Annotated in this window: 55 protein-coding genes and 1 riboswitch (2 of these 56 only partly in view); of the genes, 26 read left to right on the top strand and 29 right to left on the bottom strand. The window is 70.8% G+C overall.

Features of this window, described 5'->3' with window-relative positions:
* Both AB0310_RS08500 and AB0310_RS08495 read left to right on the top strand, forming a co-directional pair.
* Window positions 1-808, top strand: the end of a protein-coding gene (locus AB0310_RS08500; RefSeq protein ID WP_366237012.1) for an ABC transporter ATP-binding protein. Its footprint begins 920 nt before the window's first position; 808 of the gene's 1,728 nt are visible here — the last part of the coding sequence; its start codon lies beyond the left edge, outside the window; the stop codon is at window positions 806-808.
* Window positions 805-3,120: an ABC transporter ATP-binding protein gene (locus AB0310_RS08495; protein WP_366237011.1), complete on the top strand. Its 2,316-nt coding sequence runs from the start codon at window positions 805-807 to the stop codon at window positions 3,118-3,120. The genes AB0310_RS08500 and AB0310_RS08495 overlap by 4 nt, the downstream gene beginning before the upstream one ends.
* Before the next feature lie 57 nt (window positions 3,121-3,177).
* Here AB0310_RS08495 and AB0310_RS08490 read toward each other — a convergent pair whose 3' ends face one another.
* Window positions 3,178-4,659: a D-alanyl-D-alanine carboxypeptidase family protein gene (locus AB0310_RS08490; RefSeq protein WP_366237010.1), complete on the bottom strand. Its 1,482-nt coding sequence runs from the start codon at window positions 4,657-4,659 to the stop codon at window positions 3,178-3,180.
* A 77-nt stretch (window positions 4,660-4,736) separates the two neighbouring features.
* Window positions 4,737-4,848: riboswitch (TPP riboswitch) on the top strand.
* Between AB0310_RS08490 and AB0310_RS08485 the strand changes: the two genes are divergently transcribed.
* From AB0310_RS08485 to gadC, 5 genes are all read left to right on the top strand, one after another.
* The gene (locus AB0310_RS08485) at window positions 4,839-5,480 is read left to right on the top strand and encodes an ECF transporter S component (protein WP_187662552.1); all 642 of its coding nucleotides are present in this window, start codon (window positions 4,839-4,841) and stop codon (window positions 5,478-5,480) included. (Overlaps the previous riboswitch by 10 nt.)
* Window positions 5,480-6,937 (top strand): ABC transporter ATP-binding protein, encoded by a 1,458-nt coding sequence (locus AB0310_RS08480; RefSeq protein WP_366237009.1) that lies wholly within the window; start codon window positions 5,480-5,482, stop codon window positions 6,935-6,937. Before AB0310_RS08485 ends, AB0310_RS08480 begins: the two co-directional genes overlap by 1 nt.
* Complete coding sequence (locus AB0310_RS08475; protein ID WP_268777019.1) at window positions 6,934-7,725, top strand: energy-coupling factor transporter transmembrane component T family protein; 792 nt, start codon at window positions 6,934-6,936, stop codon at window positions 7,723-7,725. Before AB0310_RS08480 ends, AB0310_RS08475 begins: the two co-directional genes overlap by 4 nt.
* Window positions 7,726-7,826: 101 nt before the next feature.
* Window positions 7,827-9,197: a glutamate decarboxylase gene (gene gad / locus AB0310_RS08470; RefSeq protein WP_187662549.1), complete on the top strand. Its 1,371-nt coding sequence runs from the start codon at window positions 7,827-7,829 to the stop codon at window positions 9,195-9,197.
* 9 nt (window positions 9,198-9,206) lie between these two features.
* A complete protein-coding gene (gadC, locus tag AB0310_RS08465; protein ID WP_280571617.1) occupies window positions 9,207-10,679 on the top strand; it encodes a glutamate/gamma-aminobutyrate antiporter GadC in 1,473 nt (490 codons plus the stop codon).
* A 7-nt stretch (window positions 10,680-10,686) separates the two neighbouring features.
* On the opposite strand, the gene AB0310_RS08460 is transcribed toward gadC, so the two are convergent.
* Window positions 10,687-11,412, bottom strand: coding sequence for an aminoglycoside 3'-phosphotransferase (locus AB0310_RS08460; RefSeq protein WP_280569446.1), 726 nt, complete (start codon window positions 11,410-11,412; stop codon window positions 10,687-10,689).
* 134 nt (window positions 11,413-11,546) lie between these two features.
* Between AB0310_RS08460 and AB0310_RS08455 the strand changes: the two genes are divergently transcribed.
* Complete coding sequence (locus AB0310_RS08455; RefSeq protein ID WP_187662547.1) at window positions 11,547-12,305, top strand: SDR family NAD(P)-dependent oxidoreductase; 759 nt, start codon at window positions 11,547-11,549, stop codon at window positions 12,303-12,305.
* Window positions 12,306-12,385: 80 nt separating this feature from the next.
* Window positions 12,386-13,219: an SDR family oxidoreductase gene (locus AB0310_RS08450; protein WP_025104853.1), complete on the top strand. Its 834-nt coding sequence runs from the start codon at window positions 12,386-12,388 to the stop codon at window positions 13,217-13,219.
* Between the two features lie 123 nt (window positions 13,220-13,342).
* Here AB0310_RS08450 and AB0310_RS08445 read toward each other — a convergent pair whose 3' ends face one another.
* From AB0310_RS08445 to AB0310_RS08435, 3 genes are read right to left on the bottom strand one after another with little or no spacing between them, the layout of a single operon-like run.
* Entirely contained in the window at window positions 13,343-14,092 is a 750-nt protein-coding gene (locus AB0310_RS08445) for a sulfite exporter TauE/SafE family protein (protein WP_187662546.1), read from the bottom strand.
* On the bottom strand, window positions 14,089-14,787 hold the full coding sequence (locus AB0310_RS08440) for an ankyrin repeat domain-containing protein (RefSeq protein ID WP_280569441.1): 699 nt from the start codon (window positions 14,785-14,787) through the stop codon (window positions 14,089-14,091). Before AB0310_RS08440 ends, AB0310_RS08445 begins: the two co-directional genes overlap by 4 nt.
* A 37-nt stretch (window positions 14,788-14,824) precedes the next feature.
* Complete coding sequence (locus AB0310_RS08435) at window positions 14,825-15,463, bottom strand: bifunctional 4-hydroxy-2-oxoglutarate aldolase/2-dehydro-3-deoxy-phosphogluconate aldolase (RefSeq protein ID WP_187662544.1); 639 nt, start codon at window positions 15,461-15,463, stop codon at window positions 14,825-14,827.
* A 131-nt stretch (window positions 15,464-15,594) separates the two neighbouring features.
* On the opposite strand from AB0310_RS08435, the gene rlmN reads away from it, so the two are divergent.
* Complete coding sequence (rlmN, locus tag AB0310_RS08430; protein WP_232089110.1) at window positions 15,595-16,884, top strand: dual-specificity RNA methyltransferase RlmN; 1,290 nt, start codon at window positions 15,595-15,597, stop codon at window positions 16,882-16,884.
* On the opposite strand, the gene AB0310_RS08425 is transcribed toward rlmN, so the two are convergent.
* Window positions 16,833-17,456 carry an NAD(P)H-dependent oxidoreductase gene (locus AB0310_RS08425; RefSeq protein WP_187662543.1) on the bottom strand — a complete coding sequence of 208 codons (624 nt, stop codon included), beginning with the start codon at window positions 17,454-17,456 and terminating at the stop codon, window positions 16,833-16,835. The two genes, rlmN and AB0310_RS08425, sit on opposite strands and share 52 nt — an antisense overlap.
* A 64-nt stretch (window positions 17,457-17,520) precedes the next feature.
* Here AB0310_RS08425 and AB0310_RS08420 point away from each other — a divergent pair, with 64 nt between their 5' ends.
* Together AB0310_RS08420 and AB0310_RS08415 are read left to right on the top strand one after the other, a co-directional pair.
* Entirely contained in the window at window positions 17,521-18,078 is a 558-nt protein-coding gene (locus AB0310_RS08420) for a TetR/AcrR family transcriptional regulator (protein WP_187662542.1), read from the top strand.
* A gap of 120 nt (window positions 18,079-18,198) precedes the next feature.
* A complete protein-coding gene (locus AB0310_RS08415; protein ID WP_366237008.1) occupies window positions 18,199-19,677 on the top strand; it encodes a DUF4407 domain-containing protein in 1,479 nt (492 codons plus the stop codon).
* On the opposite strand, the gene AB0310_RS08410 is transcribed toward AB0310_RS08415, so the two are convergent.
* On the bottom strand, window positions 19,665-19,979 hold the full coding sequence (locus AB0310_RS08410; protein ID WP_366237007.1) for a hypothetical protein: 315 nt from the start codon (window positions 19,977-19,979) through the stop codon (window positions 19,665-19,667). The genes AB0310_RS08415 and AB0310_RS08410 overlap by 13 nt on opposite strands.
* Window positions 19,980-19,998: 19 nt before the next feature.
* Between AB0310_RS08410 and AB0310_RS08405 the strand changes: the two genes are divergently transcribed.
* The 3 genes from AB0310_RS08405 to AB0310_RS08395 are packed head-to-tail and all read left to right on the top strand — an operon-like array spanning window position 19,999 to window position 23,066.
* Window positions 19,999-21,492: an aminotransferase-like domain-containing protein gene (locus AB0310_RS08405; RefSeq protein WP_366237006.1), complete on the top strand. Its 1,494-nt coding sequence runs from the start codon at window positions 19,999-20,001 to the stop codon at window positions 21,490-21,492.
* Window positions 21,493-21,501: 9 nt separating this feature from the next.
* A complete protein-coding gene (locus AB0310_RS08400; RefSeq protein WP_259954366.1) occupies window positions 21,502-21,999 on the top strand; it encodes a hypothetical protein in 498 nt (165 codons plus the stop codon).
* A gap of 53 nt (window positions 22,000-22,052) precedes the next feature.
* The gene (locus AB0310_RS08395) at window positions 22,053-23,066 is read left to right on the top strand and encodes an aldo/keto reductase family protein (protein WP_187662537.1); all 1,014 of its coding nucleotides are present in this window, start codon (window positions 22,053-22,055) and stop codon (window positions 23,064-23,066) included.
* Between the two features lie 66 nt (window positions 23,067-23,132).
* Here AB0310_RS08395 and AB0310_RS08390 read toward each other — a convergent pair whose 3' ends face one another.
* From AB0310_RS08390 to AB0310_RS08375, 4 genes are all read right to left on the bottom strand, one after another.
* The gene (locus AB0310_RS08390) at window positions 23,133-24,053 is read right to left on the bottom strand and encodes a carbohydrate ABC transporter permease (protein WP_197971853.1); all 921 of its coding nucleotides are present in this window, start codon (window positions 24,051-24,053) and stop codon (window positions 23,133-23,135) included.
* Window positions 24,050-24,997: a carbohydrate ABC transporter permease gene (locus AB0310_RS08385; protein ID WP_187662536.1), complete on the bottom strand. Its 948-nt coding sequence runs from the start codon at window positions 24,995-24,997 to the stop codon at window positions 24,050-24,052. The genes AB0310_RS08390 and AB0310_RS08385 overlap by 4 nt, the downstream gene beginning before the upstream one ends.
* 3 nt (window positions 24,998-25,000) lie before the next feature.
* Window positions 25,001-26,314 (bottom strand): ABC transporter substrate-binding protein, encoded by a 1,314-nt coding sequence (locus tag AB0310_RS08380; RefSeq protein WP_366237005.1) that lies wholly within the window; start codon window positions 26,312-26,314, stop codon window positions 25,001-25,003.
* Between the two features lie 61 nt (window positions 26,315-26,375).
* Window positions 26,376-27,611 (bottom strand): aminotransferase class V-fold PLP-dependent enzyme, encoded by a 1,236-nt coding sequence (locus AB0310_RS08375; RefSeq protein WP_292793422.1) that lies wholly within the window; start codon window positions 27,609-27,611, stop codon window positions 26,376-26,378.
* 166 nt (window positions 27,612-27,777) lie between these two features.
* On the opposite strand from AB0310_RS08375, the gene AB0310_RS08370 reads away from it, so the two are divergent.
* On the top strand, window positions 27,778-28,455 hold the full coding sequence (locus tag AB0310_RS08370; protein ID WP_060922368.1) for a FadR/GntR family transcriptional regulator: 678 nt from the start codon (window positions 27,778-27,780) through the stop codon (window positions 28,453-28,455).
* Between the two features lie 104 nt (window positions 28,456-28,559).
* Here the strand turns inward: AB0310_RS08370 and AB0310_RS08365 are convergent, their stop codons facing one another.
* Genes AB0310_RS08365 through AB0310_RS08345 form a run of 5 tightly spaced genes read right to left on the bottom strand, consistent with a single transcriptional unit; the run spans window position 28,560 to window position 32,373 of the window.
* Entirely contained in the window at window positions 28,560-29,075 is a 516-nt protein-coding gene (locus AB0310_RS08365; protein WP_366237004.1) for a glycine cleavage system transcriptional repressor, read from the bottom strand.
* A gap of 21 nt (window positions 29,076-29,096) precedes the next feature.
* Entirely contained in the window at window positions 29,097-30,155 is a 1,059-nt protein-coding gene (locus AB0310_RS08360) for a PLP-dependent cysteine synthase family protein (RefSeq protein WP_366237003.1), read from the bottom strand.
* A gap of 24 nt (window positions 30,156-30,179) precedes the next feature.
* Window positions 30,180-30,992 (bottom strand): GntR family transcriptional regulator, encoded by an 813-nt coding sequence (locus tag AB0310_RS08355; RefSeq protein ID WP_187662531.1) that lies wholly within the window; start codon window positions 30,990-30,992, stop codon window positions 30,180-30,182.
* The gene (gene rbsD, locus AB0310_RS08350) at window positions 30,992-31,396 is read right to left on the bottom strand and encodes a D-ribose pyranase (RefSeq protein WP_187662530.1); all 405 of its coding nucleotides are present in this window, start codon (window positions 31,394-31,396) and stop codon (window positions 30,992-30,994) included. The genes AB0310_RS08355 and rbsD overlap by 1 nt, the downstream gene beginning before the upstream one ends.
* Window positions 31,397-31,410: 14 nt before the next feature.
* Complete coding sequence (locus tag AB0310_RS08345) at window positions 31,411-32,373, bottom strand: ribokinase (protein WP_259954360.1); 963 nt, start codon at window positions 32,371-32,373, stop codon at window positions 31,411-31,413.
* Between the two features lie 118 nt (window positions 32,374-32,491).
* Between AB0310_RS08345 and AB0310_RS08340 the strand changes: the two genes are divergently transcribed.
* Complete coding sequence (locus AB0310_RS08340; RefSeq protein WP_268777033.1) at window positions 32,492-33,154, top strand: transaldolase family protein; 663 nt, start codon at window positions 32,492-32,494, stop codon at window positions 33,152-33,154.
* 4 nt (window positions 33,155-33,158) lie between these two features.
* On the opposite strand, the gene AB0310_RS08335 is transcribed toward AB0310_RS08340, so the two are convergent.
* The gene (locus AB0310_RS08335) at window positions 33,159-33,836 is read right to left on the bottom strand and encodes a FadR/GntR family transcriptional regulator (protein ID WP_187662527.1); all 678 of its coding nucleotides are present in this window, start codon (window positions 33,834-33,836) and stop codon (window positions 33,159-33,161) included.
* A 47-nt stretch (window positions 33,837-33,883) separates the two neighbouring features.
* Here AB0310_RS08335 and AB0310_RS08330 point away from each other — a divergent pair, with 47 nt between their 5' ends.
* Window positions 33,884-34,783 carry an amidohydrolase family protein gene (locus AB0310_RS08330; protein ID WP_366237002.1) on the top strand — a complete coding sequence of 300 codons (900 nt, stop codon included), beginning with the start codon at window positions 33,884-33,886 and terminating at the stop codon, window positions 34,781-34,783.
* Window positions 34,784-35,121: 338 nt separating this feature from the next.
* On the opposite strand, the gene AB0310_RS08325 is transcribed toward AB0310_RS08330, so the two are convergent.
* Together AB0310_RS08325 and AB0310_RS08320 are read right to left on the bottom strand one after the other, a co-directional pair.
* Window positions 35,122-35,904: an SDR family NAD(P)-dependent oxidoreductase gene (locus tag AB0310_RS08325; protein WP_268777035.1), complete on the bottom strand. Its 783-nt coding sequence runs from the start codon at window positions 35,902-35,904 to the stop codon at window positions 35,122-35,124.
* On the bottom strand, window positions 35,886-36,746 hold the full coding sequence (locus tag AB0310_RS08320; RefSeq protein WP_268777036.1) for a fumarylacetoacetate hydrolase family protein: 861 nt from the start codon (window positions 36,744-36,746) through the stop codon (window positions 35,886-35,888). Before AB0310_RS08320 ends, AB0310_RS08325 begins: the two co-directional genes overlap by 19 nt.
* A gap of 123 nt (window positions 36,747-36,869) precedes the next feature.
* Between AB0310_RS08320 and AB0310_RS08315 the strand changes: the two genes are divergently transcribed.
* The 3 genes from AB0310_RS08315 to AB0310_RS08305 are packed head-to-tail and all read left to right on the top strand — an operon-like array spanning window position 36,870 to window position 39,563.
* Window positions 36,870-38,165 (top strand): L-fuconate dehydratase, encoded by a 1,296-nt coding sequence (locus AB0310_RS08315; RefSeq protein ID WP_259954351.1) that lies wholly within the window; start codon window positions 36,870-36,872, stop codon window positions 38,163-38,165.
* Complete coding sequence (locus AB0310_RS08310; protein ID WP_363446397.1) at window positions 38,152-39,120, top strand: aldo/keto reductase; 969 nt, start codon at window positions 38,152-38,154, stop codon at window positions 39,118-39,120. The genes AB0310_RS08315 and AB0310_RS08310 overlap by 14 nt, the downstream gene beginning before the upstream one ends.
* Before the next feature lie 23 nt (window positions 39,121-39,143).
* A complete protein-coding gene (locus AB0310_RS08305; RefSeq protein ID WP_292793385.1) occupies window positions 39,144-39,563 on the top strand; it encodes an RbsD/FucU family protein in 420 nt (139 codons plus the stop codon).
* A 96-nt stretch (window positions 39,564-39,659) separates the two neighbouring features.
* Here the strand turns inward: AB0310_RS08305 and AB0310_RS08300 are convergent, their stop codons facing one another.
* Window positions 39,660-40,661 (bottom strand): LacI family DNA-binding transcriptional regulator, encoded by a 1,002-nt coding sequence (locus tag AB0310_RS08300; protein ID WP_187662520.1) that lies wholly within the window; start codon window positions 40,659-40,661, stop codon window positions 39,660-39,662.
* A gap of 188 nt (window positions 40,662-40,849) precedes the next feature.
* Here AB0310_RS08300 and AB0310_RS08295 point away from each other — a divergent pair, with 188 nt between their 5' ends.
* From AB0310_RS08295 to AB0310_RS08280, 4 genes are all read left to right on the top strand, one after another.
* On the top strand, window positions 40,850-41,719 hold the full coding sequence (locus AB0310_RS08295; RefSeq protein ID WP_268777039.1) for a sugar phosphate isomerase/epimerase family protein: 870 nt from the start codon (window positions 40,850-40,852) through the stop codon (window positions 41,717-41,719).
* Between the two features lie 178 nt (window positions 41,720-41,897).
* Window positions 41,898-43,400, top strand: coding sequence for a sugar ABC transporter ATP-binding protein (locus AB0310_RS08290; protein WP_025105377.1), 1,503 nt, complete (start codon window positions 41,898-41,900; stop codon window positions 43,398-43,400).
* A complete protein-coding gene (locus AB0310_RS08285) occupies window positions 43,400-44,434 on the top strand; it encodes an ABC transporter permease (RefSeq protein ID WP_280565989.1) in 1,035 nt (344 codons plus the stop codon). Before AB0310_RS08290 ends, AB0310_RS08285 begins: the two co-directional genes overlap by 1 nt.
* Before the next feature lie 134 nt (window positions 44,435-44,568).
* Window positions 44,569-45,570 (top strand): ABC transporter substrate-binding protein, encoded by a 1,002-nt coding sequence (locus AB0310_RS08280; RefSeq protein WP_071329175.1) that lies wholly within the window; start codon window positions 44,569-44,571, stop codon window positions 45,568-45,570.
* An 819-nt stretch (window positions 45,571-46,389) separates the two neighbouring features.
* Here the strand turns inward: AB0310_RS08280 and AB0310_RS08275 are convergent.
* The 7 genes from AB0310_RS08275 to AB0310_RS08245 form a co-directional block, all read right to left on the bottom strand.
* Window positions 46,390-46,686 (bottom strand): putative quinol monooxygenase, encoded by a 297-nt coding sequence (locus tag AB0310_RS08275; protein WP_126894150.1) that lies wholly within the window; start codon window positions 46,684-46,686, stop codon window positions 46,390-46,392.
* Window positions 46,687-46,709: 23 nt separating this feature from the next.
* Window positions 46,710-47,678, bottom strand: coding sequence for a phosphotriesterase family protein (locus AB0310_RS08270; protein WP_366237001.1), 969 nt, complete (start codon window positions 47,676-47,678; stop codon window positions 46,710-46,712).
* A complete protein-coding gene (locus AB0310_RS08265; protein WP_366237000.1) occupies window positions 47,678-48,622 on the bottom strand; it encodes a shikimate dehydrogenase family protein in 945 nt (314 codons plus the stop codon). Before AB0310_RS08265 ends, AB0310_RS08270 begins: the two co-directional genes overlap by 1 nt.
* Entirely contained in the window at window positions 48,619-49,596 is a 978-nt protein-coding gene (locus AB0310_RS08260) for a phosphoglycerate dehydrogenase (protein WP_366236999.1), read from the bottom strand. Before AB0310_RS08260 ends, AB0310_RS08265 begins: the two co-directional genes overlap by 4 nt.
* A complete protein-coding gene (gene xylB, locus AB0310_RS08255) occupies window positions 49,596-51,086 on the bottom strand; it encodes a xylulokinase (protein ID WP_366236998.1) in 1,491 nt (496 codons plus the stop codon). Before xylB ends, AB0310_RS08260 begins: the two co-directional genes overlap by 1 nt.
* A 9-nt stretch (window positions 51,087-51,095) precedes the next feature.
* Complete coding sequence (locus AB0310_RS08250; protein WP_025105385.1) at window positions 51,096-51,671, bottom strand: glucose-6-phosphate isomerase family protein; 576 nt, start codon at window positions 51,669-51,671, stop codon at window positions 51,096-51,098.
* A 123-nt stretch (window positions 51,672-51,794) separates the two neighbouring features.
* Window positions 51,795-52,769 (bottom strand): acetylxylan esterase, encoded by a 975-nt coding sequence (locus AB0310_RS08245; RefSeq protein ID WP_366236997.1) that lies wholly within the window; start codon window positions 52,767-52,769, stop codon window positions 51,795-51,797.
* Window positions 52,770-52,849: 80 nt separating this feature from the next.
* Here AB0310_RS08245 and AB0310_RS08240 point away from each other — a divergent pair, with 80 nt between their 5' ends.
* On the top strand, window positions 52,850-53,659 hold the full coding sequence (locus tag AB0310_RS08240; protein ID WP_366236996.1) for a DeoR/GlpR family DNA-binding transcription regulator: 810 nt from the start codon (window positions 52,850-52,852) through the stop codon (window positions 53,657-53,659).
* An 11-nt stretch (window positions 53,660-53,670) separates the two neighbouring features.
* On the opposite strand, the gene AB0310_RS08235 is transcribed toward AB0310_RS08240, so the two are convergent.
* Entirely contained in the window at window positions 53,671-54,558 is an 888-nt protein-coding gene (locus tag AB0310_RS08235) for a LacI family DNA-binding transcriptional regulator (protein WP_268777049.1), read from the bottom strand.
* 68 nt (window positions 54,559-54,626) lie between these two features.
* Window positions 54,627-54,834 carry the 3' portion of an FAD-dependent oxidoreductase gene (locus AB0310_RS08230; RefSeq protein WP_366236995.1) on the bottom strand. Its footprint extends 2,054 nt past the window's final position, so only the last 208 of its 2,262 coding nucleotides appear in the window; the start codon falls outside the window, past its right edge; the stop codon is at window positions 54,627-54,629.

The raw sequence follows: 54,834 nt of genomic DNA, 5'->3' as shown, positions 1-54,834 counted from the left end.
CATCGGCGAGGTTCTGAACACCGAGTCGACGATGACCCGTCCGGCGGACGGCGTCACCGTCTTCCCGACGCCGGGTGCCGTCGCCTTCGACGACGTGTCGTTCACCTACCCCGGTGCCGACGCCCCGGTCCTCACCGGCATCAGCTTCGCCGCGGAGCCGGGCGAGACCGTCGCCGTCGTGGGCTCCACCGGGTCGGGCAAGACCACGCTCGTCTCGCTCATCCCGCGCCTGTTCGACGTCTCCGGCGGCTCCGTGCACGTCGGCGGCACGGACGTGCGGAACGCCGACGTCGAAGCGCTGTGGGACAGCATCGGCCTCGTGCCGCAGCGGCCCTTCCTCTTCACCGGCACCGTGGCCTCCAACCTGCGCTACGGCCGCGAGGACGCGACGGACGAGGAGCTCTGGCACGCTCTCGAGATCGCTCAGGGTCGTGACTTCGTCGAGGAGATGCCGGACGGCCTGAACTCCCGCATCGCCCAGGGCGGAACGAACGTGTCCGGCGGTCAGCGACAGCGCCTCGCGATCGCGCGGGCCATCGTGCACCGGCCGCAGGTACTCGTGTTCGACGACTCCTTCTCCGCACTCGACCTCACGACGGACGCCCGTCTGCGGCAGGCATTGTGGCGGGAGCTTCCGCACGTGACGAAGATCGTGGTCGCGCAGCGCGTCTCCACGATCACCGACGCCGACCGCATCGTGGTGCTCGAGGGCGGCACGATGGTCGGAGTCGGCACCCACGAGGAGCTGCTGGAGACCAGCGAGACCTACCGGGAGATCGTCGAGTCGCAGCTGGGGGTGGACGCATGAGCGAGCAGGACCCTTCGACACGCTCAGGGACCCAGGGTGCGGGCCCTTCGACAAGCTCAGGGACCCAGGGGGCAGCGGCGCGGCGCCGCGGGCGAGGGAAGGCCCCGGCTCCCACGGCCGAGCGGGAGCTCACCGCCGAGGAGCAGTACGAGGCGGAGCTCGCCGAGCAGGCTCGGCAGCACTCCGGCGACTGGGACAGCGTCGCACCGGGCAAGGCCGACAACTTCGGCAAGAGCTTCGCCCGGATGATCGGGCTGCTCAAGCCCTCTGCCGTCTGGTTCGTCTTCGTGTCGATCCTCGGAGCGATCGGGGTCGTGCTGACCGTCGCCGCGCCGAAGGTGCTCGCCGAGGCGACGAACATCGTCTACCGCGGCTTCATCTCCATCCAGCTCGGCCAGCCGAGCGGCGACTTCCCCGGATTCCCCGCGGGGACGCCGCAGGACGTGGTGGTCGACGCGCTGCGTGATGCCGGACAGACCGACTTCGCGAACCAGGTGGGAGCGCTGGGCGACTTCCGGGTCGGCGACGGCATCGACTTCGACGCCCTGCGCTGGGTCATCGCGGCAGTCCTCGCGATCTACGTCGTGGCCGCGTTCCTCAGCTGGCTGCAAGGGTACGTCATCAACGTCATCATGGTCCGCACCATGTGGCGCCTGCGTGAGGCCGTCGAGGCGAAGATCAACCGGCTGCCGCTGGCGTACTTCGACAAGGTGCAGCGCGGCGAGCTGATCTCCCGCGTGACGAACGACATCGACAACATCACGCAGACCATGCAGCAGTCGCTGTCTGGTGCCCTGACCGCCGTGCTGACGGTGGTCGGCGTGCTCGTGATGATGTTCTCGATCTCGTGGCAGCTCGCGCTCGTGGCACTCGTGGCGCTTCCGCTCATGGGAGTGATCTTCGGCGTCATCGGTCCGCGGTCGCAGAAGGCCTTCGGCACGCAGTGGCGCAAGGTCGGGCGGCTCAACGCCCGGGTCGAGGAGGCCTTCTCCGGGCATGCCCTGGTCAAGGTGTTCGGCCGCGAGCAGGACGCCCTGGACAAGTTCAAGGCCGAGAACGAGGAGCTGTTCCAGGCGAGCTTCAAGGCGCAGTTCCTCTCGGGCATCATCATGCCCGCGATGACCTTCGTCGGCAGCCTCACCTATGTCGGCATCGCGGTGCTCGGCGGCCTCATGGTCGCGAGCGGGCAGCTGCGCCTCGGCGACGTGCAGGCGTTCATCCAGTACTCGCAGCAGTTCACGCAGCCGCTGTCCGAGCTGGGCGGCATGGCTGCGGTCGTGCAGTCCGGCACGGCGTCGGCGGAGCGGGTGTTCGATCTGCTCGACTCCGACGAGCAGGAGGCCGATGCCCCCGACGCCCCCGCGCTCCGCGAGGGCGAGGGCGTGATCGAGTTCGAGAACGTCTCCTTCTCGTACTCGCCCGAGCGTCCCCTCATCACCGATCTGTCCTTCCGGGTGGAACCGGGGCAGACCGTCGCGATCGTCGGCCCCACGGGTGCGGGTAAGACGACGCTCGTGAACCTCATCATGCGGTTCTACGAGCTCAGCGGCGGCCGGATCATGCTCGACGGTCAGGACATCTCGACCATCACCCGGGACGAACTGCGCTCCCGCACCGGCATGGTGCTCCAGGACCCCTGGCTGTTCGCCGGGAGCATCCGCGAGAACATCCGCTACGGCCGTTCGACCGCGACGGACGAGGAGGTGCTGGCCGCGGCGAAGGCGACCTACGTCGACCGCTTCGTGCACGCGCTTCCGGACGGGTACGACACCGTGCTCGACGAGGACGCGTCGAACGTCTCGGCCGGTGAGCGCCAGCTCATCACGATCGCGCGGGCATTCGTGGCGCAGCCGTCGATCCTCATCCTGGACGAGGCCACCTCGGCGGTCGACACCCGCACCGAGCTGCTGCTGCAGAACGCGATGGCGGCGCTCCGGCACGGACGGACCTCGTTCGTCATCGCGCACCGTCTGTCGACCATCCGCGACGCCGATCTCATCCTCGTGATGGAGCACGGCGACATCGTGGAGAAGGGCACGCATGACGAGCTCATCGCGGCGCAGGGCGCGTACTGGCGGCTGTACCAGTCGCAGTTCGAGCAGGCGGCGACTGACCTCGATGCGGAAGCGGCTCTCACCGGCTCGTCTCCGGTGGTCGTGACCGGCGAGGCGGACGCGGAAGCCAGTGCCGAGGAGCAGGCGGCGGACGCCGTGGCGGGAGCAGCCGTCGGCGCCCAGGTTCCGGCGGCCGAGTCCGCAGCAGCGCAGGCGCTTCTCGACGACGGCGCGGACGGCTCCACGCCCCGCGCCTGACCCGCTTCACGCACGATGCCCCACTCCGGATCCGGAGTGGGGCATCGTCGTCAGGACTCAGTCGTCCCCGGAGATGCCGAAGAGCTCGAGCGGGTGGGTGAGCCGCCACCACGGGCTCGGACCGTCCAGGTCCTCGTCGAGGACGAGCGCGGTCTCCGTGCTGTCGACAGGGCCGGTCGTGGTCAGGGTGCCGACCGTCCCGTCCGCCTCCCGTTCCTCCCCGAGGTCGAACACCGTCGATGCGGTCGCGCTCGCCCCGTTCCACAGCACGACGTCGGCGTCCTCGCCCGCGACCACGTCGACGCGCTCACCCCAGGCGGTGACCACGCGCCCGACCACCGTGCCCGCCGGGACGGCCGGGCCCTGGGCCTGCAACGCCGCCTCCGTCTGGGCGAACAGCGCACGGGTGAGGGCGAGACGCGCCTCGTCGTCCTCCTGGTTCAGCGCCGCGGCGTAGAGCCGGACCGTCGAGTCGCCGACGGCGACGTCCTTGGCGGTCAGCAGATTCCACCCGACGAGGGTGCCCGTCTTGATGCCGACGACACCCGGATCGGCGAGCATCCCGTTCGTGTTCTCGACCTTGCCTGCCCCGGGCAGGTCGACAGACCGGGTTCCCACGATCTCGGCGAACACCGGGTTGCGCATGGCCATCTCGCCCAGGGCCACGAGGGCCTCGGGGGTGGCGACGTTGCGTTCATCGAATCCCGACGGCGTCACCACCGTGATGCCGGAGAGCCCGCGTTCGCCGAGCCAGACCTCGGCCGCGGCCGCGAACTCCCCGTCGGACCCCCAGATCTCCGACGCCAGCCGGTCGATGTAGTTGTTGGCCGAGCCGAGCAGGGTGCCCTGGAGAAGCTGGTACTCGGTCAGCACTCCACCCACGGGGACATCGAGTGCGGACTGATTGGCGATCCGGTAGTCCCAGTAGCGGATGCTGTCGGCGTACGAGAAGGCGAACTCCGGACCCTGCTCCCCGGGGGCCAGCGGCAGACGATCCAGCACCATGAGGCTGCTGACGACCTTCGTGATGCTCGCGATGCTCACCGGAGCGGTGGTGGACGCCGCGGTCGTCATCCCGGCGATCCCGACAGCGCCGTCGCCGACCGCGGGCCAGGCGAGCGCGGCGGTGGGGGCGGCGACCGGGGTGAACTCGACGGCCTGGACGGTCGGGGCGACCTCGTGCAGCGGCCAGAGCAGCGTGGTGCCGGCGTAGGAGGCGACGAGGCCGACGAGCACACCGAGCGGGACGAGCAGTCCGGGGCCGGCGATCGCGGGTCGCAGTTTCGCGTCGCGCAGCAATCCCGTCTCGTCCTCCGTGCCGGCCGAGGCGTCGAACTCGGGCGTCGACGACTCCGCGGCGACGAGCGACGGGTCCACCCAGGTCAGCGCGGTCGCCGGAGCCGACGCATCGGCCCACGACACCGCTTCCGTGACCGGAGGGTCGAGCGCGGGCTCGGCGGACACGGGTGCGGAGTCTTCGGGCCGCGCGTCGACGTCGACGCCGCCGGACGCCTCTTCAGGGGGATCGGAAGCGGTCACTCGCTTACGGTACCGAATACCGCCCGGAATCCGCCGTGCGCGGCTCGGGACGCGCGGGCGGAACGGGGTAGGATCGACAGCACAACCACGGGAGTCCGGCGAGCCGGGCTGAGAGGGAGCGAATCGCGCTTCGACCGTCGAACCTGATCTGGGTCATGCCAGCGCAGGGAGGAGTTCACATGAGTACGTCCACGTCCGCATCCGCGTCTGCGAAGAGCACGGCCGTTCCGGCGCGCGGCTATCTGCGCTGGCGCGTCGTCGACATCGTCGTCGCCAGCGTCCTCGGCGTCGCCGCCGGTCTGATCTTCCTGGCCTGGAACGTCGGATACCTGGGGCCGAAGGCCCTGCTCGAGCCGTTGCTTCCCGGCCTCCAAGGGCTCCTCGACGGCCCGTGGCTCTTCGCGGGCGTGCTCGGCGGGCTCATCATCCGCAAGGCGGGCGCCGCGATCTACGTCGAGCTGCTGGCCGCCGTCGTCTCGGCGCTCATCGGCAACCAGTGGGGCGGCTTCCTCACGCTCGAGGCAGGCCTCGTGCAGGGACTCGGTGCCGAGCTGATCTTCCTGCTGTTCTTCTACCGCCGCTGGTCGCTGCCCGTCGCGATCCTCGCCGGTGCCGGCGCTGCGCTCGCGGGCGGCATCAACAACCTCGTCCTCTGGTACGCCGGCTCCGGTCCCGCCTTCACCGCGATCTATCTCGTGAGCACCGTGATCTCCGGGGCGGTCATCGCCGGTGCGCTGTCCTGGGTGCTCGCGCGCGGCATCGCGGCGACGGGGGCTCTCGACCGTTTCGGCTCCGGGCGCGAGGCGCGCGTGCGCGTCTGATGTCGTCCGAGCAGGTCGCTCCCGCCGGCGTCGAGGCCCGGGGGTGGGGGTGGCGACACGCGAGTCGCCTCGCCTGGGCGCTGCGCGATGTCTCGTTCCGCGTCGAGCCCGGCGAGCGGGTTCTCGTGCTCGGGGCCTCTGGCGCGGGCAAATCCACACTGCTGCACGGCCTCGCCGGTGTGCTCGGCGGCGAGGAGGAGGGGGAGAGCGAGGGGGAGCTGCTCATCGACGGCGGCCCCGCCGTGGCCACCCGCGGTCGGGCCGGGCTCGTCCTCCAGGATCCCGACTCGCAGGTGATCCTCGCCCGCGCCGGCGACGATGTGGCCTTCGGCTGTGAGAACCTCGGGGTGCCGCGGGCGGAGATCTGGCCTCGTGTCGAGGCGGCCATGGCGGCCGTCGGCCTCGACGTGCCGCTCGACCATCCGACCGCGGCGCTCTCGGGCGGCCAGAAGCAGCGCCTCGCCCTGGCCGGCATGCTCGCGATGCGCCCCGGACTCGTGCTGCTGGACGAGCCGACGGCGAATCTCGATCCCGAGGGCGTGCGCGAGGTGAGGGATACGGTGGAGCGGATGCTCGCCGCGCGTCCCGCCACCCTCGTGGTCGTGGAGCATCGCCTCGAGGTGTGGCTGCCCCTCCTCACGCGGGTCATCGTGCTCGGCGCCGGCGGGGTCGTCGCGGACGGCACTCCCGCGGAGGTGCTCGGCACGGAGGGGGAGCGCCTGGCGGCGGACGGCGTGTGGGTACCCGGCCGCCCGCCGGCCGAGCCCCCCGCACCACGCGCGGCGCCCGGGGACGTGCTGCTCTCGGCGCACGGGCTGGCTGTCGCACGGGTGAAGGGGCGTCCGGTGGCGCACGACATCGACCTGGACGTGCGTGCCGGCGAGGCCCTCGCGATCACCGGGCCGAACGGCGCGGGCAAGTCCACGCTGGCCCTGACCCTCGCGGGGCTCCTCCCTCCCGCAGGGGGAGCCGTGATCGCGGCGCCGTCACTCGCGCAGGGGGCCAATCCGTCTCCGATCCGGTGGGCGTCTCGCGAGCTCCTCACACGGATCGGGATGGTGTTCCAGGAACCGGAGCACCAGCTCCTCGCCCAGACCGTGCGCGACGAGCTCGCGGTCGGTCCCCGCGCCCTGGGCGTCCCCGATGACGAGGTGTCTGCCCGCGTCGACGAGCTGCTCACCCGCCTGCGGCTCGCGCACCTGGGTGCGGCGAATCCCTACACGCTCTCGGGCGGGGAGAAGCGCCGCCTGACGGTCGCGGCCGCGATCGCCACGAGACCCCGGGTGCTGATCCTCGACGAGCCGACCTTCGGCCAGGACGCCCGGACCTGGGCCGAGCTCGTGGCGATGCTCGCCACCCTCCGGGACGAGGGATCGGCGATCGTCACCATCACCCACGATCTCGATGTGGCGCGCGCTCTGCACGCCACCCGGTTCGTCCTGGGGGCACCGGCATGACGGCGCTCGCCCCCGCCCCCACCCGCACCGGCGTCGTCGCCCGCATCAATCCGGTCGCCAAGCTGGGGGTGAGCGCGCTCATCGCCGTGCCGCTGGTCCTCACGCTCGACCCGGTGTCGGCGGCCGTCGCCCTGGCACTCGAAGCGGTGCTGTTCCTCTTCGCGGGCATCGGCTGGCGGGAGTTCTGGGTGCGCACGTGGCCGGTCTGGCTCGCGGCGCCGCTGACCGGTCTCACCATCGCCCTCTACGGCGAGACGAGCGGCACCGTCTACGTCGACTGGTTCGTGCTGCGCATCAGCGAGGGGTCGCTCGCGCTCGCCGTCGCCACGATGCTGCGCGTGCTCGCGATCGCCCTGCCCTCCGTGGTCCTGTTCATCACGGTGGATCCCACGGATCTCGCCGACGGCCTCGGGCAGATCCTGCGGCTTCCGGCCCGATTCGTCCTCGGCGCGCTCGCCGGCCTGCGCATGGTGGGACTGTTCCTCGACGACTGGCGTGCTCTCGAACTCGCACGTCGCGCGCGCGGCGTGGCCGACCGCGGGCGCATCCGGCGCTTCCTCGGCATGGCCTTCGCCCTGCTCGTGCTGTCGATCCGCCGGGGCGCGAAGCTCGCGACAGCGATGGAGGCGCGGGGCTTCGGCGCCCCCGGTCGTCGCACCTGGGCGCGCGAGTCCCGCTTCGGTGCGTCCGAGTGGATCCTGCTCGCCGTGGGGGCGGCGATCTCCGCGACGGCGATCGCCGCCGCGGTCGCGACCGGCGCCTGGAACTTCATCCTCGGGCCGTCCTGACCCTCACCCGTTTCGGACGAGGGTCCCTGGAGGTCGGTCGGAGGCGGGGCTAGCGTCCGCAGGAGACAGTGCCAATCGACACCGACCGAAAGGGACGTCCCATGAGCATCTCCTCCGCCGACGACCAGCCGCTCTTCACGCGGCCGGGCGAGGCCACCGTCGCACCACGACACGTCATCCCCGACACCGAGTCGCTCCCCGCGACGGCGAAGCAGATCGTCGAAGACGAGACGATCCTCGACGGCAACGCACGCCTCAACCTCGCGACCTTCGTCAGCACCTGGATGGACGACGAGGCGAAGCAGGTCTACATGGCCTCCTTCGACAAGAACATGATCGACAAGGACGAGTATCCGCAGACCGCCGCCATCGAGGACAACTGCTGGCACATGCTCGCGAACCTGTGGAAGGCCCCGGATGCGGCGCGCAGCATCGGCACGTCGACGATCGGCTCCTCCGAGGCGTGCATGCTCGGCGGCCTGGCGTTCAAGCGGCGCTGGCAGCAGGCACGACGTGCCGCCGGGAAGGACGCCTCCACGCCGAACCTCGTGATGTCGAGCGCGGTGCAGGTGTGCTGGGAGAAGTTCTGCAACTACTTCGACGTCGAGCCGCGCTACGTGCCCATCAGCGAGGAGCACAAGACGCTCGACGGCCACGATCTCGAGAAGTACGTGGACGAGAACACCATCGGGGTCGTCGCCATCATGGGCGTCACCTACACCGGCATGTACGAGCCGGTGGCGGAGATCGCCGCGGCGCTCGACGCGATCCAGGAGAAGACCGGCCTCGACATCCCGATCCACGTGGACGGCGCCTCCGGTGCCATGATCGCTCCGTTCCTCCAGCCGGACCTCGTGTGGGACTTCCGGCTGGAGCGTGTGCACTCGATCAGCACGTCCGGGCACAAGTACGGTCTCGTCTACCCCGGCCTCGGCTGGGTGGTCTGGCGCGACGCGCAGTGGCTGCCGGAGGATCTCATCTTCCAGGTGAGCTACCTCGGCGGGGAGATGCCTACCTTCGCCCTGAACTTCTCCCGCCCCGGTGCTCAGGTGCTGCTGCAGTACTACCTGTTCCTCCGCCTCGGGTTCGAGGGCTACCGCGCGGTGCAGCAGGCCTCGCAGGACGTGGCGAAGTTCCTCTCCGCGGGCATCGCGAAGCTCGACGCGTTCGAGTTGTGGAACGACGGCAGCGACATCCCGGTGTTCGCCTGGCGCCTGAAGGACGGGCACACCGACAAGTGGACGCTCTACCACCTGCAGGATCGGCTCCGGATGCGCGGCTGGCTCGTCCCCGCGTACCCGATGCCCGCCGATCTGGAGGACCTCACAGTGCAGCGCATCGTCGTGCGCAACGGGCTCAGCATGGACCTGGCCGCCGAACTGCTCGACGCCATCACCGCCGAGGTGGCCCACCTCGACGCGCTCACGGCCCCCATGCCGTCCGACCACCCCGACTCGGCGTTCCACCACTAGGGGGCCGAGATGTCCGCTCCGCAGTCCGGTCCGACCGGCGCCGCGTCCACGCCGCGCGTCTCCCGTCCCGCCGTCGCCGTCCTCGGCATCGGCCAGCTCGCCCTGCTCACCCTCGTCGTCGTGGCGAGTCTGCGGTCGCTGCCCGCGATGGCGATCTACGGCCTCGGCAGCATCACGCTGTACCTCATCCCCGCGGTGCTGTTCCTCGTCCCCACCGCCCTCGTCGCCGCGGAGCTGGCGACGGGGTGGAAGGGCGGGGTGTACGTCTGGGTGCGGGAGGCCCTCGGCAACCGCTGGGGGTTCACCGCGGTGTGGCTGCAGTGGATCCAGAACGTCGTCTGGTTCCCCACGCAGCTCGCGTTCGTGGCCGGCGCCCTCGCCTTCGTCTTCCTCGACCCCTCGCTGTCCAGCTCCGGCTTCTTCACGGCCGTCATCATCATCGTCTGCTACTGGGGCGCCACGCTCGTCACGCTCCGCGGCGGCGACCTCTTCGCCAAGCTGGGCTCGTGGGGTGGCATCATCGGCACGCTGTTCCCGGCGGTGCTGCTCATCGTGTTCGGGGCGGTGTGGGTCTTCAGCGGGGAGAAGAGCCAGGTACCGCTGGAGGCTTCGGCGGTGATCCCGCCGTTCACGGGTCTCGCGTCCATCGTGCTGATCGTCTCGAACGTGCTCGCCTACGCCGGTATGGAGGTGAACGCGGTCCACGTGAATCAGATGAAGGATCCCGGCAAGGGCTACCCGCGCTCGGTGTTCCTCGCCGCCGGCCTCATCCTGCTCGTCTTCATCCTGCCCACCATCGCGATCGCGGTCGCGGTGCCGAAGAAGGAGCTCGGGCTCACCAACGGCATCATGCTCGCGTTCGGGGAGTACTTCGACCACTGGGACATGGGGTGGGCGACCGCCGTCGTCTCGGCCCTCATCGCCGCCGGTGCCCTCGCCTCGGTCGTGACCTGGGTCGCCGGTCCCTCCAAGGGCGTGCTGGCGGCCGCGGAGACGGGACTGCTCCCGCCGCTGCTGCAGAAGCGGAACAAGGCCGGTGTGCAGTCCGGCATCCTGATGCTCCAGGGAACCATCGTCACGATCCTCGCGGCGATCTTCATCATCGTGCCCAACGTCAGCGCCGCCTTCGTGGCGCTCATCGACATGGCCGCCGCGCTGTACCTCATCATGTACATGCTCATGTTCGCCTCGGCGATGGTGCTGCGGCGGAAGGCGCCGGACGTCCCCCGTGCCTACCGGGTGAAGGCTCTCCCGTTCGTCGCCGGCGTCGGGTTCTTCGCCTGCCTCGCGGCGTTCCTGCTCGCCTTCATCCCGCCCGACGGCTTCACCGCGTTCCCGGCCGCCGCGTACCCGTGGATCGTCGGTGTCGTGATCGTCGTGCTCGGCGCTCCGCCGTTGCTGTTCTACGCGCTGCGGAAACCGTCGTGGGACCGGCGCCCGGCCGACGGGAGCCTCCTCAGCGACGCCCACCCGGAGGCGTGAGCCCGGCTCAGGACTCGTTCCAGAGCCGTCGGTAGTACTCCAGCCTCGGGCGGTCGGGGTCGACGCCGTAGGCCGCGATGAGCGTGTCCTCCCACCCGGGACCGAAGTTCCACAGCGTGCTCATGGCGGCCACCGCGATGTCGGCCCACCGGTCGGCGACCCCGAGCGCGGCGAGGTCGACGTGGGCGACCGGACGGCCGTCGTCGTCGAGCAGGGTGTTGGGGAGGCACGCGTCGCCGTGGCAGACCACGAGCCGGTCGATCGACGGCGGCTCGAGCAGGTCCGTCGGCACCGTCGTGCCGCGGGCGGCGGCGTTCGCGATGCGCTCCGCCGGGCTCCACGTCCACGGGCACTCCGCGACGGGGAGGGCGTCGTGCAGGAGGCGCAGACCGACCCCGACCGCGCGCACGGCGGTCTCCGGAGACGACGCCCAGCGCGGATCCACCGCACTGCTGCCGGGGAGGGCTGTCGTCACGAGCCACTCGTACGCCTCGTCCTGGCCCTGGGAGATCACCTCGGGCACGGTGGTCCAGGTGCGGGCCCAGCGCATCCGCTCGGCCTCGTCACGCATGTTCGCCTCGGGATCGAGGGGACCCCATTTGATGTAGCGGCCGTCATCGGTGCGGAAGGTCAGGCCGCCGAGCGCGTTGCGCCACGCGGGGGTCAGTGCGGCCCCGGCGGCGAGTTCGCGCACCCGGGCGGGGACCTCGACGGACGCTGCGGGGATGCTCACCCGTCCATCCTGCCGGAACGCCGGTGTCGTAGGCTCGGGGGCGACGCGGCAGGCCTGCGGTGACACCAAGAACCGCATAGGCTGGGACTGCGTTCCATGCATGTCGCACGACGACGTTCGAAGGAGAACATCAGATGCAGATCAGCGGACAGGGGGCCCTCGTCACCGGGGGCGCCTCCGGACTCGGACTCGCGACCGCCCGTCGGCTCACGGCCGCGGGCGCGCACGTCACCATCATCGACCTCGCCTCGTCGAAGGGGGAGGAGGTCGCGGCGGAGCTCGGCGGTCTCTTCGTCCCCGCCGACGTGACGAGCGTCGACGAGGTCAAGGCCGCCGTCGCCGCCGCACAGGCCGCCGCACCGCTACGGGTCGTCGTGAACTGCGCCGGCATCGCCCCGCCCGCCAAGGTGCTCGACCGGGACGGCACCCCCGCCGTCCTCGCCGACTTCGAGCGGATCGTCCGGATCAACCTCGTCGGCACGTTCAACGTGATCTCCCAGGCCGCCGCCGTCATCGCCGCGAACGAGCTGCACGACGAGGAGCGGGGCGTGGTCGTGAACACGGCGAGCGTCGCCGCGTTCGACGGGCAGATCGGGCAGCCGGCGTACTCGGCCTCCAAGGGCGGGGTGCACGCGATGACCCTGCCGATCGCCCGCGAGCTCGCCCGCCACGCCATCCGGGTGTGCACCATCGCCCCCGGGATCATGGAGACGCCGATGCTCATGGGGCTGCCGCAGGAGGCGCAGGACTCGCTCGGCCAGCAGGTGCCGTTCCCCGCTCGCCTCGGACGCCCCGACGAGTACGCCGCCCTCGTGCAGCAGATCGTCGAGAACGGCTACCTCAACGGCGAGACCATCCGCCTCGACGGTGCCATCCGCATGGCCCCGCGGTGACCCCTCCCGGCGTTCGAATCGCCTGAATGACCCGATTCGAGCCGGAAATCCAGCCAATCACGCGATTCGAAACGAGAACCATGAGCACACTCGCCGGAAAGACCATCCTCATGTCGGGCGGAAGCCGCGGGATCGGCCTCGCGATCGCCCTGCGCGCGGCCGCGGACGGCGCGAACATCGCGATGCTCGCCAAGACCGACTCCCCGCACCCGAAGCTCGAGGGCACCGTGCACAGCGCTGCCGAGCAGATCCGCGCCGCCGGCGGCCAGGCGCTGCCGATCGTGGGCGACGTGCGGGACGACGACCACATCACCGAGGCCGTCATGAAGACGCAGGGCGAGTTCGGCGGGATCGACATCGTCCTCAACAACGCCAGCGTCATCGACCTCTCCCGGTCGCTCGACCTCTCCGCGAAGAAGTACGACCTGATGCAGGACGTGAACGTCCGCGGCACCTTCATGCTCTCCCGGGCCGCGGTGCCCATCCTCAAGGACGCCGAGAACCCGCACATCCTCTCGCTCTCGCCGCCGCTGAACCCCACCCCGAAGTGGCTCGGCGCCCACACCGGGTACACGCTGGCGAAGTACGGCATGACGATGGTCACGCTCGGACTCGCGGCGGAGTTCGCGGCCGACGGCATCGCCGCCAACACGCTCTGGCCGCGCACGACGATCGCGACGGCCGCGGTGCAGAACCTCCTCGGCGGGGACAAGGTGATGGCCGCGAGCCGGACGGCGGACATCTACGCCGACGCCGCCTATGCCGTGCTCACCCAGCCGGCGCGCACGTACACGGGGCAGTCGCTGATCGTGGAGGATGTGCTCGAGGCGAACGGCGTCACCGACTTCTCGGGCTACGCCGCCGTCCCCGGCACTCCGGACAGCGCGCTGTTCCCCGACATCTTCCTCGACTGACGCGCTTCGACAGGCTCGGCGACCCACCGCTGGGTCCCCGAGCCTGTCGAAGGGGTGGGTCCCTGAGCCCGTCGAAGGGGTGGGTCCCTGAGCCCGTCGAAGGTCGCTGAGCCCGTCGAAGGGCTAGAGCAGCAGGTACACGGCACCGAGGACCGTCAGCACGATCACGATGCGGTCGAAGAGCCGCTGGTCCAGGCGCCGCGCCACCCGCAGGCCGAGCAGCGCGCCGAGCACCACGAGCGGCGCGAGGATCGCATCGGTGAGCAGCACGGGGCCGGTGAACAGCCCGATCCCGGCGAGGAACGGCACTTTGATCACGTTGATGATCGCGAAGAACCAGGCGGAGGTGCCGAGGAAAACCTGGACGGGCGTGCGGGTGGCGAGGAAGTACATCGACATCACCGGCCCGCCCGCGTTGGCCACCATGGTCGTGAAGCCGCCCAGCGTCCCGTAGACCCCGGCCAGCACCGCACCGCCCCTGGCCGCCGCCTCCTGCTCCGCCCTGGCCTGCCGCCACCGGCGCCACAGGGTCACGGCGATCATGAGCAGCAGGATCACGCCGATGGCGCGGCGAACGACCCCGTCTCCTGTCAGCGCGAGGAACGCGAAGCCGAAGAGGAGTCCCGCCACGACCGCCGGTGCGAGCCGGAGCAGCGTGGGCCAGTGCGCATGCCGTCGATAGGCGAGCAACGCGAACACGTCGCCCACCATGAGCAGCAGGAGTGTCGCCGCCGTGGAGGTCCGCGCCGGGAGCACGGCGGCGAACAGGGCGATCGCGAGGATGCTGCCGCCCGGAAGAGCGGTCTTCGAGATCCCGATGACGACCGCGGCCACGCCGAGAGCGGCCCAGGCCCAGGGATCGAGCGCTGTCACCGCCGGAGCTCGGCGACGATGGCGTCGTACCCGCGGGCGGCCGCGAGGTCGACCGGCAGCACGCCGTCGCCGTCGCGGATGGTCGCGTCGGCGCCGCCGTCGAGGAGAGTGCGCACCACCTCGACGTACCGGGCGGAGCCGTCGCCGAGCACGATCGCCTCGTGCAGGGCGGTCCAGCCGAGGTTGTTGATGTGGTCCGGATCGACGCCCGCCTCCAGGAGGATCTCGACCGTCGGCAGCAGGCCGCGTTCGGACGCGGGGATCAGCGCCGTGCCGCCGAAGCGGTTCGTGCTGCGAAGGTCGGCCCCGTGCGCCAGGGTCATCCGCAGGATCTCGTCATGCCCGCGGGCGCCGGCGTAGAGAAAGGCGGAGTCCTGGATGTCGTCCTTCGCGTTCACGTCGGCGCCGGCCTCGATCAGGAGCCGTGCCGCGTCGACGCGGTTCGCCTTGGTGGCCGCGACCAGGGGAGTCATGCCGCCGTCGCCGCGGGCCTCGATGTCGGCGCCCGCGTCGAGCGCGCGGCGGACCGCGTCAGCGTCGCCCGCGGCGGCCGCAGCGAGCAGGTCGGATGTGGCGTCGGTCATGGGAGCCTCCGGGGTCGGTGGTGCGGGATGCGACGGCGCGGCCGTGCAGGCCGAGGCGAGCAGCAGCGCGCCCGCGAGCGCGACAGCCGCCGCCACCCGTCGCATCCGCATGCATCCGGTATACCAAATGATCCCGGAGGTGGGCGGTTCAGCCTCGCGTGGCAGCGAGGGCGGCCGCGAACCGCGAGGCCCGCTGCTCGATGTCCGCCCAGTCCGCGTTCGCGATGGCGGTGCCGTTCGCGAGGTCTCCACCGGCTCCCACGGCGACAGCGCCCGCCGCGAACCAGTCGGCGAGGTTGTCGGGCTTCACGCCGCCCGTGGGCATCAGCGGGGCGTCGGGGAACGGTCCGCGCAGCGCCCCGAGGTAGGCGGGGCCGCCGAGCGAGGCGGGGAAGATCTTCACGACGTCGACGCCGAGCTCGAGTGCGCCCATGACCTCGGTCGGCGTCATCGCGCCGGTCATCACGACGCGGTCGGTGTCGAGCATGGCGCGCGTGAGATCGGGAAGGGTTCCCGGGCTGACGAGGAACGCGGCACCCGCGTCGGCGGCCTGGGTCGCCTGCTCCGACGTCGTGACGGTGCCGGCGCCGATGTACGCGGCGTCTCCGTGACGGGCGATGAGTTCGCGGATCACGGCCGGGGCGTCCGGAGTCGAGAAGGTCACCTCGATGCCGGAGACGCCGCCGCGGATGATCGCCTCCGAGGCCTCCAGGGCCAGTTCCGGCGACGGGGCGCGGAGGACGGCGAGGATGCCGGTGGTGCGGGCGCGGGCGAGACGGTCGGACATGCTGCTCCTTGATCGAGGGGACGGGCCCATTCTTCCGCACCGCAACTTGTCATTACAAGTAGCCGGGGAGCGGCGTGGGAAGAGGGGTCGTGCCCAGGCGCCTCCCACCCGCATCCCGGTACCCTGGAGGGATGGCCGAGAACCCCCGCACACCCGAGACGCGCTCCGCGACAGCGCCCGCGTCGTCCCGTTCGGGGGCGATCCGCGAGACCCGTACCCCGCAGGTGCGCCCCGCGACCGAGGGCTGGACCCAGAAGAAGGACGCGGAAGGGCGCCCCCTGCTGCAGTTCGCGAGCCCGAAGCGCGGCAAGCCGCCGGTCCACCTCGCCGACCTCACCCCGGCCGAGCGCATCGAGAAGGTGAAGGAACTCGGGCTCCCCGGCTTCCGTGCCAAGCAGCTCGCCACCCACTACTTCCGGCACTACACGTCCGACCCCGCGGAGATGACCGACCTCCCCGCCGGTATCCGCGACGAGCTGGTCGCCGGCATGCTTCCGCCCCTCATGACCGAGGTGCGACGACTGGAGACCGACCGCGGCGACACCATCAAGTTCCTGTGGCGTCTGCATGACGGTGCTCTCGTCGAGTCCGTCCTCATGCGCTATCCCGGCCGCATCACGCTCTGCGTGTCGAGCCAGGCCGGCTGTGGCATGAACTGCCCGTTCTGCGCCACCGGGCAGGCGGGACTGACCCGCAACATGTCCACCGCGGAGATCATCGAGCAGATCGTCCGGGCCAACCGGGCCATCGCCAACGGTGAGCTGGGCGGCAAGAAGCGCGACGACCACAGCATGGAGCGCGTCTCCAACATCGTCTTCATGGGGATGGGAGAGCCGCTCGCCAACTACAAGCGCGTCATGGACGCGGTGCGCACCATGGTCGCCCCGCAGCCCGATGGTCTCGGTATGAGCGCGCGTGGCATCACGGTGTCCACCGTGGGTCTCGTGCCCGCGATCCGGAAGCTCGCCGACGAGAACATCCCCGTCACGTTCGCCCTGTCGCTGCACGCCCCCGACGACCACCTTCGCGACGAGCTCATCCCCGTGAACTCGCGGTGGAAGGTCGACGAGGCGCTCGATGCGGCCTACGACTACTACGCCAAGACCGGTCGTCGGGTGTCCATCGAGTACGCACTCATCAAGGACATGAACGACCATGCGTGGCGAGCCGACCTGCTGGCTGAGAAGCTCAACCAGCGCGGTCGCGGGTGGGTGCACGTGAACCCGATCCCGCTGAACCCGACGCCGGGTTCGATCTGGACGTCGTCGGAGAAGGACGTCACGGACGAGTTCGTGCGGCGGCTGAACGACGCCGGCATCCCGACGACCCTCCGCGACACCCGTGGCAAGGAGATCGACGGCGCCTGCGGTCAGCTCGTGGCGACGACCGAGGACGAGGCTGCTGCCGCTGCCCTGGCCTGACGCGCGCGGTCGCGAGCCGCATCCGCGGCGCCGAGTCGCTCGGCCCGGTCGAGCCATCCGGTGATGGTCGCAGGGCGGGCGTGCTTCACGCCCAGCATCCGCGTTGTGCGGACGGCGCGGATGCCGCAGAAGCGCAGAGTGTTGCGGGCGACCTGGGTGTGCGCGGGCATTCCGGTGAACGGCACGGCGTACCAGGGCGTGTCCGCGAGCAGGAGCAGCCGGCCGTGCCGCGCCGGGAGGAGCCCCTGGGGGAGTCCGCGCTTCGTGTAGCGGTACTCCTGCTGGGGGAGGAGGGTGCGGTCGAAGAACCCTTTGAGCAGTGCGGGCACCGAGCCCCACCACAGCGGGGTGGTGACCACGAGCGCATCGGCTTCGTGGAGCGCGCGCCGCGCGTCGACGAGGTCGGGCTCGAGCGTCATGCGCTCCCGGTAGCCGAATCGCAGGTTCGGGTCGAAGTCGAGGTCGCGCAGCGCGAGCAGGCGCGCATCGCCGTGGCCGTCCGCGTAACGACGGGCGAGGGCGGCGGTGAGCGAGCGGGCGTCGGGGTGGCCGTCGATGACGAGTGCGGACATGCGGTTCCTATCTGGACAGTGTCAACCTGGTTGGACAGTGTCAACATAGGAAACAATGTTGCTTATGTCAAGTTCGAAGGACGGCTACCACCACGGTGATCTGGCGCGTGCGCTCGAGGACGCCGCGATGCGGCTGCTCGAGACGAGACCGGCCGCCGAGATCAGCCTCCGCGAAGTGGCGCGCGCGGCGAACGTCAGCCACAACGCCCCCTATCACCACTTCTCCGATCGCCTCGGGCTGCTCAAGGCCCTGGCCGAGCGGAGCATGGCCGACCTCCTCCGGCAGGTGCGTGTGGCGGCCCAGGGTGCCGCGACGCCGCACGACGCCCTCGTCGCCGGAGGATCGGCCTACATCCGCTTCGCCGTCGAGCATCCCCACGCGTTCGATGCCGTCTACGACCCCACCGTGTGCGTACCGGGGTCTCCTACCGAGACCATGGCCCCGCTGATCGAGGCGCTCGAGGGCGTGCTCGCGGAGGCGGCCGCCGCGGCGGGGCTCGACCGCCCGGCGGACGTCGTGTCGCTGTGGGGGCTGATGCACGGCCTCGGCACCCTCGCCGCGGCCGGCCACTTCACGCTCGACGACGCCCTGTCCGCCTACGCGGCCTCTCTCACCCGCTGACTCTTTCGAGTCGCGCACCTTGCTCCATTCCCGGCCGAGACGGAGCGATCTGCGCGATTCGAAGGGTTCTCGCCCCGGTCTTCCACGGTATGCACAGGCGGAGTTTCGTAGATTGTCGGGATGCCCTATTCCGCCCACCGCCCGGGTCGCTTCGACTCGCAGGGTCGGATCATCCTCGACGGCGACCCGAACGCCGAGACGGATGACCTCGACTTCCTGCGCGAGTACGAGCCGACCGGCGACACACCCGCGCAGCCCGACGTCGCGTCCGACGACCCGACGTCCGAGCCGGTGACGGCGCCCGACGCCCCGGTCGACGCGGAGCCCGCCCCCGACCGTCCGGCGCGCCCGCAGCGCGTCCGGAAGTCGCGTCGCCGGCGCACCGCCGCCGAACGCCTCCGTGCTCTCGCGATCCTCGGCGGGGCCGAAGGGGAGATCCTCGACCGCGTCCCGGGTGAGACCCCGCGCTTCGTGCAGATGTTCTTCGTGCTCGCCGGGACCGCCTTGGTCAGCGCGATCTCCATGCTCTTCGCCCTGACGACGGGGGTGCGCGCGGCGGTCTGGCTGGCCATCCCGCTCGCGATCGTGTGGGCACTGATCATCTTCAACCTCGACCGCTTCCTCACCTCGACCATGACGTCGACCCGCAACGTCTGGAAGCTCATCGGCCTCGCGATCCCCCGCGTCATCATGGCGGCGATCATCGGGTTCGTCGTCGCGGAGCCGCTCGTGCTGCAGATCTTCCACAACGACATCTCCCGGGAGGTCGCCGCGACCAACATCGTCCAGGCGCAGTCCGACCAGGAGGCACTCGAGACCGGGCCCGAGAAGAAGGCGCTGGACGCGGCGTCCGAGCGCGTCGCGGCGCTCGAGAACCAGGCGGCGACGGGCATCGTCGCCGGGACCGAGTCGTCATCGGCCACGGAGTCGGCCGCCCAGTCCACGGTCGACGATCTGACGGCCAAGCTCACGGAGCAGCAGGCCGTGATCGACCAGGCGCGGACGCTGTATCAGTGCGAGCTCACCGGCGAGGGCGCCGGCACCGTTCCCGGCTGCACCGGTGTGAACGGCGAGGGGGCGAGCTCGCAGGCCGCGCAGGCCCAGCTCGCCGAGGCCCAGCAGACCTACGATGCACTGGCCGCCCAGCTCCGCACGGCCAACGAGGAGCTCGCCGCTGCCGGAAGCGCCGCCAAGGAGAACACCACGGCGTCGGAGTCGCAGAACCGTCAGCAGGCGCAGGACGAGCTCCCCGCCGCGCGCGACACGTATGAGCAAGCGCTCGCGGCTTACAACGCCCGGGCGGACTCCGTGGCGCAGGGCAACGCCGGGGCGGTGGGACTGCTGAGCCAGATCAGCGGCCTCAACCGCCTGAGCGAGAAGGAGCCCACGATCCTGTGGGCGCACATCCTCATCGCGGCGCTGTTCTTCATGATCGAGCTGCTGCCGGTGCTGGTGAAGGTGCTCACGAGCTACGGCGACCCGAGCCTCTACGAGAAGGCGCTGGCCATCCGCAAGCAGGTCGCGCTGGACAGGGTGACGGCGGAGGGCTTCCGCGACCGCGCCGACATCGTCACCACTCCCGGGGCTCAGGCCACCTGACTCCTTTCGAATCGCTCACTGTGCTCCATCCCGCTCGGATTTCGGACAAAGTGGGCGATTCGAACGCGGGAGAGGTCCCCGAACCGGGACGCCAGCGCGAGAGAACGCGTCAGGGCGACCGTGGACGGGGTGGTCTGCCACGGGGTGCCGGTCACGCCGGCCTCGATGAGAGCGAGCGGTCCGAGGAGGGTGGGGTCGTGGGTGCGGGCGTCGTCGCCGAGCCAGTCGAGGAGTTCGCCCATGGTCCAATCCCGGTCGATTGGACCGAGATCGAGCCCGAAGCTGGTCGTGGGAACTGTCATTGGTCCAGAATCGGGTCTCATGGACACCCTCGACAGGGCCAATACGACGCCGGTGGCCCACGGATCGGCCCCCGGCCCTCTCGTTCAGGGCGGGGAGGTCTCCGCGGCCGCGCTCGTCGCACGCCTCGGCCGCTGGGCCCATGGCGACGGCACCCTCTCCACCCGACTCGCTGCAGGGATCGCCGCCCTGATCAACAGTGGTGAGCTGCGCCCCGCCGACCGCCTGCCTGCCGAACGCGCCCTCGCCGCGGTGGTCGCGGTCTCGCGGGGCACGGTCGTGTCCGCCTATGCGTCCCTCGCGGAGCAGGGTCTCGTGGAGCGCCGGCAGGGCAGTGGGACGAGGGTGTCGGGGGCGAGGACGGCGCCCGCGGCCGACCGCCGTCCGGGACGTGGCGAGGCGCTGTTCTCGGCACTCCCCAACGCGATCGACCTGCTCCGCACGGTCCCGCAGATCCCGGATCTGGGTGTGCAGCTCATCCGCGACCACCAGCCGCGGCTCGACCTCGCCCTGCTCCCGGAGACCGACCCCGCGGGTCTCCCGGCCCTCCGCGAACTCATCGCCGACATGTACCGCGCCGAGGGGACGCCGACCACGCCCGAGCAGATCCTCGTGACCCACGGCGCGCAGCAGGCCATCAGCCTCGTCGTCAACGCGCTCGTGGAGCCGGGGGACGTCGTCCTCGCGGAGGAGATCACGTGGCCGGGCGTGACCGACTCCGTGGGGTTGCGCGGCGGGACGGTCCACGGCGTGCCGATGGGGGCGGACGGCCTCGACGTCGATGCGCTGGAGCAGGCGATGGCCCGACTGCGTCCCGTGCTCGTCGCGCTCAACCCGCACCACCAGAACCCGACGGGGACGCGTCTGCCCGGGGCGGCGCGGCATCGCGTGGCCGAACTCGCCGCGCAGTACGGGGTGCCCGTGATCGAGGACCGCGTCGTCGCCGGCATCTCGTTCGACGGGATCGTGCCGCCCACGCTCGCCTCGGAACGGCCGGACGCCCCGGTGCTCGTCGTCGAGTCCGTGTCGAAGTGGGCCTGGGCCGGGCTGCGGATCGGGTGGCTGCGCGCCGACCCCGTCCTGGTCCGACGGCTGCGCGGTGCGCGCCAGCTCGCCGACCAGTCCACGAGCGTGCCCGGCCAGCTCCTCGCCCTCGACCTCATCGCCCATGCGACGGAGCTCCGCCGCGCCAACAGTCGCGTGCACCGGGAACGCCTCCTCCTACTGCAGGAGTTGATGGCCGCGCACCTCCCCGACTGGACCTACGACGCTCCGCGGGGCGGACTCTCGCTGTGGGCGGGGCTGCCTCGGGGCTCTGCGGCGGCTCTCGCGCGCGTCGCTGCCGCGCACGGGGTCTCGATCGCGGGCACCGGGGCCTTCGCGGTCTCGGCCGCCGCGCCGGACGACCACGTGCGTCTGCCGTTCACCGCGCCGGACGACGTGCTCACCGAGGGGGTGCGCCGCTTGGGCGACGCCTGGCGCGAGTACCGGGAGACTCTCAGCAGCCCTGCCTAGGGTGACCGCATGACACCGGTGCCGCGCCCCACCCTCTGGATCTGCGTCGCGGGCGTGCTCGCCGTCACCGCGTATGCCGCGCTCGCCGCCGTGCAGATCCTCGTGCTGAACCCGCTCGCCGCGGCGCCGGGCGGCCTCTCCCTCGACGAGGTCAGGGCCGCGATGTCGAACGCCGGAGAGAGCCTCATGCCGCAGACCGTCCTCGGCATCCTCGGCGCGGGTGTGTGCCTGGGAGTCGGGACGGCGGTCGTCTGCCTCCTCACGCGGGCTCCGGCGGTGGTGGCCGGCATGACCTTCCTCGCGCTGCTCATGGGCGGGGCGCCGGCCTACTTCGTCGCGTCGTTCGGCCCCGGCATGGGGCTCGCCGACACCTTCGGCATCAGCGGCGCCGATGCCTCCCCGTGGGCGCTGCCCCTGTACGCGGTCAGCGCGCTCTCCGCGGTCGGGGTGCTGGTCGGGGCCGCGGTCACGTCCCGCCGCCGCGAACCTTCGCCCGCCACTGCTTGATGATCGCGGCCGATCCGGCCCGCCGGTCCCCCTGGCGGGACTAGCGTTGGTCCATGGTCAACTATCGCTATCTCGGCAACAGCGGTCTCAAGGTCTCGGAGATCACCTACGGCAACTGGGTCACGCACGCCTCGCAGGTCGAGGACGACGCGGCGGTCAAGACCGTGCACGCCGCCCTGGATGCCGGCATCACCACGTTCGACACCGCGGACACGTACGCCAACACGGCCGCCGAGGTCGTGCTCGGCAAGGCCTTGGAGGGTCAGCGTCGCGAGAGCCTCGAGATCTTCACGAAGGTCTACTTCCCGACCGGTCCCAAGGGTCCGAACGACACCGGCCTGAGCCGCAAGCACATCATGGAGTCGATCAACGGCTCGCTGCAGCGTCTCGGCACCGACTACGTCGACCTGTACCAGGCGCACCGCTTCGACCACGAGACCCCGCTGGAGGAGACGTTCCAGGCCTTCGCCGATATCGTGCGGCAGGGCAAGGCGCTCTACATCGGCGTCTCGGAGTGGACCGCGGAGCAGCTCCGCGACGGGCACGCGCTGGCGAAGCAGCTCGGCATCCAGCTCATCTCGAACCAGCCGCAGTACTCGATGCTGTGGCGGGTCATCGAGGGCAAGGTCGTCCCCGCGTCGGAGGAGCTCGGCATCTCGCAGATCGTCTGGTCGCCGATGGCGCAGGGCGTGCTCAGCGGCAAGTACCTGCCGGGGCAGCCGGTGCCGGAGGGCTCGCGGGCGACCGACCAGAACTCGGGTGCGGGCTTCATCAAGAGCTTCCTGCAGGACGACATCCTCACCGCGGTGCAGCGCCTCAAGCCGATCGCGGAGCAGGCGGGGCTGTCGATGCCGCAGCTCGCGATCGCGTGGGTGCTGCAGAACCCGAACGTCGCAGCGGCCCTCGTCGGCGCCTCCCGCCCGGAGCAGCTCGCCGACACGGTCAAGGCCTCCGGCGTGAAGCTCGACGCCGACACGATGACCGCGATCGACGAGGCCCTCGGCGACACGGTCAACCGCGACGCCGAGCACACGTACTCGGTGTCGCCGAAGTCCCGGCTCGTCTAAGCCTTCGAAGAGCGCAAATGGTCCCATTCCGTCGCGGAATGGGACCATTTGCGCTCTTCGGGCGGGTTACTCCTTGACGGCCCCGGCCGTGAGGCCCTGGACGATCCAGCGGCTGGCGAGGGCGAACATCACCATCGTCGGGAGGATCGTCAGCACGGCCGCGGCGCTCATGGAGCCCCAGTCGATGTTGAACGTGGAGATGAAGCCGTTCAGCGCCGATGGGACGGTGCGGTTCGCGTCGGTGTTCATCAGCACGACCGACAGGAACAGCTCGTTCCAGCAGTTCACGAAGTTGAAGATGAACGCCGCGATGATGCCAGGTGTCATCACCGGCACGAGCACCCGGAACAGGGCACCCAGGCGCGAGCAGCCGTCGATCATCGCCGCCTCCTCCAGCGCGTCGGGGACGTTCTCGAAGAAGCCCCGCAGCATGACCGTGGAGAACGGGATGCAGATCGCGATGTAGACGAGGATGAGCCCCGGCTTGGTGTCGACGAGTCCCAGGTCGGTCATCATCGAGTACAGCGGTCCCAGGGCGATGAACGCCGGGATCATCTGCGTCAGCAGGAACGCGATGAGCACCGCCCCCTTGCCGCGGAACTCGAACCGCGCCAGCACGTACGCACTGAGCAGGGCGATGAGCGTCGCCACCGCGCCGGCCGACACCGCCACGATGGCCGAGTTGGCCAGGAACGTCCCGAACGAGCTCTTCTCGAACAGGCTCGTGAAGTTGTCGAGCGAGGGCTCGCTCGGCCAGTACTCGATCGGGAAGCGGTTGATCGTGCCCGGCGACTTGAACGCGGTGAGCGTGATCCAGTACAGCGGGAACAGCGTGATGAGCAGCCACAGCCCCAGGCCGACGACACGCACCACGCCGCCCACCGTGACGCGGGGCTTCGGGCGCGGGGCGGCCTTCGGGTCGGGCACCGTGATGCGACGGGTCTCCGTGACCGAGGAGCCGGTCCGGACGGATGAGGTGATGGTCATCGCTGCACTCTCCGCATCGCCATCAGGTAGAACGCGCAGAACACCATGAGGAAGGCCACGACGATGAGCCCGATGGCGCTCGCGATGCCGTAGTTGCCCTGCTGCGTGTAGTTGATCATCCACGTCGTGATGATGTGGGTCTGGTTGGCCGGGCCGCCGTTCGTCATCGCGTAGATGATGTCGGGGAAGTTGAAGATCCAGATCACGCGCAGCAGGATCGTCAGCAGCAACGTCATCGAGATGTACGGGATGATGATCGAGAACAGCTGCCGCACCTTGCCGGCGCCGTCGAGGCTCGCCGCCTCCAGCATCTCGTCCGGCACCGACTGCAGGGCCGCGAGGATCATGATCGCGAAGAAGGTCACGCCGTACCAGATGTTCGCGACGATCACGGCGAACATCGCGAGCTTCGGGTCGGCCAGCCACGGCAGGGGCGCGTCGATCAGACCCGCCTTCATGAGCAGGTCGTTGACGACGCCGAACTCGGCGTTGAACATCCAGCGGAACAGCATGCCGATCAGGAAGCCGGACACCGCCCACGGGAAGAACACCAGCGCCTGGTAGAGCCCGCGGAAGCGGAATCGCTTGCGCAGGGCGAGAGCGATGAGGAAGCCGATCACGAGCTGCGGCACGAGCGAGCCGACCACCCAGAGCACGGAGTTCCACGCCACGGTCGGGAACGCCGGGTCCCGGAAGACGGCGAGGAAGTTGTCGATGCCGACGAACGGGGTCGACGTGAGGTCCCACAGGTTCCAGTCGTGGAACGCCATGCGGGCGCCCTGCAGCATCGGCCAGTACGTGAACCAGCAGACGAAGACGATCGCCGGCGCGAGGAACGCCAGCAGGGTGAGCGCAGTGCGACCCCGGAAGGGGCGACGACGCGATGCCGGGGAGGCCCCGCCGGCGGTGCCGACGGAGCCCCCTTCACGGATGGTGCGGGCCACGGATCAACCCTTCTCCGCGGCGTACTTCTCGGTCCAGAACGCGTCCCACGAGGCGAGGAGGTCCTTCGTGGACATGTTGCCGAGCAGCACGCTCTGCACGTCCTGGTCGGACTTCTGGATCCACTCGGTCCACCAGCTCACCCCGCGCGGCTGACGCACGTTGACATACGTCTCCGGGTCTTCGGTCATGGTGACGTAGCTCGTCCAGGGGCCGGTCGAGTAGAACTCGTCGTCCGCGGCGGCCGCGATGATCGGGACGAGGCTGTTCGCCTGCGCGAACTCGGTGGCGGGCTCGGCCGACGACAGGAACTCGACGAGCTTGACCGCCGCCTCCTTGTGCTCGCTGTTCTCCGCGACACCCCAGCCGGCGACGGCGAGGGGCTGTGCGGCCTTGCCGGACGGGCCGACGAGCAGCGGGGCGGTGTCCCACTGGTCTTCGGTCAGCGAGGAGTCCTGCACCGTCGCGATGACCTCCGGGTCCTGCAGCAGGAAGGCGGTGGTGCCGTTGGTGAACCCGGCGACCATCTCGGGGTAGCCCCACGAGACGGCGGACGGCGGCGAGGCCTCCTTGAAGAGGTCGAAGTAGTCGTCGACCGCCTCCTGGGCCTCGGGCGCGGCGAAGATCGTCGAGCCGTCCTCCATGAGGAACGCGTCCTCCGTGTCGAGGCCGTCGATCGTGTAGGCCTCGATCGCCGCGACGACGTTGCTGTTGGCGTTCTGGCCGCCGCGGAAGGCGTAGCCGTAGATGTTGTTCGACGGGTCCTGGATGGCGGACGCCTGCTCCAGCAGGTCCTTCCAGCTGTGCGGCGGGCCGTCGAAGCTGGCCTGCTCGACGAGGTCCGTGCGGTAGAAGAGCGACAGGCCGTAGAAGCCGTAGGGGACGAAGTAGCTCTTGCCGTCCTCCGCGACCGATGCCGACTGCGCGTTCTCGGTCAGGGCGTCCCAGCCGTCCCACTTCTTCAGATCGTCGCCGAGGTCGTACAGCCAGCCGTTGTTCGCGAACGGCCCGACGGTGATGTCGCGCACCTCGAGCACGTCGACGCCCTTGCCGGACTGCAGCATCTGCTGGATCTTCTGGTCGGCCTGCTCGGTGGGCGGGGAGACCAGGGTGACGGTGATGTCGGGGTTGTCCTTCTCGAACTCGTCGAGCAGTCCGCGGAGGAGCTCGGTGCGCGCCGGGTTCGTCAGGCTCTCGACCATCTGGAGCGTGACGCTGCCGTCGCCGCCGGACGAGCCGGAGCCTCCGGAGCATCCGGTGAGTGCGAGGACGGCGACGGTGCCGACTCCGGCTGCGGTCGTCAAGATCTTGTTCTTCACGATGTGCCTCTCGGTGGGGGTGGGTGGGTGTTCGGGTGGGTCGTGCGGGAGGTGATGCGGGTCAGGGGAGGATGAGGGCGTCCGCGGGGCGGATGCCGGCGCGGCGCAGGATCGCCGGGACGCAGCGCTCGACGAACGCCTCGACGTCGGCGGCCTCGGTGTACAGGTGCGCGGAGAGGCGGAAGTAGCCGACGCCGCGGAAGCTCGTGAACGCGGTCTCCACGCCGACCTCGTCGAGGAGGTCCATGCGCAGCGCGTCGGCCTCCTCGCGGGTGGCACCGAGGCCGAGCGGCAGCCGGATGAGGCGCATGGACGGCACCGGTGAGGGGAGCGGGGTCAGCGGGTCCTCGTCGCCGAACGGGCGCAGGGCCTCGGCGATGAGCTCGGCCCCCGCGTCGGCGCGCGCTGCCATGGCTTCGCGGGCGGCCGCCCATCCGAACTCGGCCTCGATGAACTCGATCGCGGTGGGGGTGGCGAGGTACGTCGTGGCGTCGATCGTGCCCTGGGTGTCGAAGCGCTCGGGGTACGGCTCCCGCGCGGCCCAGGAGTCGATCAGTGGCCAGAGTTCGTCGCGGTCGGGGGCGGTGGTGACCAGGAGGGCGGAGCCGCGCGGGGCGCAGGGCCACTTGTGCAGGTTGCCGAACCACCAGTCGCCGCCGGCGACGGCCGCCGCGTCCGGGATGAGGCCGGGAGCATGGGCGCCGTCGACGAGGGTGCGCACGCCGCGCTCGGCCGCGAGGTCGGCGATGCGGCGGGTCGGCAGCAGGCGAGCGGTGGGCGAGGTGATCTGGTCCACGACGAGCAGCCGCGTGCGCGGGGTGAGGGCGTCGGCGAACAGCTCCACGATCTCGTCGTCATCGGCGAGCAGGGGCAGGGCGACCGTGCGGACGGCGGCGCCGAACCGGCGGGCGAGGCGCTCGGCTCCCATGGTGATGGCGCCGTAGCCCTGGTCGGTGACGAGGATCTCGTCGCCCCTCTCGAGCTGGAGGGCGTTGTAGATGACGGTGGCCGCGGCGGAGGCGTTGGGCACGAACACGCTGTCCTCCGCGCGGGCGCCGACGAACGGAGCCGTCCGCTGCCTCGCTTCCTGCACGCGCTCCGCGATGCGCGGGAACCACTCCACGGGGCTCAGGTCGGCACGGCGGCGCAGGGCGTCCTGATGGGCGACCACCACCGACGGCACCGCCCCGAAGGACCCGTGGTTGAGGTGGATCACGGTCGGGTCGAGCGGCCAGGCGTCGCGCGCCCGCAGGCCGGAGTTCAGCGTGAGCGGAGCGGGGAACTGCGGAGCGGGCATCGGACCTCATCGGTGAGTGGGGGCGAGTTGTTGCACAACTTTGCCACACGCCTTCGGTTTTGGCTACGAAAGCGCGAAGATGAAACATAGTTGTCATACGAGTTTGCGGCCGCCGGTGTGTCCGACAGACTTCACGAGGGGTGGGGGAGTGGCGGAGAGGATGACGATGAGCGCACTCGACACGGCGCTGCACGGGCTGCGGGCCCTCATCGCCGACGGCGCTCTGCGCCCCGGCGACCGGCTGCCGAGCGAGGGAGAGCTCTGCGAACGGCTCGGCGTCTCACGGGGATCGCTCCGTGAGGCCATCCGGACTCTCGCCGCGCTCGGCGTGCTGGAGACGCGGCACGGCTCCGGGAGCTACGTCAGCGAGCTCCGCGCGGCCGATCTCATCGGCAGTCTCTCGCTCACGGTCGGGCTGCTGCCGATGGCGGGGGTGCTGGAGCTGACGGAGCTCCGACGGGTGCTCGAGCCGCATGCGGCGGCGCTCGCCGCGGCCCGTATCGACGACGACACGGTGGCCGCGCTCGACGAGGTGCTCACGGAGATCGAGTCGACGACGGACTTCGAGGCGCAGTCCCGCCTCGACCACGAGTTCCATATGGCCATCTCATCGGTCGCGGGCAACGAGGCCCTGACGAGCCTGATCGACGTGCTGCGCTCCCGCTCCCGGGCTTACCGGATCTCCGACCCGGAGGATGCCGCCGAGCTCAAGATCCACTCCGACGCCGGCCACCGCGCGATCCTGCGCGGCCTCGCTGCCGCGGATCCGGTCGCGGCCTCCGCCGCCGCGTCCGCTCACGTCGCCTACACCGAGTACTGGGTGCGGCGGTACTCCGGCCTCTGACTCCTGGTTTCCCGGCCGAGCCACCCTCTTTCGTGCGCCCCGGCCCTATTCGGACGTCCGGAAGGGGGTGGGCGGCACCGAAGGGGGTGGGTCGGCGAACGGGGTCAGCCGAGGTTGATGTCGACCTGGATCTCGGACGCGAGGCGCTCGAGGTCGGCACGCAGGGCGTCGAGGTCGACCGTCGGCGGGACCTTCGCGATCACCGACGCCTCGAAGAGCCTTCCGCCGGCCATCGCCGCCTCGCGGGTCTCGGTCGTGAGCTCCTCGATGCTCAGGGCGTGCGCGTTCAGCACCGCCGAGACCTCGCGCACGATGCCGGGGCGGTCGTTGCCGAGCACCTGCATCACGAGCAGCTGCTCCTCGTCCTCGGACGGCCCTGGCGTGCCGGTGAGCACCGAGAGCGTGAGGAGACCCTGGCCCTGGATCGCCCGGAGCGCGGTCTCGAGCTCCCCCGTGCGCTCCGTCGGCACGGACACCTCGATGACACCCGCGAACGTGCCGGCGAGCTCGGCGAGGGAGCTGTTCTCCCAGTTGCCGCCGTGGGCATCGACGACATCGGCGACGGCGGCCACGAGGCCAGGACGATCGGCACCCGCGACGGTGAGGATGAGTGTGGTCATGGGGTCAGCGTAACCCGGGGATCACTCCGCCCAGACGCCGGTCTCCAGGAACCGCTCCAGCCGCGCACGGTGCGGGGCGAGGTCCCACCCCTGCTGCGCCACCCACTCGTCGGAGTAGTACGTGCCGGCGTAGCGCACACCGCTGTCGCAGATGAGGGTCACGACGCTGCCGGTCTCGCCCGCGGCACGCATCCGGGCGATGAGCTGGAACGCGCCGTAGAGGTTCGTGCCGGTGGACCCGCCCGCCCAGTGCAGGGTGCGCTCGCGGAGAAGGCGGATCGCGGCGATGGAGCCCGCGTCCGGCACCTGGATCATCTCGTCGATCACGGACGGCACGAACGAGGCCTCCACCCGCGGCCGCCCGATGCCCTCGATGCGGCTGGGCCGCCCGGCCGGCGGGTCGACCGTCCCCGCCCAGCCGTCGTAGAAGGCCGAGCCCTCGGGGTCGACGACCGCGATCCGGGTGTCATGGCGGCGGTACTTCACATAGCGGCCGAACGTCGCGCTGGTGCCGCCGGTGCCGGCGCCCGTGACGATCCAGCGGGGGATCGGATGCCGCTCCTGGGCGAGCTGGCTGAACACGCTCTCGGCGATGTTGTTGTTGCCGCGCCAGTCGGTCGCGCGCTCCGCGAACGTGAACTGGTCGAGGTAGTGCCCGGTGCAGTCCGCCGCCAGGCGCTGGGCCTCCGACGACATGTCCTCCGGGCGGTCGACGAAGTGGCAGGTTCCGCCGTAGAACTCGATGAGGTCGATCTTCTCCTGCACCGTCGACCGGGGCACGACGGTGATGAACTTCAGCCCCAGCATGCGGGCGAAGTAGGCCTCCGACACCGCGGTCGATCCGCTCGAGGACTCCACGAGGGTCGTGTCCTCACGGATGCGCCCGTTGACGAGCCCGTAGAGGAGGAGGGAGCGCGCGAGGCGGTGCTTGAGCGAGCCGGTCGGGTGCACCGACTCGTCCTTGAGGTAGAGGTCGATGCCCCACTCCGGCGGCCGCGGGAACAGGTGCAGGTGTGTGTCGGCGCTGCGGTTGGCATCGGCTTCCAGCAGGGCGATCGCGGTGCTGGTCCAGTCGCTCATGCCTCGAGCGTACCGGGGCCGCTGTCAGCCCACCGTGCCCGCGGGGGAGGCGCCGCCCGATCCGTCCACGTGCATCAACGAGGCCTGGGACTGCTCCTGCTGGAGCTGGAACTCGAAGCGCGAGCGGTCTCCGCGGTGGTACGCGATGAAGTACTCGATCGGCACGCCGTCCTCACTGCGGCTGATGCTGCGCAGACGGAGGAGGGCGGAGCCGGCGCTCACACCGAGGTGCTGAGCCTGCTCGTGCGTGGCGACCGTCGCCTCGGCCGAGCGGACGCCGTGCGTGGCGATGATGCCGTGGTCGGCGAGCAGCCGGTACAGCGACGCCTCGGTGAGATCCGCGCCGAGCGTCACCGCCCCCACCGCCTCGGGCATCCACGTGGTCGAGAGCGACCAGGGCTCGCCGTCCACGTGTCGCAGCCGCTCCAGCACGATCACCGGCGATCCGACCGGCACCTCCAGGGCCAGGGCGACCTCCTCGTCCGCGACGGTCTGCTCGTGGCGGAGGACGTCGCTGTGCACATGGCCGCCGCGCCGCTCGACGTCGTCGTACAGCCCGACGAGCGTGTGCACGAGACTCTCGCTCGTGCGCGGGCGGGAGACGAACGTGCCCTTGCCCTTCACGCGCTCGACGAGTCCCTCGTGCTCGAGCTGCGCCAGCGCCTGCCGAACGACCGTGCGGGAGATGCCGTAGCGCTCGCACAGCCGGTGCTCGCCGGGAAGAGGATCGCCCGGCTGCAGACCGTCGCGGGCGATGCCGTCGATGATGAGCTGCCGGAGCTGGTCGTACATGGGCGCCGCGCTGTGGCGGTCGATGGCGTCCTCGATGAGGGACATCAGTACGCCACCCCCGCGTGCAGGATCACGTTCGCGTACGGGGTGAACTCCCCGGAGCGCACGAAGGCGCGGGCGGCGTGCGTGCGCCGCTTGAACTCGACGTGCGGGACCAGCTCGATCTCGAACCCCGCATCGGCGAAGCGCTCGCGCAGGGCGTCGAGCACCTCCGGGCTCTTCTCGGCGACCTCGGCCGACACCGTCGCGCCCTCGACGACGAGCTCCGCGAGCACCGTGTCGAGCACGTCGAGGAAGGCGGGGGCGCCGGGGCGGTAGGCGAGGTCGATGCGCTCGGCGCCCGGCGGGATCGGCAGCCCGGCATCGGTCACGACGATCAGATCGGTGTGCCCGGTCTCGCTGATGACGCGGGAGAGCGCGGGGTTGATCGTGGTCGAGGTCTTGCGCATCGTGTGCTCCTGGTTCAGTTCGCGACGGGGGCCGCGGTGCGCGCGGCGAGGAAGGCCTCGACGTCGGCGCGGTGGGGGAGGCTGGGCGAGGCCCCCTGCTTCGTGACGGTGAGGGCGCCCGCGGCGGTCGCCAGCCGCACCGCATCGGTGAGGGCCGCTCCGCTCGCGAGCGCGGCGCCGAGGTAGCCGGCATAGGCGTCGCCCGCGGCGGTGGTGTCGACGGCCTCCACGGGGAACGGCGGGACGACGGTGGCGCCCTCGGCGGTGACGACGCACGACCCCTGTCCGGCCAGCGTGATGACCGCGGCGCCCACACCCTGCTCCAGGAACCAGTGTCCGGCGCGTTCGGCGGAGGCGGCGTCGGTCACCTGGATGCCGCTGATGAGCGATGCCTCGGTCTCGTTCGGGGTGACGATGTCGATGCTCCGCCAGATCTCCGCTGCCAGCTCCGCCGCCGGTGCCGGATCGAGGATCACGGTCATGCCGTGCTCGCGTCCCCGGGCGGTGATGTGGGCGGTCAGGGCGGACGGGGTCTCGAGCTGGGTGAGCAGCACCGAGGTCGTGGGGGCGAGCGCTGCGAGGGCCTCGTCGATCTGCTCGGTGCTCAGGGCGGCGTTCGCGAGCGGCACCATGACGATGTCGTTCTGCGCGGAGGCGTCGACGCGGATGTGCGCGATGCCGGTGGGGCCCGGGACGGTGCGCAGGTGCGCGAGGTCGACGCCGGCGGCGGTGAGACCGTCCACCACGAGGTCGTGGAACAGGTCGTCGCCGACGCAGCCGACGAAGCTCGTGCGGGCGCCGGAGCGTCCCGCCGCGACGGCCTGGTTCGCGCCCTTGCCGCCGAGCATCAGCGTGAACTCGTCGCCGAGGATGGTCTCGCCGCGGGCCGGGAGCCGCTGGGAGAAGGTCGTGACGTCGGCCGTCACGCTGCCGACGATGACGACGCCGGAGCGGTCGCCGGGGTGTGCGGGTGTCATCTCGCTCCTGATCCTCCTCGACAGCGCGGGACTCCCGGTCTTTGACAAGGTTCGGGAGCTGTCATTACATTAGCCGAAGCCCCACCTGTAACGACAGGTTGCCCGCGAGGAGACCCCGATGACCGCGATCGCGCCCCGCCTGTATGTCGACAGCGCCGACACCGACCGTGTCGCGCGGCTGCTCTCCGCGGGGGTCGTGCACGGTGTCACGACGAACCCCACGATCCTCGAGCGTGGCGGGCGGACGGCTGGGGAGATCCCCGACCTCTACGCCCGCTGGGTCGAGGAGGGCGCCCGGGAGGTGTTCTTCCAGACGTGGGGTGGTGACACCGCCTCCTTCCTCCGGAACGCGGAGGGCATCCGCGCGCTCGGCGACCGCGTCGCGGTGAAGGTGCCCGCGACCGCAGCCGGGTTCGCTGCCGCTTCCGCCCTCGTCCGTGACGGGGCCACGGTCCTCGTCACGGCGGTCTACTCCGTCGCGCAGGCGCTCGCGTGCGCTTCGATCGGTGCCCAGTACATCGCGCCCTACCTCGGGCGCATGCGCGACGCGGGCATGGACGGCGACGCCCTCATCGCCCGGATGCAGGAGATGTGCGCGGGCAGCGCCTCCAACGTCCTCGCCGCGTCGCTGCGGACGGCCGATGACATCACCGGGCTGCGCGCTGCCGGCGTCCCCTACTTCACCGCCGCGCCCGACGTGCTCGACCAGGTGCTGTTCCACGAGGTCAGCGACAGCTCGGCGGCCGAGTTCGACGCCGCGATGGAGCGACTCGGCGCCTGACGGGTCAGGCCGAGGCGGCCTGCCGCAACCACCGCTCGACACCCGCGATGTGGGCCGTGGCGAGGGAGGTGGCCAGTGCCGAGTCGCGCTGGGCGATGGCGTCGGCGATGGCGCGGTGCTCCGACAGGGTGCGCTCCACAGCGCCGCCCTCCGTGAGCCCCCGCCATACCCGGGCCCGGACCGTCTGGCTGCTCAGGTGCTCGATGAGGCTCGCGAGGTAGGCGTTGCCCGCCATGCCCACGATCTCGCGGTGGAAGCGGATGTCGTGGTCGACGAGCTCCTCGATGCCGACGGAGGCGTCGACGGCCTCCACCTCGTCCTGCAGGGCCGCGATCGCCTCGTCCGTGCCCAGGGTCGCCGCGAGCCCGGTGGCCTGCGATTCGAGCATCCGGCGGACGGCGAACATCTCCAGCATCGAGTCGTCGTCGTGCATGTCCACGACGAACGCGATCGCCTCCAGCAGCAGGTGCGGCTCCAGGCTCGTGACATAGGTGCCGTCACCACGACGGACGTCGAGCACGCGGATGACCTCCAGCGCCTTGACCGCTTCGCGCATCGAGTTGCGGGAGAGGCCGAGGCGCTCGGAGAGCTCCTTCTCCGGGGGCAGGCGATCGCCGGGGGCCAGTTCGCCCGACACGATCATCGCCTTGATCTTCTCGATCGCCTCGTCCGTCACTGCCATGGCGCTCATCCTCGCACAACATCCGATGTCTGCGGCAGGATGGGGGCATGCGCATCCTCGACTCGCACCTGCACCTGTGGGACCCGGGGGCCCTCGGGTACACGTGGCTCGAGGGACCGCTCGCGCGGCGCTTCGGTGCCGGCGAGTTCGAGCATGCGCGGGTGGAGCGGGCCACGGACGAACGGGCCGTGTTCGTGCAGGCCGAGACCGCCGAGGACGACTTCCTCGCGGAGGTGCGGTGGGTGGCAGGGCAGGCGGAACGACTCGGGGTGGTCGGCATCGTCGCCGGCGCTCGGCTCGATCGCGGCACCGACACCACGGTGCACCTGGAGAGCCTCACCGCGGAGCCCCTCGTGGTCGGCGTGCGTCATCTGCTGCAGGGGGAGCCGGACGGCATGATGCTCTCGTCGGCCTTCATCTCCGGGGCCCGCGAGGTCGCGGCGCACGGGTGGACCTTCGACGCGTGCGTGCGTGCCGCGCAGCTCCCCGACGTCGCACGACTGTCCGGCGCGATCCCCGAGCTGCGGATCGTGCTCGATCACCTCGGCAAGCCGGAGGTCGGGACGGCTTCTGCTCCGCGCACGCCCTCTGTGGAGTGGGAGCGCGACCTCGCCGAGCTGGCGCGACACCCCGGGGTATTCTGCAAGGTGTCCGGACTGCCCGCGGAGGCCGGAGGGGACTGGAGCCTCGCGCAGCTCGAGCCCTTCCTCGACACCGCGGCCGACGTCTTCGGTCCCGAGCGCCTGATGGGGGGGAGCGACTGGCCCGTGTCGGCGGTCGGCCCCGCGGTGCCGGACGATCCCCGCGCTTCCGCCGACGGCTTTCCGGTGTATCAGCCGTCCGCACGCAGCCGCTGGGCCGACGCCGTGGCGGCCTGGGCCACGTCCCGCGGCATCGATCACGACGCCCTCTTCCACGCCACCGCCACCTCCTTCTACTCCCTCTAGCCCCCCTCCCCCCGCCCCTTACGCGGGGCGGGTGCAATATGCCACCTCCGGAGCCCCGTCCAGGCCCGCTTTTGATCGCGCCCGGATGGGCGTTGTACCGCTCACGCTCGTCCCTCCTGGGCGCCTCGTGGCGTGCGGGATGGGAAACGGTCCGCGGCCGCGGCGTCGGGGAGCGATTCTGATCCCGCCCGCGAGGACACCCGTGTGCGGGATCAGAAAGGGGCGTACGGGGGGGAGTGGAGGGGCGGTTCTGATCCCGAACGACGAGGACGCGGCGGGACGGGACGAGAACGGCCCGGGGTCTCGCGGGGAGACACCGGGCCGTCGGGAGGATCGAGTCACTCGGGGCGGAGGCGGAGCTGCGCCATCCCCCCGTCGACCTCGATGAAGGTGCCCGTGGTGGAGCCCGCGCCGGGACTCACGAGGTAGGCCACCGCGGCGGCGACCTCGTCGGGGCTCACGAGTCGTCCGTGGGGCTGCCGTGCCTCCAACGCGGCCCGCTCGGCGGCGGGGTCGGCCGCGGAGTCGAGCAGTCGTCCGACCCAGGGGGTGTCCGCCGTGCCGGGGTTGACCGCATTGACGCGGATGCCCTCGCGCAGATGATCGGCGGCCATCGCGCGAGTCAGCGCCGACACGGCCCCCTTCGACGCGGAGTACAGCGCCCGCTGCGGGAGCCCGGTGGTCGAGGCGATCGAGGCCGTGTTGCACACCGCGGCGGCGGGGGACTTCCGCAGCCAGGGCAATGCCGCCGAGGTCACCCGAGCGATGCCCGTGACGTTGATGGAGAGGACGCGGGCCCACTCGTCGTCGTCGTTCGCGGCGATGTCGCCCTGCGCACCGATGCCGGCGTTGTTGACGACGATGTCGATGCGGCCGAAGCGCTCGGCGACGGCGGCGACGGCGGCGTCCACGCTCGCGCGGTCGGAGACGTCGGCGGTGAACGCGGCGAACCGCTCGTCGGCGTGCGTGGTGTCACGATCGAGGACCGCGACGATGACGCCGTCCTCGTGCAGACGGTCGGCGATCGCCGCGCCGATGCCGGAGGCTCCTCCGGTGACGATGGCCACGAGGCCTTCCGCGTCGGTTCCCTGAGTTCGAAGGGTCACTTCTCTGCCTCCCATGCGACGAAGTCCTGGCGCTGGCGGCCGAGGCCGTCGATCTCGATCTCCACCACGTCGCCCGCGGCCAGGTAGGGGTACGTGCCGGACAGGGCCACGCCCTGCGGGGTGCCGGTGAGGATCAGGTCACCGGGCTCGAGCGTGACGTACTGCGACAGGTGGTGCACGATCTGCTCGACCGTGAAGATCATGTCGCTCGTGTTCGAGTCCTGCCGCGGCTCGCCGTTCACGAAGCTGCGGAGGCCGAGCGCCTGATGGTCCACCTCGTCCGGGGTGACCAGCCAGGGACCCGTGGGATTGAAGCCGAAGGCGATCTTGCCCTTCGACCACTGCCCGCCGGACACCGCCATCTGGAAGTCCCGTTCCGACACGTCGTTCGCGGCGACGAAGCCGGCCACGTGCGCCATCGACTCCTCCGGGGAGTCGAGGTAGGCGGTGCGGGCGCCGATGACGATGCCGAGCTCGACCTCCCAGTCGGTCTTCTCGCTCCCGCGCGGGATCGTCACCGCGTCGTTGGGGCCGACGACCGTGTTGGGCGTCTTGAGGAAGATGATGGGGATGGTCGGCGGCTCCGACCCCGACTCCGCGGCGTGCGCGGCGTAGTTCATCCCGATGCAGATCACCGCGCTCGGGCGGGCGATCGGGGCGCCGATGCGCATCGTCGCGGCGTCCGGCAGCTCGGGGAGCTCCCCGGCGTCGCGGGCGGCGGCGACGCGGGCGACGAAGTCTCCCGCAAGGAAGTCGCCGTTGACATCGGATGTCACCGGGCGGAGGTCGAGGTAGCGGTCACCCTCCAGGAGGACGGGGATCTCCGCCCCCGGGGTGCCGAGCCGCGCGAACTTCATGATTCTCCTGATCGTTCGGGAGGCCGCTGCTCAGCGGCCGGTCTCGTTGACAGTATAGACATCGGATGTTTACACTCCAAGAGATCCGCGCGGAAGAACGACCCGCGCATGGAGAGGAACCCCGTGAGCCGTATCGTCGCCCTCGACACCACCGACATCCGCTTCCCCACGTCGCTGAGCCTCGACGGCTCCGACGCGATGAACCCGGACCCCGACTACTCCGCCGCGTACGTCATCGTCCGCACGGACGCCGGCGACGGCATCGAGGGGCACGCCTTCGTCTTCACGATCGGCCGCGGCAACGACGTGCAGGTCGCGGCCATCGACGCGCTCGCCGGACACCTCGTCGGGCGGGAGATCGAACCGCTGCTCGATGACATGGGCGGCACGTTCCGCGAGATCATCGGCGACTCGCAGCTCCGCTGGCTGGGGCCGGAGAAGGGCGTCATGCACATGGCCATCGGCGCCGTCATCAACGCGCTGTGGGACATCAAGGCCAAGCGCGCGGGCCTGCCGCTCTGGCAGCTCCTCGCCCGGATGGCCCCGGAGGAGCTCGTCGACCTCGTCGACTTCCGCTACCTCACCAACGCCCTCACCCGCGAGGAGGCGCTGGAGATCCTGCGCGCGGCGGAGCCCGGGCGGGCCGAGCGCGAGCAGCAGCTCCTCGCCACCGGCTACCCCGGCTACACGACCAGCCCCGGCTGGCTCGGCTACTCCGACGAGAAGCTCGAGCGCCTCGCCCGCGAGGCCATGGCCGACGGATTCACGCAGATCAAGCTCAAGGTCGGCGCCGACCTCGACGACGACATCCGCCGCTTCCGGAAGGCTCGGGAGGTGTGCGGCCCGGACTTCCCCATCGCGATCGACGCGAACCAGCGCTGGGAGGTCTCCGAGGCGATCGAGTGGGTGAACGCGCTCGCCGAGTTCCACCCCGCATGGATCGAGGAGCCCACGAGCCCCGACGACATCCTCGGCCACGCCGAGATCGCCCGCGGCGTCGCGCCCATCCGTGTCGCCACCGGTGAGCACGCGCAGAACCGGATGATCTTCAAGCAGCTCCTGCAGGCCGACGCGATCTCGGTCATGCAGATCGACGCCGTCCGCGTCGCGGGAGTGAACGAGAACATCGCCAACCTGCTGCTCGCGGCGAAGTTCGACGTGCCGGTGTGTCCGCATGCCGGCGGCGTGGGGCTGTGCGAGGCCGTGCAGCACCTGTCGATGTTCGACTTCGTCGCCGTCTCAGGCACTCGCGAAGGCCGCCTGATCGAGTTCGTCGACCACCTGCACGAGCACTTCGTCGTGCCGACCGACATCCAGGGCGGCTCCTACATGGCTCCGACCGCGCCGGGTACGGGCATGGAGATGAAGGCCGACAGCATCGCGGAGTACACCTGGACGGGTGCGCATGTCCACGCCTGAGCGCCTGACCGTCCCGACCCTCGGCTACGGTGCCGCGAACGTCGGCAACCTCTTCCGTGAGCTGTCCGACGACGACGCGTGGGCGGTGCTGGACGCGGCGTGGGAGAGCGGCATCCGCTTCTACGACACCGCTCCGCACTACGGCCTCGGGCTGTCCGAGCGCCGACTCGGAGCCTTCCTGCAGACCAAGCCGCGCGACGAGTACGTGCTCTCGACCAAGGTCGGCCGTCTGCTGCGCCCGAACCCCGACCACGCCGGCGGCCTCGACACCGCGAACGACTTCCACGTGCCGGACGACCTCCAGCGCGTGTGGGACTTCTCGGCGGACGGCATCCGGACGAGCCTGGAGGAGTCGCGCGAGCGCCTGGGCATCGAGCGCATCGACCTCCTCTATCTGCACGACCCGGAGCGGCACGACCTCGACCTCGCGCTCGCCGAGGCCCTTCCCGCCCTGGAGCAGCTGCGCGCGGACGGTGAGGTGACCGCGATCGGCATCGGCTCGATGGTGTCGGACGCCCTCGCGGCGTCGGTGCGTTCCGCCGACCTCGACCTCGTGATGGTGGCCGGTCGGTACACGCTGCTGGAGCAGCCCGCCGCGGTCGACGTGCTGCCCGCGTGCCGCGAGACCGGGACCGGGATCGTCGCGGCGTCCGTGTTCAACTCCGGCCTCCTCGCCTCGAACGAGCCGCGACGCGATGGCCGCTACGAGTACGGGCAGCTCCCCGACGAGCTGTGGGACCGCCTCGTGCGCATCGCCGCGGTGTGCGCCGATCACGATGTGCCCCTGCCGGCCGCGGCGATCCAGTTCCCGCTGCAGTCTGACGTGGTGCGCTCGGTGGTCGTCGGGGGCAGCCGTCCGGCGCAGCTCCGGCAGAACGCCGAGTACGCTTCGCTGCAGATCCCCTCCGCGCTGTGGGAGAACCTCGCCGCCGAGGGCCTGATCCCCGCGTCCTGACCCCCCGATCGAGAGGAGCCGCCGTGCTCGAAGGAATCCACCCGCTGCTGACCGGGGAGCTGCTGCTGCATCTCGACCGGATGGGGCACTCCGACGCGGTGGTCGTCGCCGACGCGCACTTCCCGGCGTGGGGACTGGGCGCACGGGTGGTCGAACTTCCCGGGACCACGACGCCGGAGGTCGTGGCCGCGATCCGCAGCGTGCTGCCACTCGACGACGCGCCCGGCATCGACCTGATGACCTCGGCCGACGGCGAGGTGCTGGATGTGCAACGCGAGCTCATGGCCGCGGCGGGTACGGAGCTCGACACCACGCGCTTCGTCGAGCGCTTCGCGTACTACGAGGTCGCGAAGGAGGCGTACCTCATGGTGCGCACGGGGGAGACGCGCAAGTACGGCAACGCACTGCTCCGGAAGGGCGTGGTCGGCCACCCCTCGGCCTGACTCCGTTCACAACTCAGGAGCTGCGTCGGCGAAAGCGGCTGGACGGGCCGTTTCGACGCGGAGCCGCGCTCTTCTCCTGAGTTGTGAACGCCGGGTTCACCGCCCGACGGTGGACTCCCGCACGATGAGCTCGGCCGGGAACGGCGTCGGCGCCGGCGGGGGAGCGGTCGGATCGGCGAGGAGTTGCAGCAGCGCGGCCCCGGCGGCGCGGCCGATCTCGTAGCCGGGCTGCCGCACGCTCGTCAGCGGCACCACGCCCTGGTGTGCGGCGGCCACGTCGTCGAAGCCGACGAGGGCGATCTCCTCCGGCACCCGGATGCCGTGGCGGAGCAGCTGTGTCAGCACCCCGAGGGCCACCCCGTCGTTCGCGGCGAAGACCGCGTCCGGGCGCTCTTCCGCCGGGAGCTCGACGAGGCCTGCCCCGGCGCGGAGGCCGTCCTCGGTCGCCAGATGCTCGACGTCGAGGACGGAGACGCGGACGTCCGTGCCCGCCACCGCATCGCGCAGGCCGGCGAGGCGGTCGTTCGATTGGCTGACCGTCGGGGCTCCGAGGAAGAGGATGCGGCGTCGGCCGAGGGACAGCAGGTGCTCGCCGGCCAGCCGTCCTCCGCCGCGGTCGTCGAAGGTGACCGCGGCGACGGAGGGCGAATCCCGGATGGGGCCGACGACCACCGAGCGGATCCCGCGGGTCGCGAGTTGCTCCAGCCGCGGCACGACATCGCCGCGCGGATAGATGATGATGCCCTGCACCCGGTGGGCCTCGAACATGTCGATGTTCTGCTCCTCGCGGGCGACGTCGCGGGCGCTGTCGCTGAAGAAGAGCGACCAGCCGCCCTCCCGCGCCACGTCGTCGACGCCGCGGGAGAGGTCGTTGAAGTACGGCAGCCAGGCGTCGAGGAGGATGAGGGCGAGGGCCTTGCTCGATCCCGCGCGGAGCTGGCGAGCCGACTCGTTCGGCACGAAGCCGAGCTCGGCGATCGCGGCGCGCACCCGCTCGCGGCTGGCGGCGCCGAGGACGTGCGGGTGATTGAGGTAGTTCGACACGGTCGATGCCGAGACCCCCGCGAGAGCCGCGACGTCCTTCACGCTCGCGGACATGGGTCTCCTTCGGCGGTGGGGCCGTCGGTGTGCGGCCGGATGAGGCCCAGGCTAGCGGAGGACTTGTAACGTGCCAAGAAAGTTCTTGACACCCCGGTCGACGGAGACGTAGCGTGACTCGCACACCGGACTTGTAACGTGCCAAGTCCGCGCGGCGACGGTGCCGGACACCCGCCGGAGGAGAGCTCATGAACATCGGCTGCCACGGACTCGTCTGGACGGGGACCTTCGACGCGGACGGCATCCGGCTCGCGGTCGAGAAGACGAAGCAGGCGGGCTTCGACCTCATCGAGTTCCCGCTGATGGATCCGTTCTCGTTCGACGTCGCCGCCGCGAAGGCCGCCCTCGCGAAGCACGGACTCGCGGTCAGCGCCTCGCTCGGGCTCTCCGACGAGACCGACATCACCAGCGGTGACCCCGCCGTGGTGGCCGCGGGCGAGGCGCTCCTGCTCCGCGCGGTCGACGTGCTCGCCGAGCTCGGCGGTACGCACTTCTGCGGGGTGATCTACAGCGCGATGAAGAAGTACATGGATCCGGTCACGCCCGAGGGTCTCGCCTCGAGCCGTCGGACCATCGCCCGAGTGGCCGACCACGCCGCCGAGCGGGGAGTCTCCGTCTCGCTCGAGGTCGTCAACCGCTACGAGACCAACGTGCTGAACACCGCGCGGCAGGCGCTGGCGTACCTCGCTGAGGTCGACCGTCCGAACCTCGGCATCCACCTGGACACGTACCACATGAACATCGAGGAGTCGGATATGTTCGCGCCGGTGCTCGATGCGGCCCCGGCCCTGCGGTACGTGCACATCGGCGAGAGCCACCGCGGCTATCTCGGCACCGGGACGGTCGACTTCGACACGTTCTTCAAGGCGCTCGGACGCATCGGCTACGACGGCCCCATCGTGTTCGAGTCGTTCTCCTCGGCCGTGGTCGCGCCTGACCTCAGCCGCATGCTCGGCATCTGGCGCAACCTCTGGACGGACAACGACGAACTCGGGGCGCACGCGAACGCCTACATCCGCGACAAGCTCGTGGCGGTCGACTCCATCCGCCTCCACTGAGACCCGCGGGCGCTTCGAGATCAAGATGTTATTACAGGTCTTCCCCCGCCGCCGATCGTTAGATACATTTAGATACAACTTGCACTGACCCGGGTGCAGGACGCAGAATTGATCCGATGTTTACGGCGGAACGGTCCGCCGAAATCGCGACAGAACCTTCAAGGAAGCAGGTGAGCGCATGAGTGGACCCATCCTGAGGGTCGAGGGGATCAGCAAGGGATTCCCCGGTGTCCAGGCGCTGAAGGACGTGCATCTCGAGGTGCGCGCCGGCGAGGTGCTCGTCCTCGTGGGTGAGAACGGTGCCGGCAAGTCCACCCTGATGAAGATCCTCTCCGGGATCTACACCAAGGACGAGGGCACGATCACGTTCGAGGGGCAGGAGGTCGAGCTCACCAGCCCGCTGCAGGCGCAGGAGCTGGGGATCACGATCATCCACCAGGAGCTCAACCTGATGCCCGACCTCACGGTCGCGCAGAACATCTACGTCGGCCGCGAGCCCACGACGGGCCCGTTCCTGTCGGAGCGGAAGCTCAACCGGCAGACGGCCGAGCTGCTGCAGCGCCTGGACATCCACCTCGACCCCCGCCAGCGCGTGGGAGAGCTGACGGTGGCCGAGCAGCAGATGGTCGAGATCGCCAAGGCGCTGTCCTTCAACGCCAAGGTCCTCATCATGGACGAGCCGACGTCGGCCCTCACCGACAGCGAGGTCGAGACCCTCTTCGTCCTCATCGAGCAGCTCAAGGCGCGCGGCACCGGCATCGTCTACATCTCGCACCGCATGGACGAGCTGCGCCGCCTCGCCGACCGCGTGACCGTGCTCCGCGACGGCACATACATCGGATCACTCGACAAGTCCGAGATCACGATTCCGACGATCATCGAGATGATGGTCGGCCGCGTGATCGACGAGGGCACGCGTCCGCAGGCGCGGGAGCATCTCAACGACCCCATCGTGCTCGACGTGCAGGGGCTCTCCACGCGGAAGCTCCTCAAGGACGTGTCGTTCCAGCTGCACAAGGGCGAGATCCTCGGCTTCGCCGGCCTCATGGGCGCCGGCCGCACCGAGACCGCACGGGCCGTGATCGGCGCCGACCACCGCGACGGCGGCACGATCACGATCGGCGGGCGCACCGTCCGCATCGCGCAGCCCGCGGACGCGGTCAAGCACGGCGTCGGCTACCTCTCCGAGGATCGCAAGCTGCTCGGCCTCATGCTCGAGCAGGACGTCACCTTCAACACCGTGCTCGCGTCGCTCGGCTCCTACGCCAACGGCATCGGCTGGATGGGCGACAGCAAGGCGAAGAACCGCACCAAGGAATACGTCCAGCAGCTGCGGGTGAAGACCCCCTCGGTCAACCAGGTCGTCAAGCTCCTCTCCGGAGGGAACCAGCAGAAGGTCGTCATCGCCCGGTGGCTGATGCGCGACTGCGACATCCTCATCTTCGACGAGCCGACGCGAGGCATCGACGTCGGTGCGAAGGAGGAGATCTACCGCCTCATGCAGCAGCTCGCCGACGCGGGCAAGTCCATCATCGTCATCTCGTCGGAGCTCCCCGAGATCCTCCGGGTCGCGAACCGCATCGCCGTGTTCGCGAACGGCCGCATCACCGGGACGCTCCGCAACGAGGAAGCCAGCCAGGAGAAGATCATGCAACTCGCAGCCCACGGGGAGGAAGACTGATGAGCACCCCACAGCAGCCCGGATCGTCGACGACGACGATCATCCAGACGGCCGTCAACGAGGACACCGACAAGCGCGACGTCGCCGGGTTCCTCAAGCGGCAGTTCCAGCAGTCGCTCGCGTTCGGCACCCTGATCGTCCTGGTCATCTTCTTCTCGATCGCCAGCCCGAACTTCTTCACCTTCAGCAACATCGCCACGGTGCTGCTGTCCACCGCGGTCATCGGCATCCTCGCCCTCGGCACGACGTTCGTCATCATCACCGGCGGCATCGATCTGTCGATCGGCACCGGCATGGCGCTCTGCGCCGTGATGACGGGTGTGCTCATCACCAACCTCGGCCTGCCCGTGTGGGTGGGCGTGCTCGGCGGCATCGCGACCGGTGTGCTCATGGGTCTGGTGAACGGCGTCAACATCACCTTCCTGCGGTTGCCGCCGTTCATCGCGACGCTGGCCATGATGATGATCGCCGGCGGCCTCGCCCTCGTCATCTCGAACGTCGCGCCGATCTACTTCTCGACCTCGGCTCCCGACTTCAAGAAGATCGCGCTCGGCGTGCTCATCCCCGGCATCCCGAACGCGGTGCTCATCACCGCGGCCCTCGCGATCGTCGCCTGGCTCGTGCTGTCGAAGACGCTCCTCGGGCGGTACACGTTCGCGATCGGATCGAACGAGGAGGCCACGCGCCTCTCCGGCGTCAACACGCGCCGCTGGACGATCCTCATCTACATGTTCGCCGGCGCCTTCACCGGCATCGCCGGCATCGTGATCGCCGCCCGCCTCGACTCGGCCCAGCCGCAGATCGGCACGGGCTACGAGCTGCAGGCCATCGCGGCCGTGATCATCGGCGGCACCTCGCTGCTCGGCGGCCGCGGCTCGATCCTCGGCACCGTGATCGGTGCGCTCATCATGAGCGTCCTCGTCAACGGCCTCCGGATCATGTCGATCCAGCCGGAGTGGCAGAACATCGTCGTCGGCGTCGTCGTCCTGCTGGCCGTCTTCCTCGACTCGCTGCGCAACCGCCAGCGGACCTGAGACACGGCGGCGGCGAAACCCGTGCCCGCCGCCGTCCCCGGCTCCGGCCGGACCCCGCGGAACCCTCCGCACAGGCACCACGAATGTCCACCCGCCGGTCCTGGCCGGCACCCACACAGAACAACGGAGTTTCCATGAAATTCGGCAAGAAGACCGCATTCGCGGCACTCGTGGCCGCATCCGCGCTCGTGTTCGCCGGCTGTGCCGGCGGCGGCGACGTGATCGAAGAGGGCTCGGGCGGCGACACCGGCAGCAGCGACGGCGAGATGTACATCGCCATGGTCTCGAAGGGCTTCCAGCACCAGTTCTGGCAGGCCGTCAAGAAGGGTGCGGAGGAGAAGGCCCAGGAGCTGGGCGTCAAGATCACCTTCGAGGGCCCGGCCGCCGAGACCGAGATCGCGCAGCAGCTGGAGATGCTGACCGCCGCGATCGACAAGAACCCGGACGCCATCGCCTACGCCGCCCTCGACCCCGAGGCGTGCGTCGCCCCGCTCGAGCAGGCGAAGTCGAAGGACATCCCCGTCGTCTACTTCGACGCCCCGTGCAACGGCGACGTCGGACTCAGCCTCTCCGCGACGGACAGCAAGGTCGCCGGCGCGCTGGCGGCCGAGCACATGGCCGAGCTGATCGGTGGCGAGGGCGAGGTCGCCATCGTCGGTCACTCGCAGATCAACTCGACGGGTGTCGAGCGTCGCGACGGCTTCGTCGAGAAGATCGAGGCGGACTACCCCGACATCGAGATCGTCGACATCCAGTACGGTGACGGCGACCACTTGAAGTCGGCCGACATCGCCAAGACCCTCATCGCGGCGCACCCCGACCTCAAGGGCATCTACGGCACCAACGAGGGCTCGGCCATCGGCGTCGTGAACGCCGTGAACGAGCTCGGCCTGGAGAAGGGCAAGATCACCATCGTCGGCTTCGACTCCGGTGCAGCCCAGATCAACGCCATCAAGGACGGCACGATGGCCGGCGCCATCACGCAGGACCCGATCGGCATCGGCGCCCAGGTCGTGCAGGCGGCCTACGACGCGGCCAACGGCGACGACGTCGAGGAGTTCTACGACACCGGTTCCTACTGGTACGACAAGAACAACATCGACGACGACAAGATCGCCGCGGTCCTCTACGAGTGACCCGCACGATGGAGCCCCTCGCCTTCGGGCGGGGGGCTTCGTCGTGTTCAGGGGTGTTCCGGGTCCGTGGGTCCGTGGTCCGTAGTCCGTGGTCCGTGGTCCGTGATCCGTGGTCGATCGTCGGTCCGATTGCACGACCCCGGGGCGGATGCACGATCGGAACCCCGGTTTCCTCGTGCGCCCGTGTCGGGGTCGTGCAGATGAACAGGGTCCGGGGGCGGGTCGGGTCGGCCTGGGGTCTGGGGTCTGGGTCTGGGATGGGTCTGGGGTCTGGGGTCTGGGTCTGGGATGGGTCTGGGGTCTGGGGTCTGGGGTCTGGGTCTTGGGTCTGGGGACTGGATCTGGGTCGGGCCTGGGATGGGACCGAGGGTGGGACGGAGGCACGACGTGGGGACCGATGTGTGACCGGGTGGGCGGTTCGGTCGTGCCGTCGTGGCAGGGGTGTGCAGGTGAAACCGGATGGCCGAGTGGAGTCGTTCGGCCGGGGACGGTGAGCCCAAGGTGCGGATGCACGACGCGGGGACCGATGTGTGACCGGGCGAGCGGTTCGGTCGTGCCGTCGTGACAGGGGCGTGCAGGTGAAACCGGAGGGCCGAGCGGAGCCGTGTGGCACGGGGGACGGTCAGCCAGAAGGACGGACGTGAGCACGACGAGGGGCGGATGCACGACGGGGTGACGGGGGCACGACGAGGGGGGGCCGGAACGGGCGTGCGGGCGTGGCGAGGTCGTGCAGGTGAAACAGGGAGACGGAGAGGGGAGACGGGGAGGGGAGACGGGGAGGGGAGACGGAGAGGGGAGACGGAGGGGGGGCAGAGGGGGTCAGAGGGGGCGGAGGAACGTGAGGATCGAGGTGGGCTCGACGATGAGTTCCTGGAGCGCGGCGTTGAAGGGGACGCCGGCGGGTGCGTGGAGATGGGCCTGGAAGGCGTCCTCGTCGCGGTAGACCTCGTAGACGAAGAAGCGGTCGGGGTCGTCGACGAGGCGGTGGGCCTCGAAGACGATGTTGCCCTCCTCGGCGCGGACGACTTCGGCGAAGTCCCGCAGCAGTGCCGCGACGCGGTCGGCGGCCCCGGGCTGCGCGGTGAAGACGGCGTGGAGGACGGTGGGTTCGGGCATGACGACTCCTCGGGTTCGGGTGGTCAGGGGCGGAGGGTCAGGAAGCGCGCCGGCGTCGTGACGAGCATCCGGTGCACCGCGTCATCGCCGACGGCTTCGCGGAGTCGCGGGAGGTAGCGGTCGCCGAGGTAGGCGAGACCCGGCATGCCGCCGTAGGCGATGTATCGGGTGCGACGGGCGACGTCGCCCCCGAGCAGGATCCGGTCGCCGGCCCCGCGCTCGACCACGGAGACCGTGAGCGTCAGCAGCTCCGCGTCGGACCGGGTGCGCGGCCTGGCGAAGCCGTCGTAGCCGAGGTGGGCACCGCGCTCGGCGAGCGAGACGTGCAGACCGGGGTCGGGGTCACGGTCGGCGTGGGCCAGGACGACGCGATCCGCTGCCACCCCCTCGGTCTCGAGCAGATCGAGGACCTCGTGGGCCGCGGTGCCGAACTCCAGATGCACCATGACGGGCGCTCCCGTCTCCCGGTGCGCCCGGGCGACGGCGACCAGGGTCGTCCGCTCGAACGGGCTGATGCGCCAGTAGTCGGCGCCGCCCTTCAGCATCCCGGCGCGCACGGGCTCCCCTCCGGGGCCCGCGGCGAGGGGCACGTCTGGCGTCTCGAACACCGCGGCGTCATCCGCCGGCATCCCCCGCGTGAGGTCGGACACGAACAGGGCGGCCAGGCGGTCGGCGCCCCACACCTGCATCGGGTGGTCGGGGCCGTAGTGGGCCTCACGGTGTCGACCGGTCGTCGCGACGACATGCAGCCCGGTCGCGGCGCTGATGCGGGCGACGGCGGCGGGGTCGCGGCCCAGGCCGAACGGCGTGGCGTCGACCATGGCCTCGAAGCCGCTCGCCCGCAGCAGGCCGGCTTCCTCGCCGGACGCAGTCTCGTCGTCGAGCTCATCCCCGACCAGCAGCGGTGACACCTGGAACAGGTGCTCGTGGTAGTCCACGCGCCCGAGCTGCGACGGGTCGATGTCGCCGAGGACGGTCCGCACGGCGGGCATCAGCGCACCGACTCCGCAGCCTCCGCGAGGCGCTCGACGGTCTCGGGCGTGAGGTCGAGGTCGAACACGTCCGCCACGACCTGCGACCAGCCGTGGATGAAGTACCGCCAGCCGTCGACCACGTGCAGCGCGCGATCGTCCTCCTGTGCCTCGGCCTGGTGCAGGAACTCCAGCGAGCCGCGGTAGTTGAACTCCCACACATACGCGCCCTCGGGGAACACGACGGCGTCGGTCAGCGGGGAGCCGGGGCGGTCCTTGCCGAGCCCGGTGGCGTTCGCGATGACCGATCCCGCGGGCGCAGCGGCGACCAGGGCGTCGGCCTCCTCCGGCGTCTCGGTGACGACGTAGCGGAGGAGTCCCTCGGGGGTGCCGTGCTGGCGGTGCACCTCGCGGAGGTGGTCGAGCTTGTCCTGCGTGCGCGCGGTGACGGTGATGAGGGCCGGAGCATCCTCCCGCTCGGCGAGGGCCCAGCTCAGCGCGGTGCCCGATCCGCCCGCACCCAGGATGACGACCTCGGCCCCGGTGCGCGCGAAGTGGTCGGCGGGGAGGAAGTCGCGCAGCGCCAGGTCGACCGTGATCGGGTCCTTCGCGCGGCCGGACAGCGTGGACCCGCGCTTGGCGATGCTCGAGATCTCGGCGCAGGACACGGCGAACGGGTCGAGGTCGTCGAACAGGTCGGACGCCGCCGCGTACACGTTCATCTTGTGCGTGGTGACCAGCGCGCCGCGGTGGTGCGGGTCGTCGCGGATCTGCTCGACCATGGCGCGGTACTGGGCGGGGTCGGCATCCATCGGCAGGTCGTGGCCGACGAGGGTCCGGGTGGGGAGGTCGAGGATGTCGGCCCACAGCGGGAACACCTTCATGATCGACGACGAGGCGGTGGTGACGCCCACGAAGCCCATGTAGTCGGCGGTGGAGGGGGCGGACGTCGCGGCGGTGGTCATCGGTTCTCCTCGGGGGCGGACGCGGGGACGGGGACGAGGTGGGCGGGGTCGGCGCCGCGGAGGACTGCGATCACGTCGTCGAGGGACAGCGCCCCCATGTTGTCGACGGCCTGGGTGGTCTGGGCACCGAGGTGCGGGGTGACGATGACGCGGTCGGCGAGCGCCGGGTCGAGCAGGGGGCTGTCGTGCGCGGCCGTGTCGCCGTCGAGGGTGTCCGCCGCGTACCCGGCGAGGATGCCGTCGCGGAGCGCGTCGGCCACGGCCTGCTCGTCCACGAGGTCGCCGCGGGCGGTGTTGACGAGCACGGTGCCCGGTCGCATCCCGGCGAGGCGGTCGGCGTCGACGAGCTGTTGCCCGCCGGGGGCGTGCAGGGTGATCACATCGGCGGTGCGGAACAGGTCGTCGAGGTCGACGGGTTCGGCGCCGCGGTCCCGCACGAGGTCGGGGGGCAGGAACGGATCGGAGGCGAGCAGCCGCGGACCGAACCCGCCCAGTCGCCGCGCGACCCCCTGGCCGATCCGCCCGAAGCCGACGATGCCGACGGTCGCCGCGCCGAGTTCCCGTCCGCGGCGCACGGTCCAGTCGCCGTGCCGCACCCGGCGGTCGCCGTCCGGGATGGTGCGCAGGGCGGCGAGCATGAGGCCGACCGCGTGGTCGGCGACCGCGTCGGCGTTCGCGCCGGGGGTGTTCGTGACCGGGATGCCGCGCTCGCGTGCCGCCGCGAGGTCCACCGCCTCGGTGCCGACCCCGTAGCGCGCCACGACCTTGAGCTTCGGGCCGGCGGCGAGGTGCGCGTCGGTGACCGGTCCGGTGCCGGCGATCCAGGCGTCGGCGCCGTGCAGCAGCACCCGCAGCTCATCGAGGTCGTGATGCGCGGGTCCGCGGAGGATACGGTGTCCGGCCTGCGCGGCGCGCCCGACCAGGTCGAGGTCGCCGTCCGAGAAGGAGCGGCTCGTGACGAGGATGACGCCCATCAGTGCGGCCTTCCGGCGAACCACGGCGCGAGGGCCGTGTAGGCGTCGGTGAAACGCGCGTGGCGCTCGGCGTAGACCGCATGCCGGGAGGGGTCGGGCGTGAACTCGGCGGTGACCTCGCTGAGCGCTCGGGCGGCGGAGAAGTCGGTGAGGCCGAGACCGACGGCTCCCGTGACCGCGGCACCGAGGCTGTTCGCCTCCTCCACGATGGTGCGGCGACGAACCGGCACTCCCCAGACGTCGGCGAGGACGGCGAGGTAGACGTCGCTCTGCGCGCCGCCGCCGACGGCGTCGATGCGGTCGATCGTCGCGCCAGCCTCCCGGAACGCCTGAAAGCAGGTGAGGAGGTTGAACGCCGTCCCCTCCAGGACTGCGCGCACGAGGTGGGCCCGCCCGTGGTGGCGGGCGAGACCGACGAACGCGCCGCGCGCGTCGGGATCCCACAGCGGGGAGCGCTCGCCGAGCAGGTAGGGAAGGAAGTAGAGGTCGTCGGTGTCGACATCGCTCGCGGCCTCGGCGACGAGGCGCCCCGTCTCCGGGTGCGCGGGGTCGACGGAGAGGGCTTCGGCGATCCACTGCACGGAGGCGCCGCCGGCCTGCATGGTCGCGGTCGGCACGAACGAGCCCGGGACGACGTTGTCGAAGGTGAAGGTCCGCATCGCGGCGTCGTGCAGCGGGGCGTCCGCCGCGAAGGAGATCCACGACGAGGTGCCGAGGCAGACATAGGCGCCGTCCTCGGGCGCCACGATTCCGGAGCCGACCGCGGCGAGCGGTCCGTCGCCGCCGCCCATGACGACCCGGACGCCGGTGTGCAGCCCGAGCGCTTCGGCCGCGGCGGCCGTGAGCGGGCCCGCGATCTGCGTCGACTCCAGGATCTCGGGGAACAGGGCGGGATCGAGCCGCGCGGCGGCGAGGACCTCGGGGGACCACGTGCCGGCGACCTGGTCGTACGCGTTCGTGCCGGAGGCGTCCGAACGGTCGGTGGCCAACCGCCCGGTCAGCCGCAGCACGATGAAGTCCTTGGCCACGCACACCCGGCGCACGCGCTCCCACACCTCGGGTTCGTTGTCCCGGACCCACATGACCTTCTCGATCGAATAGGTGGGGTTGAGGCGATGACCGAGGATGCCGTACGCGCGCTCGGCGCCGACCGCCGCCTCGAGCTCGCGCTGCTGGGCGCCGGCGCGGGTGTCGGCCCAGATGATCGCCGGCCGCGCGGGCTCTCCGTCGGCATCGAGGAGCACGGCGCCCATCATCTGCCCGCTGACCACGAGCCCGGCGACGTCGGCGGCGGCGGTACCGGTGCGCGCGAGCAGATCGCGGGTCGCCGTGACGACCGCGTGCCACCAGTCGGCCGGGTCCTGCTCGGCGACGCCGCCGGCCGCGAAATGCGCCGGATACGGCACCGTGACCGCGGCGATCAGGCGGCCGTCGTCGTGGTGCAGGGACGCCTTGTTCCCGGTCGTGCCGAGGTCGTGGGCGATGATCATGGCCGGAGCCTATTCCGCGTAGGGACGCAGGTCGACGCCGGACTCCGCGCGGAACGCCCGCGAGCCCATGCCGTGCTCCAGCACCCAGCCGTAGTCGTGGCCGGCACCACCCGGGTACACGGCGAGGAAGGAGTAGGGCTCGTCCCCGGTGTTCACGGAGCGGTGCGCCCAGCCCGGCGGGATGTAGCCGATGGTGCCCGGGAGCATGTCGAGCCACTCGGTGCGCTCGCCGTCGAACATGAGCAGTCCGCCGCGGCCGTGCAGCGCGAGGTAGATCTCGCCCTGGTGGTCGGGGTGCTGGTGGCCCTTGGTCATCCAGAGCTCGCCGCCGGTGTCGCCGGGCATGATCGTCGTGATCGACTGCGGCAGCTCGCGCTCGATCTCGGGCACAGGGGAGCTGACGACGGTGTAGACGATCGGGTCCTCGCCCGCGGCGGCGGCCGCCCAGGCGTCGTGGTCGCGGAACAGGCCCTCGAGGTCGGACATCCGCCGGGTCAGCGTGGGGCCTTCGGGGGAGAGGGTGAGCTTCTCGGCGTCGAAGGCGATCGCCATCGGGGAGATCGGCGGGGTCTGGTACTCGGGCATCCATGCTCCTCGAAACGGGTGCTGCGTCGTCGCGCAACCTGTAATGACAAGCTCACTGTACCTGTTATGACAGGTTGCGTCCAGTGCTCTCCTGCGCGGAGGAGGACGCGCGCGCGACGGCCGTCAGCCGGCGAGCACGCGCTCCAGGTGCGCGCGCCCGCCGCGGATGGCGCCCGCCGTCACGTCCGCCGACCCCGGGTACTCGGCGTGACCGGCCGGAAGGACCGCCAGGTCGAGGTCGCGGGCCCCCGCGGCGACCGCGAACTGTCCCTGCGGCGGCACGTACTGGTCCCAGAGAGCCGCCTCCACCCGGACCGGTACCTCCGCGAAGCCGATGCTCGTGGAGGAATCGAACCAGCGCAGCACCTCGCGTGCCTCGGGGTGGCGCTGCACGTGCTGACGCACGGTCTCGCCGCTCCCCAGGCATGGCACCGCCAGCCGTTCGTCGTACTGGCCGAAGCTCGGCACGATCAGGGTGGCCCCCACGAACCGGTCGTCCCACGGCAGCGCGAGCGCGCCGATGCCGCCGCCGAAGCTCTCCCCGACGTAATAGAGAGGAAGCGCGCCGACGACCGAGACGAGGACGTCGGCCGCCAGCCACAGGTCGCGCGCGCAGAGGCCGAGCACGTAGCGCTCCGGATCGTCGATGCCCGCGAGCACGTGCTCCGGGGTCGGCTCGGGTGCACCCACTCCCGCGTTCAGCACGCCGAGTCCGCGGGCCACGGGATAGATCGCCGCGACGTCGTCCGGCACCCGCGCGAGGTCGACCGCTTCGCGTCCGCCGTACCCGTGTCCGTGCACGACACCCGCGCGGGGCGTGCCGTGGAGGGGCTCGACGACCCAGGCGCGCAGTCGCACGCCGTCGACGCCGGCATGCTCGACGACGGAGACCCGACGGCCCTGCTCCTCGGAGGTGGAGAGGACGACGGGGGCCGCGTCCACCGTCGCGGCCTCCCGCCGCCAGCGTCGCCAGCGGTCGACGAACCCGGGCGGCGCGGGCACCGGGAGCACGGCACGGAGGTCGGCTTCGGTCCGGCCGTAGCTGCCGTCGAATGCGGCATCGGGGAACCAGGTGGCGTAGGGCTCGGGGAAGGTCATGCGGGCTGAGGGATCCTGTTCCGGGAGTGGGGCGGGCGGGGGTGCGTGGCAGACTGGAGGCTCCATCGGAAGGAGACCGCGTGCTGGTCACGGAACGCCGCGAGCGCATCCTCGCCCTGACCCGCGATCGCGGTACCGCCTCCATCGTCGAGCTCGCGGCGACGCTGCAGGTGAGCGAGATGACGGTGCGGCGCGACATCGATCAGCTGGCCGAGGAGGGTGCGGTCGAGCGCATCCGCGGCGGCGTGCGGGCGCGAGGTCACCAGCGCCTGGCTCCGGCTCCCGCGGCCTCGGCCGAACGACGGGCGATCGTCACGGCGGCTGCGGACCTCGTGGAGCCGGGCATGGCCGTCGGCATCTCCGGCGGACCCACGGCGCTGGCGCTCGCGCGGGAGCTCGTGCGCATCCCGGAGCTCACGGTCGTCACGAATGCCCTGCCGGTCTCCGACCTGTTCTCGCCGCCGGACCGCGCGGACGCCCCGTACACGCAGACGGTCGTGCTCACCGGGGGCGTGCGAACGCCCTCGCAGGCCCTCGTCGGACCGGTCGCCGTTCGCGCCCTCGAGCACCTGCACTGCGACCTCGTGTTCCTCGACGCCCACGGCCTCGACGAGCAGGCCGGGATCACGACCATGAACCTGCTGGAGGCCGAGACCAACCGGGCGCTCATGGCTGCGGGGCGGGAGGTCGTCGTCCTCGCGGAGCACAGCCGCTGGGGCGTGGTCGGACTCACGACCGTCGCCGACCTCAGCGACATCGACCGCCTCATCACCGACGACGGCCTCGACGACTCCGCGCGGGAGCTGCTCGCCGCCCACGTCGGTACCCTGCACGTCGCGCCGCGCGACGGCGGCGACGAACGTGCGCTCGCGGCGGCCCTCGCGGACTGAGTCCGCCGCCGTCATCGGGCCGTGCTCGCCCGCGGAATCAGCCGGGCGCCGACCGTCACGTGCCGCACCGGGAGATCGGCTCCCGGGGGTGCGGCGATCTGCCGTTCCAGCTCCGTGAACGCGGCGTCCACGAGGCGCGCGTGGTCGGGGGCGATGGTGCTGAGGGCGGGGACGGCGAAGCGTGCGGCGCGGATGTCGTCGATGCCGACGACGGCGACGTCTCCCGGCACGTTCCGTCCCTGGGCCTGAAGGGCGGCCAGGGCGCCGAGGGCAACGGAGTCGTTCGAGCAGACGATGCCGTCGAGGTCGGGGACCGCGGCGGCCATGGCGCCCGCCACGCGTTCACCCTCCTCGGCCGTGAAGGCGTCGACCTGCGCGGTGAGTGCGGGATCGGCGGGGATTCCGGCGGCGGCCAGCGCCTCCAGGTATCCGGCATGCCGACGGTCGGCGGCGTCCGACGGGCGGGCATCGCGGCGACCGACGAAGGCGATGCGGCGGCAGCCGACCGCGAGCAGGTGCTCCGTGGCGGTGTAGGCGGCGGCCCGGTTGTCGATCGTCACGTGCGTGAACGGGCTCACCTGGATGTGCTCGCCCAGCAGCACGAGCGGCCCGGGGGAGGTGCGGCGCGTGAGGTCGGCGACCGTGAGCGAGCGCGGGATGTGGATGAGCCCGTCGATGGGCGGCAGGCCGACGCCGTTGGCGACGTCGATCTCGCGGCCGTGGTCGCCCTCGGTCTGCACGATGAGCACAGCCAGGCCCCGGTCATCGGCGCCGCGGACGATGCGCGAGCCGAGCTCCGCGAAGTACGGCTCCTCCAGATGCGGCACCGCGAGCGCGATGAGCCCCGTGCGGGTGGCCCGCGCGACGGGGAGCACGCGGCCGCCGGGCGAGGTGGTCACCTGCGGCCTCCTGGAGGGACGACGGTCTCCGCCGGGACGACGGATGCCCTTCACGTTAGCGCCCTCCGTCACGATTGCACTCGGAACGCGATCACGCGTGCCTCCGCGACGCCGTTCGTCCGCTCCACCACGAGGCGGGCGGCCGTGAAGGCGCCGAGGTCCGCCGGCAGCGGATGCACCCGCAGGCGATGGCGGTTGTCGCGCTCCTCGGCCACGGTGCGCCACTCGTCCGAGCCCTCCGGCTGCACCTCGACGCGATAGTCGCGCACGAGCTGG

This window comes from Microbacterium meiriae (genome assembly GCF_040702565.1).
Lineage (GTDB): Bacteria > Actinomycetota > Actinomycetes > Actinomycetales > Microbacteriaceae > Microbacterium > Microbacterium meiriae.
The sequence above is the reverse complement of the archived record's forward strand: the minus strand, read 5'-3'. Positions and strand labels throughout refer to the sequence as shown.

Excerpts from the sequence above, each read along its gene's own strand:
- AB0310_RS08495 (WP_366237011.1), top strand. The coding sequence starts at position 805 with ATGAGCGAGCAGGACCCTTCGACACGCTCAGGGACCCAGGGTGCGGGC.
- AB0310_RS08485 (WP_187662552.1), top strand. The coding sequence starts at position 4,839 with ATGAGTACGTCCACGTCCGCATCCGCGTCTGCGAAGAGCACGGCCGTT.
- AB0310_RS08480 (WP_366237009.1), top strand. The coding sequence starts at position 5,480 with ATGTCGTCCGAGCAGGTCGCTCCCGCCGGCGTCGAGGCCCGGGGGTGG.
- AB0310_RS08475 (WP_268777019.1), top strand. The coding sequence starts at position 6,934 with ATGACGGCGCTCGCCCCCGCCCCCACCCGCACCGGCGTCGTCGCCCGC.
- gad (WP_187662549.1), top strand. The coding sequence starts at position 7,827 with ATGAGCATCTCCTCCGCCGACGACCAGCCGCTCTTCACGCGGCCGGGC.
- gadC (WP_280571617.1), top strand. The coding sequence starts at position 9,207 with ATGTCCGCTCCGCAGTCCGGTCCGACCGGCGCCGCGTCCACGCCGCGC.
- AB0310_RS08455 (WP_187662547.1), top strand. The coding sequence starts at position 11,547 with ATGCAGATCAGCGGACAGGGGGCCCTCGTCACCGGGGGCGCCTCCGGA.
- AB0310_RS08450 (WP_025104853.1), top strand. The coding sequence starts at position 12,386 with ATGAGCACACTCGCCGGAAAGACCATCCTCATGTCGGGCGGAAGCCGC.
- AB0310_RS08440 (WP_280569441.1), bottom strand. The coding sequence starts at position 14,787 with ATGCGGATGCGACGGGTGGCGGCGGCTGTCGCGCTCGCGGGCGCGCTG.
- AB0310_RS08435 (WP_187662544.1), bottom strand. The coding sequence starts at position 15,463 with ATGTCCGACCGTCTCGCCCGCGCCCGCACCACCGGCATCCTCGCCGTC.
- rlmN (WP_232089110.1), top strand. The coding sequence starts at position 15,595 with ATGGCCGAGAACCCCCGCACACCCGAGACGCGCTCCGCGACAGCGCCC.
- AB0310_RS08425 (WP_187662543.1), bottom strand. The coding sequence starts at position 17,456 with ATGTCCGCACTCGTCATCGACGGCCACCCCGACGCCCGCTCGCTCACC.
- AB0310_RS08420 (WP_187662542.1), top strand. The coding sequence starts at position 17,521 with ATGTCAAGTTCGAAGGACGGCTACCACCACGGTGATCTGGCGCGTGCG.
- AB0310_RS08415 (WP_366237008.1), top strand. The coding sequence starts at position 18,199 with ATGCCCTATTCCGCCCACCGCCCGGGTCGCTTCGACTCGCAGGGTCGG.
- AB0310_RS08410 (WP_366237007.1), bottom strand. The coding sequence starts at position 19,979 with ATGACAGTTCCCACGACCAGCTTCGGGCTCGATCTCGGTCCAATCGAC.
- AB0310_RS08405 (WP_366237006.1), top strand. The coding sequence starts at position 19,999 with ATGGACACCCTCGACAGGGCCAATACGACGCCGGTGGCCCACGGATCG.
- AB0310_RS08400 (WP_259954366.1), top strand. The coding sequence starts at position 21,502 with ATGACACCGGTGCCGCGCCCCACCCTCTGGATCTGCGTCGCGGGCGTG.
- AB0310_RS08395 (WP_187662537.1), top strand. The coding sequence starts at position 22,053 with ATGGTCAACTATCGCTATCTCGGCAACAGCGGTCTCAAGGTCTCGGAG.
- AB0310_RS08390 (WP_197971853.1), bottom strand. The coding sequence starts at position 24,053 with ATGACCATCACCTCATCCGTCCGGACCGGCTCCTCGGTCACGGAGACC.
- AB0310_RS08375 (WP_292793422.1), bottom strand. The coding sequence starts at position 27,611 with ATGCCCGCTCCGCAGTTCCCCGCTCCGCTCACGCTGAACTCCGGCCTG.
- AB0310_RS08370 (WP_060922368.1), top strand. The coding sequence starts at position 27,778 with ATGAGCGCACTCGACACGGCGCTGCACGGGCTGCGGGCCCTCATCGCC.
- AB0310_RS08365 (WP_366237004.1), bottom strand. The coding sequence starts at position 29,075 with ATGACCACACTCATCCTCACCGTCGCGGGTGCCGATCGTCCTGGCCTC.
- AB0310_RS08360 (WP_366237003.1), bottom strand. The coding sequence starts at position 30,155 with ATGAGCGACTGGACCAGCACCGCGATCGCCCTGCTGGAAGCCGATGCC.
- AB0310_RS08355 (WP_187662531.1), bottom strand. The coding sequence starts at position 30,992 with ATGTCCCTCATCGAGGACGCCATCGACCGCCACAGCGCGGCGCCCATG.
- rbsD (WP_187662530.1), bottom strand. The coding sequence starts at position 31,396 with ATGCGCAAGACCTCGACCACGATCAACCCCGCGCTCTCCCGCGTCATC.
- AB0310_RS08345 (WP_259954360.1), bottom strand. The coding sequence starts at position 32,373 with ATGACACCCGCACACCCCGGCGACCGCTCCGGCGTCGTCATCGTCGGC.
- AB0310_RS08340 (WP_268777033.1), top strand. The coding sequence starts at position 32,492 with ATGACCGCGATCGCGCCCCGCCTGTATGTCGACAGCGCCGACACCGAC.
- AB0310_RS08335 (WP_187662527.1), bottom strand. The coding sequence starts at position 33,836 with ATGGCAGTGACGGACGAGGCGATCGAGAAGATCAAGGCGATGATCGTG.
- AB0310_RS08330 (WP_366237002.1), top strand. The coding sequence starts at position 33,884 with ATGCGCATCCTCGACTCGCACCTGCACCTGTGGGACCCGGGGGCCCTC.
- AB0310_RS08325 (WP_268777035.1), bottom strand. The coding sequence starts at position 35,904 with ATGGGAGGCAGAGAAGTGACCCTTCGAACTCAGGGAACCGACGCGGAA.
- AB0310_RS08320 (WP_268777036.1), bottom strand. The coding sequence starts at position 36,746 with ATGAAGTTCGCGCGGCTCGGCACCCCGGGGGCGGAGATCCCCGTCCTC.
- AB0310_RS08310 (WP_363446397.1), top strand. The coding sequence starts at position 38,152 with ATGTCCACGCCTGAGCGCCTGACCGTCCCGACCCTCGGCTACGGTGCC.
- AB0310_RS08300 (WP_187662520.1), bottom strand. The coding sequence starts at position 40,661 with ATGTCCGCGAGCGTGAAGGACGTCGCGGCTCTCGCGGGGGTCTCGGCA.
- AB0310_RS08295 (WP_268777039.1), top strand. The coding sequence starts at position 40,850 with ATGAACATCGGCTGCCACGGACTCGTCTGGACGGGGACCTTCGACGCG.
- AB0310_RS08290 (WP_025105377.1), top strand. The coding sequence starts at position 41,898 with ATGAGTGGACCCATCCTGAGGGTCGAGGGGATCAGCAAGGGATTCCCC.
- AB0310_RS08285 (WP_280565989.1), top strand. The coding sequence starts at position 43,400 with ATGAGCACCCCACAGCAGCCCGGATCGTCGACGACGACGATCATCCAG.
- AB0310_RS08280 (WP_071329175.1), top strand. The coding sequence starts at position 44,569 with ATGAAATTCGGCAAGAAGACCGCATTCGCGGCACTCGTGGCCGCATCC.
- AB0310_RS08275 (WP_126894150.1), bottom strand. The coding sequence starts at position 46,686 with ATGCCCGAACCCACCGTCCTCCACGCCGTCTTCACCGCGCAGCCCGGG.
- AB0310_RS08270 (WP_366237001.1), bottom strand. The coding sequence starts at position 47,678 with ATGCCCGCCGTGCGGACCGTCCTCGGCGACATCGACCCGTCGCAGCTC.
- AB0310_RS08265 (WP_366237000.1), bottom strand. The coding sequence starts at position 48,622 with ATGACCACCGCCGCGACGTCCGCCCCCTCCACCGCCGACTACATGGGC.
- AB0310_RS08260 (WP_366236999.1), bottom strand. The coding sequence starts at position 49,596 with ATGGGCGTCATCCTCGTCACGAGCCGCTCCTTCTCGGACGGCGACCTC.
- xylB (WP_366236998.1), bottom strand. The coding sequence starts at position 51,086 with ATGATCATCGCCCACGACCTCGGCACGACCGGGAACAAGGCGTCCCTG.
- AB0310_RS08250 (WP_025105385.1), bottom strand. The coding sequence starts at position 51,671 with ATGCCCGAGTACCAGACCCCGCCGATCTCCCCGATGGCGATCGCCTTC.
- AB0310_RS08245 (WP_366236997.1), bottom strand. The coding sequence starts at position 52,769 with ATGACCTTCCCCGAGCCCTACGCCACCTGGTTCCCCGATGCCGCATTC.